The 57,671-nt window shown below is 39.0% G+C and carries 48 protein-coding genes (1 of these 48 running past the window's edge); 32 read left to right on the top strand and 16 right to left on the bottom strand.

Annotation, left to right across the window (positions count from 1 at the left end; genetic code table 11):
- Positions 1-118: 118 nt before the first annotated feature.
- On the bottom strand, positions 119-1,372 hold the full coding sequence (locus tag ACW6QP_RS05450) for an Nramp family divalent metal transporter (RefSeq protein ID WP_457909842.1): 1,254 nt from the start codon (positions 1,370-1,372) through the stop codon (positions 119-121).
- Between the two features lie 78 nt (positions 1,373-1,450).
- Positions 1,451-2,092 carry an alpha/beta hydrolase gene (locus tag ACW6QP_RS05455; protein ID WP_457909843.1) on the bottom strand — a complete coding sequence of 214 codons (642 nt, stop codon included), beginning with the start codon at positions 2,090-2,092 and terminating at the stop codon, positions 1,451-1,453.
- Positions 2,093-2,140: 48 nt separating this feature from the next.
- Between ACW6QP_RS05455 and ACW6QP_RS05460 the strand changes: the two genes are divergently transcribed.
- The 5 genes from ACW6QP_RS05460 (at position 2,141) to ACW6QP_RS05480 (ending at position 6,919) form a co-directional block, all read left to right on the top strand.
- Complete coding sequence (locus ACW6QP_RS05460) at positions 2,141-2,560, top strand: PaaI family thioesterase (RefSeq protein ID WP_457909844.1); 420 nt, start codon at positions 2,141-2,143, stop codon at positions 2,558-2,560.
- Positions 2,561-2,562: 2 nt separating this feature from the next.
- Positions 2,563-3,714 carry a chorismate-binding protein gene (locus tag ACW6QP_RS05465; protein ID WP_457909845.1) on the top strand — a complete coding sequence of 384 codons (1,152 nt, stop codon included), beginning with the start codon at positions 2,563-2,565 and terminating at the stop codon, positions 3,712-3,714.
- Between the two features lie 109 nt (positions 3,715-3,823).
- Positions 3,824-5,557 (top strand): 2-succinyl-5-enolpyruvyl-6-hydroxy-3-cyclohexene-1-carboxylic-acid synthase, encoded by a 1,734-nt coding sequence (gene menD, locus ACW6QP_RS05470; protein ID WP_457909846.1) that lies wholly within the window; start codon positions 3,824-3,826, stop codon positions 5,555-5,557.
- A gap of 69 nt (positions 5,558-5,626) precedes the next feature.
- Positions 5,627-5,971, top strand: coding sequence for a DUF2853 family protein (locus ACW6QP_RS05475; protein ID WP_457909847.1), 345 nt, complete (start codon positions 5,627-5,629; stop codon positions 5,969-5,971).
- A 105-nt stretch (positions 5,972-6,076) separates the two neighbouring features.
- Positions 6,077-6,919 carry a CvfB family protein gene (locus ACW6QP_RS05480; protein ID WP_457909848.1) on the top strand — a complete coding sequence of 281 codons (843 nt, stop codon included), beginning with the start codon at positions 6,077-6,079 and terminating at the stop codon, positions 6,917-6,919.
- Here the strand turns inward: ACW6QP_RS05480 and ACW6QP_RS05485 are convergent.
- Entirely contained in the window at positions 6,916-7,401 is a 486-nt protein-coding gene (locus tag ACW6QP_RS05485; RefSeq protein WP_457909849.1) for a hypothetical protein, read from the bottom strand. The two genes, ACW6QP_RS05480 and ACW6QP_RS05485, sit on opposite strands and share 4 nt — an antisense overlap.
- A gap of 88 nt (positions 7,402-7,489) precedes the next feature.
- Here ACW6QP_RS05485 and ACW6QP_RS05490 point away from each other — a divergent pair, with 88 nt between their 5' ends.
- Positions 7,490-8,329 carry a 1,4-dihydroxy-2-naphthoyl-CoA synthase gene (locus tag ACW6QP_RS05490; RefSeq protein WP_457909850.1) on the top strand — a complete coding sequence of 280 codons (840 nt, stop codon included), beginning with the start codon at positions 7,490-7,492 and terminating at the stop codon, positions 8,327-8,329.
- Positions 8,330-8,409: 80 nt separating this feature from the next.
- On the opposite strand, the gene ACW6QP_RS05495 is transcribed toward ACW6QP_RS05490, so the two are convergent.
- From ACW6QP_RS05495 to uvrA, 4 genes are all read right to left on the bottom strand, one after another.
- On the bottom strand, positions 8,410-10,812 hold the full coding sequence (locus tag ACW6QP_RS05495; protein WP_457909851.1) for an alpha-ketoacid dehydrogenase subunit alpha/beta: 2,403 nt from the start codon (positions 10,810-10,812) through the stop codon (positions 8,410-8,412).
- A gap of 205 nt (positions 10,813-11,017) precedes the next feature.
- Positions 11,018-13,831: a metalloprotease gene (locus tag ACW6QP_RS05500; protein ID WP_457909852.1), complete on the bottom strand. Its 2,814-nt coding sequence runs from the start codon at positions 13,829-13,831 to the stop codon at positions 11,018-11,020.
- 73 nt (positions 13,832-13,904) lie between these two features.
- A complete protein-coding gene (locus ACW6QP_RS05505) occupies positions 13,905-14,594 on the bottom strand; it encodes an LOG family protein (RefSeq protein WP_457909853.1) in 690 nt (229 codons plus the stop codon).
- Positions 14,595-14,616: 22 nt separating this feature from the next.
- Positions 14,617-17,448: an excinuclease ABC subunit UvrA gene (uvrA, locus tag ACW6QP_RS05510; RefSeq protein ID WP_457909854.1), complete on the bottom strand. Its 2,832-nt coding sequence runs from the start codon at positions 17,446-17,448 to the stop codon at positions 14,617-14,619.
- Between the two features lie 424 nt (positions 17,449-17,872).
- Between uvrA and ACW6QP_RS05515 the strand changes: the two genes are divergently transcribed.
- The 5 genes from ACW6QP_RS05515 (at position 17,873) to ACW6QP_RS05535 (ending at position 25,373) form a co-directional block, all read left to right on the top strand.
- A complete protein-coding gene (locus ACW6QP_RS05515) occupies positions 17,873-18,889 on the top strand; it encodes a response regulator transcription factor (RefSeq protein WP_457909855.1) in 1,017 nt (338 codons plus the stop codon).
- Positions 18,890-19,099: 210 nt separating this feature from the next.
- Positions 19,100-20,761 (top strand): thrombospondin type 3 repeat-containing protein, encoded by a 1,662-nt coding sequence (locus ACW6QP_RS05520; protein WP_457909856.1) that lies wholly within the window; start codon positions 19,100-19,102, stop codon positions 20,759-20,761.
- 160 nt (positions 20,762-20,921) lie between these two features.
- A complete protein-coding gene (locus ACW6QP_RS05525) occupies positions 20,922-22,295 on the top strand; it encodes a hypothetical protein (protein ID WP_457909857.1) in 1,374 nt (457 codons plus the stop codon).
- Between the two features lie 72 nt (positions 22,296-22,367).
- On the top strand, positions 22,368-23,906 hold the full coding sequence (locus ACW6QP_RS05530) for a hypothetical protein (RefSeq protein WP_457909858.1): 1,539 nt from the start codon (positions 22,368-22,370) through the stop codon (positions 23,904-23,906).
- A gap of 441 nt (positions 23,907-24,347) precedes the next feature.
- Positions 24,348-25,373 carry a M12 family metallopeptidase gene (locus ACW6QP_RS05535; RefSeq protein WP_457909859.1) on the top strand — a complete coding sequence of 342 codons (1,026 nt, stop codon included), beginning with the start codon at positions 24,348-24,350 and terminating at the stop codon, positions 25,371-25,373.
- Positions 25,374-25,546: 173 nt separating this feature from the next.
- On the opposite strand, the gene ACW6QP_RS05540 is transcribed toward ACW6QP_RS05535, so the two are convergent.
- Positions 25,547-26,134: an acyl carrier protein phosphodiesterase gene (locus ACW6QP_RS05540; RefSeq protein ID WP_457909860.1), complete on the bottom strand. Its 588-nt coding sequence runs from the start codon at positions 26,132-26,134 to the stop codon at positions 25,547-25,549.
- Positions 26,135-26,278: 144 nt separating this feature from the next.
- Here ACW6QP_RS05540 and glmM point away from each other — a divergent pair, with 144 nt between their 5' ends.
- The gene (gene glmM, locus ACW6QP_RS05545) at positions 26,279-27,664 is read left to right on the top strand and encodes a phosphoglucosamine mutase (RefSeq protein WP_457909861.1); all 1,386 of its coding nucleotides are present in this window, start codon (positions 26,279-26,281) and stop codon (positions 27,662-27,664) included.
- Here glmM and ACW6QP_RS05550 read toward each other — a convergent pair.
- Entirely contained in the window at positions 27,661-28,566 is a 906-nt protein-coding gene (locus ACW6QP_RS05550; protein ID WP_457909862.1) for a lysophospholipid acyltransferase family protein, read from the bottom strand. The genes glmM and ACW6QP_RS05550 overlap by 4 nt on opposite strands.
- 52 nt (positions 28,567-28,618) lie before the next feature.
- On the opposite strand from ACW6QP_RS05550, the gene ACW6QP_RS05555 reads away from it, so the two are divergent.
- Positions 28,619-29,266 carry a rhomboid family intramembrane serine protease gene (locus ACW6QP_RS05555; RefSeq protein WP_457909863.1) on the top strand — a complete coding sequence of 216 codons (648 nt, stop codon included), beginning with the start codon at positions 28,619-28,621 and terminating at the stop codon, positions 29,264-29,266.
- 50 nt (positions 29,267-29,316) lie between these two features.
- Positions 29,317-30,006 carry an SIMPL domain-containing protein gene (locus tag ACW6QP_RS05560; RefSeq protein ID WP_457909864.1) on the top strand — a complete coding sequence of 230 codons (690 nt, stop codon included), beginning with the start codon at positions 29,317-29,319 and terminating at the stop codon, positions 30,004-30,006.
- A gap of 51 nt (positions 30,007-30,057) precedes the next feature.
- On the opposite strand, the gene ACW6QP_RS05565 is transcribed toward ACW6QP_RS05560, so the two are convergent.
- Entirely contained in the window at positions 30,058-31,173 is a 1,116-nt protein-coding gene (locus tag ACW6QP_RS05565; protein WP_457909865.1) for a redoxin domain-containing protein, read from the bottom strand.
- Between the two features lie 135 nt (positions 31,174-31,308).
- Between ACW6QP_RS05565 and ACW6QP_RS05570 the strand changes: the two genes are divergently transcribed.
- Positions 31,309-33,675, top strand: a complete 2,367-nt coding sequence (locus ACW6QP_RS05570; RefSeq protein WP_457909866.1) for a GAF domain-containing protein — start codon at positions 31,309-31,311, stop codon at positions 33,673-33,675.
- Here ACW6QP_RS05570 and ACW6QP_RS05575 read toward each other — a convergent pair.
- The gene (locus tag ACW6QP_RS05575) at positions 33,667-34,851 is read right to left on the bottom strand and encodes a Pycsar system effector family protein (protein WP_457909867.1); all 1,185 of its coding nucleotides are present in this window, start codon (positions 34,849-34,851) and stop codon (positions 33,667-33,669) included. The genes ACW6QP_RS05570 and ACW6QP_RS05575 overlap by 9 nt on opposite strands.
- 50 nt (positions 34,852-34,901) lie before the next feature.
- Here ACW6QP_RS05575 and ACW6QP_RS05580 point away from each other — a divergent pair, with 50 nt between their 5' ends.
- The gene (locus ACW6QP_RS05580) at positions 34,902-38,621 is read left to right on the top strand and encodes a metallophosphoesterase (RefSeq protein ID WP_457909868.1); all 3,720 of its coding nucleotides are present in this window, start codon (positions 34,902-34,904) and stop codon (positions 38,619-38,621) included.
- Between the two features lie 685 nt (positions 38,622-39,306).
- Here the strand turns inward: ACW6QP_RS05580 and ACW6QP_RS05585 are convergent.
- The 5 genes from ACW6QP_RS05585 to ACW6QP_RS05605 all read right to left on the bottom strand — a co-directional run bounded on the left by ACW6QP_RS05585 (position 39,307) and on the right by ACW6QP_RS05605 (position 41,850).
- On the bottom strand, positions 39,307-40,206 hold the full coding sequence (locus ACW6QP_RS05585) for a mechanosensitive ion channel family protein (RefSeq protein ID WP_457909869.1): 900 nt from the start codon (positions 40,204-40,206) through the stop codon (positions 39,307-39,309).
- A 7-nt stretch (positions 40,207-40,213) separates the two neighbouring features.
- Positions 40,214-40,720: a Dps family protein gene (locus ACW6QP_RS05590; protein ID WP_457909870.1), complete on the bottom strand. Its 507-nt coding sequence runs from the start codon at positions 40,718-40,720 to the stop codon at positions 40,214-40,216.
- 95 nt (positions 40,721-40,815) lie between these two features.
- Positions 40,816-41,139, bottom strand: a complete 324-nt coding sequence (locus tag ACW6QP_RS05595) for a phosphoribosylpyrophosphate synthetase (protein WP_457909871.1) — start codon at positions 41,137-41,139, stop codon at positions 40,816-40,818.
- Positions 41,140-41,251: 112 nt separating this feature from the next.
- On the bottom strand, positions 41,252-41,389 hold the full coding sequence (locus tag ACW6QP_RS05600) for a hypothetical protein (RefSeq protein ID WP_457909872.1): 138 nt from the start codon (positions 41,387-41,389) through the stop codon (positions 41,252-41,254).
- Positions 41,386-41,850, bottom strand: coding sequence for a thiol-disulfide oxidoreductase DCC family protein (locus ACW6QP_RS05605; RefSeq protein WP_457909873.1), 465 nt, complete (start codon positions 41,848-41,850; stop codon positions 41,386-41,388). The genes ACW6QP_RS05600 and ACW6QP_RS05605 overlap by 4 nt, the downstream gene beginning before the upstream one ends.
- Positions 41,851-41,999: 149 nt before the next feature.
- Here ACW6QP_RS05605 and ACW6QP_RS05610 point away from each other — a divergent pair, with 149 nt between their 5' ends.
- The 16 genes from ACW6QP_RS05610 to ACW6QP_RS05685 form a co-directional block, all read left to right on the top strand.
- Positions 42,000-43,019 (top strand): LacI family DNA-binding transcriptional regulator, encoded by a 1,020-nt coding sequence (locus ACW6QP_RS05610; protein ID WP_457909874.1) that lies wholly within the window; start codon positions 42,000-42,002, stop codon positions 43,017-43,019.
- A gap of 684 nt (positions 43,020-43,703) precedes the next feature.
- Positions 43,704-44,702: an SDR family oxidoreductase gene (locus tag ACW6QP_RS05615; RefSeq protein WP_457909875.1), complete on the top strand. Its 999-nt coding sequence runs from the start codon at positions 43,704-43,706 to the stop codon at positions 44,700-44,702.
- Between the two features lie 93 nt (positions 44,703-44,795).
- On the top strand, positions 44,796-45,170 hold the full coding sequence (locus tag ACW6QP_RS05620) for a four helix bundle protein (protein ID WP_457909876.1): 375 nt from the start codon (positions 44,796-44,798) through the stop codon (positions 45,168-45,170).
- 9 nt (positions 45,171-45,179) lie between these two features.
- Entirely contained in the window at positions 45,180-46,511 is a 1,332-nt protein-coding gene (locus tag ACW6QP_RS05625) for a nucleotide sugar dehydrogenase (RefSeq protein WP_457909877.1), read from the top strand.
- A gap of 217 nt (positions 46,512-46,728) precedes the next feature.
- A complete protein-coding gene (locus ACW6QP_RS05630) occupies positions 46,729-47,097 on the top strand; it encodes a four helix bundle protein (RefSeq protein WP_457909878.1) in 369 nt (122 codons plus the stop codon).
- A gap of 101 nt (positions 47,098-47,198) precedes the next feature.
- Positions 47,199-48,593: a UDP-glucose 6-dehydrogenase gene (locus ACW6QP_RS05635; protein WP_457909879.1), complete on the top strand. Its 1,395-nt coding sequence runs from the start codon at positions 47,199-47,201 to the stop codon at positions 48,591-48,593.
- Between the two features lie 9 nt (positions 48,594-48,602).
- On the top strand, positions 48,603-49,649 hold the full coding sequence (gene rfbB / locus ACW6QP_RS05640; RefSeq protein ID WP_457909880.1) for a dTDP-glucose 4,6-dehydratase: 1,047 nt from the start codon (positions 48,603-48,605) through the stop codon (positions 49,647-49,649).
- Between the two features lie 40 nt (positions 49,650-49,689).
- Positions 49,690-50,556 (top strand): glucose-1-phosphate thymidylyltransferase RfbA, encoded by an 867-nt coding sequence (gene rfbA / locus ACW6QP_RS05645; RefSeq protein ID WP_457909881.1) that lies wholly within the window; start codon positions 49,690-49,692, stop codon positions 50,554-50,556.
- Positions 50,557-51,996: a lipopolysaccharide biosynthesis protein gene (locus ACW6QP_RS05650; RefSeq protein ID WP_457909882.1), complete on the top strand. Its 1,440-nt coding sequence runs from the start codon at positions 50,557-50,559 to the stop codon at positions 51,994-51,996.
- The gene (locus ACW6QP_RS05655) at positions 51,993-53,060 is read left to right on the top strand and encodes a DegT/DnrJ/EryC1/StrS family aminotransferase (protein WP_457909883.1); all 1,068 of its coding nucleotides are present in this window, start codon (positions 51,993-51,995) and stop codon (positions 53,058-53,060) included. Before ACW6QP_RS05650 ends, ACW6QP_RS05655 begins: the two co-directional genes overlap by 4 nt.
- Positions 53,061-53,062: 2 nt before the next feature.
- On the top strand, positions 53,063-53,710 hold the full coding sequence (locus ACW6QP_RS05660; RefSeq protein WP_457909884.1) for an acetyltransferase: 648 nt from the start codon (positions 53,063-53,065) through the stop codon (positions 53,708-53,710).
- A 1-nt stretch (position 53,711) separates the two neighbouring features.
- Positions 53,712-54,635, top strand: coding sequence for a glycosyltransferase family 2 protein (locus ACW6QP_RS05665; RefSeq protein ID WP_457909885.1), 924 nt, complete (start codon positions 53,712-53,714; stop codon positions 54,633-54,635).
- A gap of 353 nt (positions 54,636-54,988) precedes the next feature.
- On the top strand, positions 54,989-55,459 hold the full coding sequence (locus tag ACW6QP_RS05670; RefSeq protein ID WP_457909886.1) for a GNAT family N-acetyltransferase: 471 nt from the start codon (positions 54,989-54,991) through the stop codon (positions 55,457-55,459).
- A 40-nt stretch (positions 55,460-55,499) separates the two neighbouring features.
- A complete protein-coding gene (locus ACW6QP_RS05675) occupies positions 55,500-56,513 on the top strand; it encodes an ATP-grasp domain-containing protein (RefSeq protein WP_457909887.1) in 1,014 nt (337 codons plus the stop codon).
- Positions 56,510-57,430, top strand: a complete 921-nt coding sequence (locus ACW6QP_RS05680; RefSeq protein ID WP_457909888.1) for a glycosyltransferase family 2 protein — start codon at positions 56,510-56,512, stop codon at positions 57,428-57,430. Before ACW6QP_RS05675 ends, ACW6QP_RS05680 begins: the two co-directional genes overlap by 4 nt.
- A gap of 5 nt (positions 57,431-57,435) precedes the next feature.
- Positions 57,436-57,671, top strand: the 5' portion of a protein-coding gene (locus ACW6QP_RS05685; RefSeq protein WP_457909889.1) for a glycosyltransferase. 970 nt of this gene lie beyond the right edge of the window; 236 of the gene's 1,206 nt are visible here — the first part of the coding sequence; it begins with the start codon at positions 57,436-57,438; its stop codon lies off the right edge, out of view.

Below are 57,671 nucleotides of genomic sequence, written 5' to 3' on the forward strand. Positions count from 1 at the left end.
CAATAACATTGTAAAACTGCCTAAAGCACGAATAAAAAAAGACCGTCTAAAAATAGCTTTTAAGACGGCCTCTTTTTTTAGTTTAAATATTCCCATTTCGAGGGCCAGGGGGCTGGGTCTAAATGAAAAAATTATAATACAAATACCCCAAATTAAACAGCACTAAAAACCAAAAACACACCAGACTGAAGATTCGGTAATTACTTCCGGGGCGGTGTTTTTTTGGCATTTGATTTCCGATAACCAGTTTATAATTAAACCAGGCGAGAAAAGGTGCCGAGAGAAATGAAAGCCCTGCAGCGAAATCCACTAATAGTGTAAAGGATCCTGAAAGAAAGAACAATATGGAAAGCGAGAAAACCGGGATAAGAAAAACTGCCCAGGTGTAGATCTTCCATTTCTCTGCTCTGGCTTGTGCTGAATTTTTATCGGGATCTTTTAATTCAGAAATCACCCGCGGGAAGGCATCGGTCACGGTGATCACGGTGCTAAGCATTGTGATAAATGCAGCTACCGAGATTAGGGGTTTGCTCCAGCTGCCCAGGCTTTGGCCGTAGAGGTCTACGAGTTGGGAAGAGAACTCCACGGCATTTCCAGAGAAAGAGAGTCCGCTGCCGAACATCACCAAAACCCCCAAAAAGAAAAAAAGTAAACCTATGAAGGCTGCAGAGAGATAACCTATGTTGAAATCGGCAAAAGCTCCTTTTACCGAGGTTTTTTTATTGTTTTGAATGGCTTTTTCACGGGTCCAGATCGAATGCCAAACCGCCGCATCTAGCGGGATGGGCATCCAGCCCATAAATGCGATGATAAAGCCGATGCTGGCGGTGGTCCAAAGGGAGGGGGCCGGGGTTTGAACGGCAGTTTCTAAAGTTCCGGAGCTAAAGGCCATAATAACCGCAAAAAGAGTAGCCAGGGTAAGAAAACTAACTATGATTTTCATACTCTTATCAAGGCCGGGGTATTTTCCGATTAGGAGTAAGGTGATACTGGCTCCCAGAATTACGAGACTCCACACAAAAGGTGACCAGCCAAAATTAAACAGGCGCTCGGCCAGCCCCGCTGAAACGATAGTTACAGCCGCCTGGATAATGAACATACTGCCAATGGTGATAATGATATAGATCCAGTAAGGGAATTTGCCCAGGCGCTTATAGCCGGAAATAAGATGCTGTCCCGTTGCCGCTGCATAACGCGGCCCAAATTCCAGAAAAGGATATTTTGAAACGCAGGCTAAAACAAGAGCCCAAAGCAAAATAAATCCGTAATCGGCGCCGGCGCGGGTGGCCTGCACCAAATGCGAAACCCCAATCGCTGCGCCTGCCAGCAAAAAACCCGGACCTATGTTTTTGAGTAGTTTTTTAAGTTTCAAGAATCGGTTTAATTATTTTCCTGAAGCTAAATTTAAGAGGATTCTTTAAACCTGCAATTTTGATAATTTCCCGGAAGTTTAGTTTTCAGCAATTTCTGAAATAAAATCCTTATTTACTTCGTGCCCTCCCTCAAAAGTTTTGATTTCAAAATTCGACGGAAAAAGTTTGTTGAGGCGTTCTTGTTCCCGGGCTATGTCGGCTTCAGAAAAATATTGATCCCTTGTTCCATAGAGGTAACTAAATTTTGAATTTTTCAGAAAAGAAAAATCTTCAGCCTGCAATTCCACTGGGACTTTCCCTGAATGCATCACTAAATGATCGCAGTTAATTTTTCTACGTGCCACCCAACGTGTCACCACCGATACGCCTTGTGAATAACCGAAAAGAATGAGGCGGTGTGCTTTTTCCAGGTTTTCAGCCTTATAAACAGCATCGAGATAATTCAGTACATTTTCGATCTCATGTTCGGTGCTTTCCCGGGTGAGCCAGGAAGCCCCCACGTGTTTGTATTCGCCATTGAGGTAATATTTGGAAGGCGCCTGCGGGGCGATGATATAGTTCTCTTCCTGATTGAGGTGTGTAAAGTATTTCAGGAAATACCGGCTTAAATAGCCAATCCCGTGGCAAACTACCCAAACATTTTTTGTTTGGGGGGTGAATTTATTCAAGACCTCGTAGGTATTGGTGCTTTGGTAAGAAAGCCTATGTTCGGTGCTCATATTTCCTGCCTGCTTTTGTATTTTTACAAAGAAACCAATCTAATCGAAATGACCCAAGAAGAACTGCTGGAGCTTTCTAAAAAAGTGTGTAAAAACACGCTAATGGAAACCCTGGATATAGAATTTACTGAAGTTGGAGAAGATTATCTCATCGCAAAAATGCCAGTGACCTCAAAAGTGCATCAACCCGATGGCGTACTGCACGGCGGTGCAAGCGTGGCCCTGGCCGAAAGCGTTGGCAGTATGGCCAGCTTTATCTTTCTGAATGTAGAGGAATTTACCGTAAGAGGCATTGAGATCTCGGCTAATCATCTCAAAAGTATTGCTGAAGGAGTTGTTTTTGCCAGGGCCTCATTTATCCATAAGGGCCGCACGACGCAGCTTTGGGAGATTCGCATTACCGATGAAGCTGGAACTTTGATTTCGCTGGTGAAACTCACCACCATTGCGTTACCTAAAAAGAAATAGCTATGAAACCCGAAGAATTTTTCAGCAAGCTTGAAGCTCAGTATCAGAAACATTTGCCCTTTGTGGCCTGGCACGACCCGAATTCGGGTAGGGGGGAGACCAAAGCTTTATTGCAGCAGGATGCTTCAGAAAATATTCTGAGAGATTTTACAGAAAGCGGTTTTGTTTTCTCCCCATTTGATGATAGCTCTTCAAGCTATTTCATTCCGCAGGAAAAAGCCGAATATTTAAGCACTGAATATCTTGGCTTTATCGATGAAGAAAAAGTTTTGGAAAAAGAAAAGCCTTCATTCCCACCTGAACAGTTTGTGCAGCAAACAAGAGCCGAACACGAGTCATTGGTGGAAAAAGCGGTACAGGCCATCAAAAATGGAGAATTTAAAAAGGTAGTGCTATCCAGGCGGGAAGAGGTAGAGACACAGCTGGGTGCCCTGGAAATATTTAGAGATCTTTTGAAGAAATATAAATCGGCTTTTGTGTATCTCTGGTTTCATCCAAAAACCGGACTGTGGATGGGCGCCACGCCAGAAAGTTTGCTTAAAGTTGAACGAAATACATTTAAAACAATGGCCCTTGCAGGTACCCAGAGTTACAAGGGTATCACTGAAGTGAGTTGGGGAGCCAAAGAGGTGGAAGAACAACAAATTGTGACCGATTATATTCTGGAAAATCTCAAAAAGGTGACTTCAGAAAATATTGATACTTCTGAAACCTATACTGCCCGGGCAGGAAGTTTATTACATTTAAGAACCGATATTCAGGGTAAAATTGATCCGAACAATCCCGACCTAAAACAACTTATCACTGCCTTACATCCCACTCCTGCCGTTTGTGGGATGCCCAAAGAGAAAGCCAGGGAATTTATTTTAAAAAATGAAAATTACGACCGGGAGTTTTACACCGGATTTTTGGGAGAGCTCAATTTTAAAAATGAAGTGAAACGGAGTTTAAATCGAAGAAATCAGGAAAATCAGGCCTATGGGAGTATTTCAAAAAGCACGGCTTTGTTCGTGAATTTGCGCTGTATGAAACTGGAGGGCGATGAAGCCGTGATTTTTGTGGGGGGAGGAATCACTTATGATTCTGAGCCCGCTGCCGAATTTGAAGAAACTCAGAATAAAGCCCAAACGATGAAGGCGGTACTCGTAAAATAAATCCTTCTAAAAATCGTAATTTTGGGTAGAAATTAGACCTCACAGGTTTCCAAAACCTGTGAGGTCTGCGATATGACCTGTGAGGTCTAATGTTACCAAAAACAAATTTGTGAAATATTCTAAAATTCCCGTAGCCCGCTCGGTGGTGGCACTTTGCGTGGCAAAAAATATACAAAGAGTGGTGATCTCGCCCGGTTCGAGAAATGCCCCCTTAACCCTGGGTTTTACCCATCATCCCGAAATTACGTCTTACAGTATTGTCGATGAACGTTCGGCGGCCTTTTTTGCGTTGGGAATGGCGCAGCAGCTTCAGCAGCCTGTGGCTCTGGTTTGTAGTTCAGGCTCGGCTTTGCTGAATTATTATCCTGCGATTGCTGAGGCTTTTTACAGCGATATTCCGCTGGTGATCATCTCGGCCGACAGGCCTGTGGAGCGCATCGACATTGGTGACGGGCAAACCATTAGACAGAAAAACGTATTTGAAAATCATATTCTGTATTCGGCTAATTTGTATTCTGAATTGGTGCTGGACAACGAAGCTGAAGATCCCAAACTTCAGCAAAAACAATTTGAGGCGCGTAAACATAACGAACGCGAAATCAACCTGGCGTTAAATAAGGCCATAGAGGAGAAGGGACCGGTGCACATCAATGTGCCTTTCTACGAGCCTTTGTATGATTTGGTAGAAAATATTGAGGTAAACCCTATTCAGATTTTTCCGGAGATAAAGCAGCGTACTTATTCGCCAAAACAACTGGAAACCTATGCTGAAATGTGGAATCGGGCCAGGCGAAAAATGATTATTGTTGGAGTGGCGCAACCTAATGCTGTAGAGCAAAAATTCCTCGACTTTTTGGCAAAAGATCCATCGGTAATAGTTTTTACTGAAACCACCTCCAATTTACACCATCCCGAATTTTTTACCCGAATAGATACTACAATTGGGCCCATTGAAAGAGAAGATGATCCAGAAGCGCACTTTAGAAAGCTTCAGCCGGAAATCCTGCTCACTTTTGGAGGGATGATTATCTCAAAAAAAATCAAGGCTTTTCTTCGAAAATATCAGCCGCAGCAACATTGGCACATCGATGAGAAAAAAGCATACAATACCTTTTTCTGTCTGAATAAACATTTTGAAACTTCGGTAAATTCATTTTTTGAAAATTTTCTTCCGCTTAGCAAAGAGATTGAAAGCGATTACGGAGCTTACTGGAAAAATATCAGGGAAAAGCGACAGGCCCGGCACGAGGAGTATATGAATGAGATCCCGTATTCAGATTTAAAAGCGATGCAGCTCATAGTGCCACAAGTGCCTGAAGATTATATCCTTCAGCTGGGCAATAGTTCGATTATTCGCTATGCGCAGCTTTTTAAATGGAAGGAAAATATCAGGGTTTTTTGCAACCGCGGTACCAGCGGGATAGATGGAAGTTTATCTACGGCCGTAGGTGCAGCCTGCGTGAAGGCCGGGCCTGTGCTAATGATTTCTGGCGACCTAAGTTTTTTCTATGACAGCAACGCGCTTTGGAATAATTATATGCCTTCTAATTTCAGGGTGATCGTGATCAATAATCAGGGGGGTGGGATTTTCAGGATACTTCCCGGGAATAAGAATACCGAAAATTTCGATACTTACTTTGAAACCATACATAACTTAAAAGCAAAGCCCTTGTGTGAGCTATATGGCCTGGATTATCTCACTGCAAAAACTTCAGAAGAAATAAGCCAAAATCTCGAAGAATTTTTTGCTGAATCTGAGAGGCCTAAACTCTTGGAAATTTTTACCCCCAGAAAGGTCAACGATGAGGTCCTGCTCGAATACTTTAATTTTATGAAATCTTAAGATTTGATTTTCGGTTCTTCGGGCATAGTTTGGTAACTTTAAGCATATTAACCAAATAATTTTTAAACTATGGCAACTAAAACCGATGAAAAAGTTGGAAAATACATCCAGGATGTAAAAGACAAAATTGGGGAAGAACCCGATGTAGATTTGCTTAGAAAAGTGACAGAGGCCTGTGGTCCCAGTATCTTTAGAAGTGATGCGGAAACCGTTTCAAGTTCATCAGACTCTGAAATGGAAACCGTTAAAAAGAATTTTCTGGTAAAAAAGCTTGGCCTGAAAGACGATAGCAAACTGGATGAAGGATTAAATGCAGTTATCGAAAAATATGGGAAATCCAATCGCAATAAATATCGTGCAGTAGTATATTATTTACTAACCAAACATTTTAAAAAGGAAAGCGTTTTTAAATAAGAAACGCAATTTTAAAAATCCGCTTTTTGGAAACAGAAAGCGGATTTTTTGTTTTTGAGGGTTTAGCCGTTATATTCACTTATCTTTGCAGTCTAAAAATTTTTTATGCTCGATATTGGCCAGGATCACAAGCTTATCATAGATCGCGAAACCGAACCCGGATTATTTCTTAGAAATGAAGAAGGCGATGAGGTTTTACTTCCTAATAAATATATTCCCGCAACCTGGGAAATAGGAGGTGAGATAGAGGTTTTTGTGTATTTAGATCACGAGGAAAGACCTGTAGCTACCACCCTAAAGCCATTGGTGAAACTGGATGAATTCGCTTTTCTGAAATGTGTAGAAGTAACCGAATTTGGTGCTTTCCTGGATTGGGGTCTGGAAAAACATTTATTTGTGCCGTTTAAAGAGCAGGCCTACCCAATGAAAAAAGGTGGAAGGTATTTGATTTTCTGTTATTTAGATGAAGACACCAACCGACTGGTTGCTTCCAGTAAGGTGCACGCTTTTTTGGATAATTTAGAATTAACCGTCGAGCCATTTGAAGAGGTAGATTTGATCATTAGCAATAAATCTGATTTGGGATATAATGTAATAATCAATCAGTTGCACCTGGGCTTGATTTATCACGATGAGGTATTTCAGAATTTGAATGTGGGAGACGAAATGCGCGGCTGGATTAAGAAAACCCGACCCGATGGAAAGATCGACGTGAGCCTGCAGCGCCCGGGCTATCGCAGTATAGAACCCAATGCCCAGCGTATTCTTGATGAATTAGAGCGAAATAACGGGTTTATTAGCGTAAATGATAAATCTTCACCTACAGAGGTTCAGCGTATTTTGGAGATGAGTAAGAAAAGCTTTAAAAAAGCGGCCGGAAATCTTTACAAAAATCGGCAAATAGATATCAGGGAAGATGGCATCTATTTGAAAAAGCCGAAAGCCTAATAAAATCTTCGATAAGGAGAATGATAATAATAAGCATGGGGATTCATCATTCTACGGGTAGTATGATACATCATATTTTCTCTGAACCGCTGGTTTTGATAATATGGGTTAGATTCGTAGGCTTCGTTTCTCACCCCGCTTTGATTGTCGCGTAAACCGGCTGAAAAACTAAATTTACCCGATTTCAGATCTTTTTTGGCTATGGGGTGGCCCAGGTCTACTGTTCTCTTCCTGTATGAATTATCGCGCTCAATAAGGGCAACCATATCGATCCCGTGGTTCAATTCGCTTTCTACATTTAAAAAAGCACCGCTTCTAATATGAAAATTTGATTTTTCCAGACCAAAGTCGAAGGGCAAAAGCTGAGGTTTGATTTCATTTCGGGAAATGCTGAAATCTTCGGCATTCCAGTAATCAAATTCCTGAGCCTGCAGTGGCATTACAAATATAAAAGCTGAAAAAAATAAAAATCGAAATTTCATTAAATCAAATTTGTAAGGAAGAATCAAAAATAATGCAAAAATTACCCTGAGCCTTAAAAAATCTTATTTTAGCTCTAAAATAAGAATTATGAGTAAAATCGAGTGGAAAATCGCTAAAGAATACGAAGATATCACTTATAAAAAAGCTAATGGTGTAGCCAGAATTGCTTTTAACCGGCCTGAAGTTCGCAATGCTTTTAGACCAAAAACTACCAGTGAATTGCTGGATGCCTTTCACGATGCCCAGGAAGATACCAGTATCGGCTGCGTGTTGCTGTCGGGGGAAGGACCATCGCCAAAGGATGGTGGCTGGGCCTTTTGCAGCGGCGGCGATCAAAAAGCCCGGGGGCACCAGGGTTATGTGGGGGAAGACGGTTATCACCGCCTAAATATCCTGGAAGTTCAGCGGCTTATAAGATTTATGCCCAAAGCTGTTATTTGTGTGGTTCCCGGTTGGGCCGTAGGAGGGGGGCATAGCCTGCACGTGGTTTGCGACCTAACGCTTGCCAGTAAAGAACACGCCGTCTTCAAACAAACCGATGCCGATGTTACCAGTTTTGATGCGGGCTATGGTTCGGCTTACTTAGCGAAAATGGTGGGACAGAAGAAGGCGCGTGAGATCTTTTTCCTTGGAAGAAATTACTCTGCCCAGGAGGCTTATGAAATGGGGATGGTTAATGCGGTAATTCCGCACGAAGAATTAGAAGATACCGCTTATGAATGGGCTCAGGAGATTATGGCCAAATCACCCACCTCTATTAAAATGCTGAAGTTCGCGATGAACCTCACCGATGATGGGATGGTAGGCCAGCAGGTGTTTGCAGGGGAAGTAACCCGACTTGCTTATATGACCGATGAAGCCAAAGAAGGGAGAGATGCCTTTCTTGAAAAAAGGAAACCTAATTTTGATAAAAAATGGATTCCGTAGAGAGGGTCTTTATATTTTAAAATTAAAAAGCCGCAAATCTTTCGAATTGCGGCTTTTTCCTTTAACTAACTAAATTATTCTTATCTCAATTTGGGAAATTTTGAAGGCATAGCTTCGTGCATAATCCCATACACTTTTTCATAAATATCTTCGGCTGAAGGTTTGGAGAAATAATCACCATCGGTACCATAGGCAGGGCGATGCTCTTTGGCAGTAAGCGTTTCAGGCTTACTATCCAGGAATTTCCAGCCATCCTGTTCGTTTAGAACCTTGTCCAGAATATATGAGGAGGCTCCACCTGGTACATCTTCATCTATAATTAGCAGTCGATTGGTTTTCTCTAAACTTTTTACAATATCGTGATCCAGGTCGAAGGGTAACAAAGACTGAACATCGATAATTTCAGCATTTATACCAACTTCTTCAAGCTCCCGGGCGGTTTGTTCTACTATTCTTAAAGTAGAGCCATAAGAAACCAGGCTGATATCAGTACCTTCTTTTACAGTTTCTACTTTTCCGATAGGAGTAGTGAATTCACCTAAGTTTTCGGGTAATTTCTCCTTTAATCGGTATCCATTAAGACATTCTACCACCAGGGCCGGAGTGTCTTGTTGTAACAACGTATTGTAGAATCCGGCGGCTTTGGTCATATTTCGGGGAACTAAAACATACATTCCGCGTACTAAATTTAAAATTCCGCCCATTTGAGAGCCGCTATGCCAGATTCCCTCCAGGCGATGCCCGCGTGTTCTAATAATTAGCGGAGCTTTTTGCTTTCCCTTGGTACGATATAGTAAAGTGGCAAGATCATCACTCATTCCCTGCAGGGCATACATTACATAATCCAGATATTGAATTTCAGCAATTGGCCTAAGCCCACGCATTGCCATTCCAATACCCTGTCCAAGAATGGTAGCTTCGCGGATACCAACATCGGCTACGCGTAATTTTCCATATTTTTTCTGAAGACCTTCCAGCCCCTGGTTAACATCTCCTATCTCCCCGGCATCCTCACCGAAAATTAAAGTTTCAGGACGAGTAGCAAAGATTTTATCAAAATTATCCCGTAGAACCACCCGGGCGTCTACTTCTTTAGAATCTTCAGCATAAACCGGGTTTATTTCCTCAACTTCTAAACCTGTATCACTATAGAGAAAACTACTGTAATCGTGAGTAGTTTGCTCCAGGACTTCATCCATCCAGAATATAAGCTGCTGCTTTTTTTCTGAATTTTCATTTACCAAAAACCGCAAACTCTTTCTGGCAGCTGCTACTACATCTCTTTTTAGCGGTTCTTTAATGGCTTTTAATTCCTTAACCAGCCCGGCTAATTGAGTTTTATTCTCACTGCTTTTAGCGATTTCAGCCAGCTGAAGCAATAATTCTTTTTGGCGTTCTTTTATAGGAGCCTGATAATTCTCCCAGGCCGCTCTTTTACCTTCACGAACCTGTTTTTTAATTTCTTTTTCGATTGCGTCGAGATCATCGGCTGTACTAAAGTCGTTTTCGAGAATCCATTCTCTGAACTTAACATTACAGTCGTGTTCCCGCTCCCAGGAAAGCCTGTCTTCGTTTTTATAACGCTCGTGAGATCCTGAAGTGGAGTGACCCTGGGGTTGAGTGAGTTCGGTTACGTGTATGAGCACCGGGCAATGTTCATTTCTGGCAATTTCTGAAGCTTTTTCATAAGCTTCTACCAGGGCAACATAATCCCAGCCTTTTACCACGATTATTTCGAAGCCTTTATTTTCTTCATCCCTCTGAAAACCTTTTAGAATTTCAGAAATATTCTCTTTGGTGGTTTGATGCCTGGCGTGAACTGAAATTCCATATTCATCATCCCATACGCTCATAACCATTGGAACCTGCAATACCCCGGCGGCATTGATAGTTTCCCAAAAATGACCTTCACTTGTACTGGCATTCCCTATGGTTCCCCAGGCAATTTCATTGCCTTCATGCGTAAAATTAGGGGCATCTATTCCCTCTACATTTCTGTAAATTTTTGAAGCCTGAGCCAGCCCCAGTAATCTGGGCATTTGTCCTGCAGTTGGGGAAATATCGGCGCTGGAATTTTTTTGTTCCATCAGGTTTTTCCAGCTTCCGTCTTCGTTTAGACTATGCGTGGTAAAGTGACCGCCCATTTGGCGACCGCCACTCATAGGTTCATTTTCAAGGTTAGCATCGGCATATAATCCGGCAAAAAACTGCCTGATGTTAAGTTGGTCAATCGCCATCATAAAGGTTTGATCGCGATAGTATCCCGAGCGAAAATCTCCGTTTTTAAAAACCTTGGCCATAGCCAATTGAGGTAGTTCCTTTCCATCTCCAAAAATTCCGAATTTCGCTTTTCCGGTAAGAACTTCGCGTCTTCCCAGAAGGCTACATTCACGGCTGGTAACGGCGATCTTATAATCTTCGAGTACCTGTGCCTTAAAATCTTCAAATGAAATTGAATCTTTAGTTTGAGTTTCGCTTTGCATGAACCTGGTTTTGTATTGCAACAAATGTAACGAAAACAAAAATTATATACAATTCATTAATTTCTGCAATTTTTAGTAAATATTTATTTTAATCTCTAAAAAATAAGATTAATAAAATTTAACTCCTTTTAAGATTGTTTTAATTGTGGAATAAATAATTACGCAAGAGCTTTTGTGATAATGCTCCAATATAGAAGGAAAATTCTTAGTACCACCTGCGGGTAAAGAGACGTATTAAGGTATTTACATCTAAAGACACGATAAACCTGATTTTTTGATCATAATCGGGTTGCGCTATTTCCCAACCCAGGTTGGAATATACCGGAAAGAAAATTTCAAAATAATCATCTACCAAACTTAGCCGAATCCCCGAATCATACATAAAAGCCGCGTTCTCGTGTTTATTTTTTACAAGCCCCACATCTCCGTAAACAAAAATCCATTTCCAGAGATTGGTACTTCCGTTCAGGGTGGTAATCCATTGGTTTGCAAATTCAGGTTGAAGCTGAGATTTAAAACCACCTTCAGCTACGATAATTTGCTGGCTAAAAAGACCGCTGCCCTGGCTTCTTCCGTAGTAATTATAGTCGAAAAGATAATCGGTAGGGCGATCCAGGGCGAAACTAAAATAATTATTGTCGGTCACATCGCTATATAGAAAGGTACCCGTGAAAAACCTTAGGTTGATTTGCCGGTTGTTTCTGAATAACTTCCGGTATTCGAGGCTGGCCGAAATTTTACTGAATTTATCGGCTAGCTGAAAATCGAAAGTAGCCGCATAGAAATCTACCAAATGCGGGTTGCTGTAACGATAATTAATATTAAAGACGTTGTAATTGGGTTGTTCCAGGGGAGCTTCAGGCAGTTCATCCCGGCGCACATTTACATTTCGAATCATTAATTGCTGGCGCTCGTTATTTCTCAAATAATTTCTTCGGAAGGAAAAAGCGAGGAAGGGAGTGTATTTTTCGTAAAACAGGTTGTATCCATAAGAAAATCTGGTGCCGCTAATTCCGTATCGAATGGCGTGTAGTTCCTTATCCCGAAACTGATGCGTATTCACCAAAGAAGCTGAACCTACGATGGTTTCAGAATTAAAGCCATATTTGGGTGCGATCTTAAAATCGAAGGTTTTATTAAGTATGGTTTTATTATAAAGTTTGGGCCCAATTGAAATCCCGTCGTAGAGGTTATAGTCAAATTCAGGCATAAAGAAAAGCTGGGTATAGCGGGGATCTTCCACATCCTGAAGCAACCTGAATTGCAGGGGTTTGTTAAATAGCTTTGTAACCCGGCGATAATTGTCTCTTTGGTTAAATTCGGGAATAGTAGCCTCATAATTAAGGGCTAGTCTATCTATACTATCCCGGGCAATTTTGACGGTTTTTTTATCTCTCACCCCGGTTACCCAGGTTTTAGAGACGATCTCGCCATCTTTTAAACCGTAAAGCGAGATGGGAAAATTGTTTTTTCGTTTGTTCTTAATTTCTACGACGAGTGAATCTTTTTGCTTCTGAAGCCCGGAAATTCTGAAATCGATCTTTTTATTGGTTTGCAGATAATCCCCGAAAAACCAGGAAATATCCTTGGAAGAATTTTTCAGCAAAATTCTTTGGAAATCTTCACTGGAGGCGGGCTTTAAAAGATAATCCTGATAAAATTCCCTAATCGAAGCCTGAATTTCACCGTTGCCTAAAAAATCTTCCAAATAGCGCATTCCCACACCGGCTTTGTAGGCATTGGCTATATTTACATTAAACTTTACCAGGGAATCCTGTGCCATAGTTAATGGTTGATCAAGATTCAACCTGGCCATATTCATATATAAAAACTGATACTGATCGTTAAATTCCAGGTCGGCAGCGTGAAACCATCTAATCCCGATAATATGGCTAAGATTTCCTAAAAGACGCATATTAGGATAGTAAGTATCTACATAATCCATCATAACCGAAACTAAAATAGCGTCGTGTACCCACTGTTCGTAACGCGGATTTATTAGGATAGTATTTTTCAAGTAGTGGTTGGTGATGGTTTTTAACATCTTTATATCGTACTGAAAACCATCTGGAAAAGGCCTGATAAAACCGGGTAATTGATTTAAGCCATATACAGGGTTGCTGAGATAATCTTCCTGGGTGATGAGCATTAAATCGTGAGGATATTCTCCCATTCGCGAATTTAAATACTCAAAAATTCTATCGGTGATAAGGCGCTTTACCGGTGGTGCCAGCCCGTCATCTTCCACATTAGTAATCAATTCGGGTTTTCCTGAAGTAACCGATTCAAATTGCACCGATTTAGTGAGATATAGTTTGGTTTCAACCTGGCTTTTACCCGAAAATTTTAAGTTTTTTCTTCCGTTGTTATTCGTGCTTTCTACCAAATTCATCGAACTGAAGGGGTAGTATCCAGAAGGAACCTCAAGATCAACTTCAACATCGAAAGGCGCCGAGAAACGATTGTCGAGATTACGATGACTGTATAGTTGCCAGCCGTTTTCATCATCAAAAACCGCAGGGGTTAGAAACCAGTATCTTATTTTATAAGTCCCGTCACCATTCACACCAAAACGGGTGAATTTATCGCTTGGAATCTTTACAATATAATTTAGGTGAATAGTAGTTTTTTCGCCGGGAAGCAGACTTTCAGGAAGCCGGATACGAACAATGTCGGGGGCGGTGAAAGGTCTTTCCCAAAAGAGAGAATCTTTGTCGTTGGAGGTGATAGATTCGATATAGGTTTCCCCGCGCTCATCTTCTTTAGCGAAATGGAAACGTCTTGCAAATTCTTCGGCAAAACGCCGGGCCAGGGGAGTGGTTTTACTGCTAAACGCATTGGCCCAGTCGTTTAAATATATTTCATTTAAAGCAGTGTTACCGGTATTTTCATAGGTAATGCTGTGTTCAATAATAAATTTGCGTTCGGTCTCAGCTAAACTGGCATTTACCTGCATAGAGGTTTGACCCAATATGCCGGGAGAGACCAGTAGTAATAATAAAAGGAGGATATATTTCAAAAGAAATCCCGGGATTAAGCAAAGTTAGAACGGCGTTAAATATACTGAAACTTAGTTATGAACAAACACTGCTTTAGAAATTAGGGCTAAGATTATATTCGTCGTAGAATTTATTAAGAATATCAATTACTTCATCCTCGTGATCTACTATTTGAACCAGGTCCATATCGGGTGCACTAATATTCTGAAAACTGTCTAACAGGGTAGCTTTAATCCAGTCTACCAGCCCACTCCAGTAATCACTGCCAACCAGGATTATGGGGAATTTATCTATTTTTTTGGTCTGAATGAGCGTAATAGCTTCAAAGAGCTCATCTAAAGTTCCAAAACCGCCCGGCATCACCACAAAGCCCTGAGAGTATTTAACGAACATTACCTTGCGAACAAAGAAATAGTCGAAGTCGAGACTTTTATCGTTATCTATGTAAGGGTTGTCATGTTGTTCGAAGGGAAGATCTATGTTTAATCCTACCGAGGTGCCCCCGCCAAGGTGAGCTCCTTTATTACCGGCTTCCATAATACCCGGGCCACCACCGGTAATTACTCCGTAACCATTTTCAACAATTTTTTTGGAAATTTTCTCGGCAAGCTTATAATATTTGTGGTCTGGTTTTGTTCTGGCTGAACCGAATATAGAAACACAGGGCCCAATTTGGCTTAGTTTTTCATACCCGTTAACGAATTCACCCATTATTTTAAAGATCGCCCAGGAATCGTTGGTTTTAATTTCATTCCAGGCTTTATTCTTCTGATTTGTTCTCATTTTAATTTTGTAATTCTATTTATTATTGTAATTCTTTTTTCAGGAATTTGGAGGTATAGCCTTTTCCTTTTTTTACTATTTCTTCGGGGGTGCCTTTGGCGATCACTTTGCCGCCGCCTTTACCGCCTTCAGGACCAATATCTATGACATAGTCGGCCATTTTTACTACATCCAGGTTGTGTTCAATGATCAAAACCGAATTACCTTTATTGGTAAGTCGATTAAGAACCTCCATTAGCACTCTTATATCTTCGAAATGTAAACCGGTGGTAGGCTCGTCTAAGATATAAAAAGTATTCCCGGTATCGCGTTTGGATAGCTCGGTGGCCAGTTTTATTCGTTGAGCTTCCCCACCCGAAAGTGTAGTGCTTTGCTGGCCCAGGCTAATATAGCCCAACCCAACATCCTGTATGGTTTTTAATTTTCTATAAATTTTGGGAATATGTTCAAAGAATGGTGTGGCCTCATTTATTGTCATTTCCAAAACATCGGCAATAGATTTTCCTTTATACCTAATCTCAAGGGTTTCCCGGTTAAAGCGTTTGCCCTGGCAGGTTTCGCATTCCACGTAAACGTCGGGTAAAAAATTCATCTCAATTACCCTTAAGCCACCACCTTTACAGGTTTCGCAGCGACCTCCTTTAACATTGAAACTGAAACGCCCCGGTTTGTATCCTCTAATTAAGGCTTCAGGAGTTTTTGCAAAAAGGTTTCGAATTTCAGAAAAAACTCCGGTATAGGTTGCCGGGTTAGACCTGGGAGTTCGGCCAATGGGAGACTGATTAATATCGATCACCTTGTCAAGATTGTCCAGACCTTTTATACTTTTATAAGGAAGGGGCTGTTTTACCCCGTTAAAATAATACGCATTAAGGATCGGATATAAAGTTTCATTGATTAAGGTAGATTTTCCGCTCCCAGAAACTCCTGTAACGGCAATCATTTGTCCTAATGGAATTTTTATAGAAACGTTTTGAAGATTATTTCCGCTGGCGCCTTTCAACTCTAAAAATTTCCCATTTCCCTTGCGGCGTTTTCCGGGAATTTCAATGGCTTTTCTCCCGCTTAGGTAAGCTGCTGTAGTGGTTTCGTGTTTTAATATTTCTGAAGGAGTTCCCTGGCTTATAATTTCACCCCCATGTCGTCCGGCTTTTGGACCTATATCTATAACATGATCGGCACGCTCGATCATATCCTTATCGTGTTCTACCACGATTACTGAATTTCCAAGGTCCCGAAGCGAGATAAGCGAATTTATAAGCTTTTCATTATCTCGTTGGTGAAGGCCTATGCTGGGCTCGTCGAGTATGTATAGAACCCCTACCAACTGTGAACCAATTTGGGTGGCCAATCTAATGCGCTGCGCTTCCCCGCCTGAAAGTGATTTTGAACCGCGATTAAGCGAAAGATAGGTTAGCCCCACATCCATCAAAAACCCAATACGGCTTCTAATTTCTTTAATTACTTCAGCAGCGATTTGATTTTGTTTTTTAGTGAGTCGGGATTCCAGACCCTCGAACCAGGCAGAAAGATCACTGATATCCATTTGAGAAAGTTCAGCAATATTTTTCCCGTCGATCTTAAAATAAAGCGATTCTTTTACAAGGCGACTGCCGTGGCATTCCGGGCACTCTACCTTATCCATATATTCCTTGGCCCAGCGTTTTAAAGAGGTTGACTCATTATTATTAAAAGTATTTTCTATAAAAGTCGCAACCCCTTCAAAATCGATTTTAAAATCGCGGGTAATACCCAGCGTTTTCGATTGTTTTGAGAACTTTTCCTTTCCGCCGAACAAAATTAGATTTAAGGCTTCTTCAGGGATTTTACTAATAGGATCTGTAAGTTTAAAATCGTAACGTTCTCCTATGAGTTCCAATTGTGAGAAAACCCAGTTTTTCTTCTGCGGTCCGTGCGGGGCGAGAGCTCCGTTTTTAATGCTTTTTGAAGTATCGGGAATTACCTTATCTACATTTACTTTGTGCAGGCTGCCAATCCCGTTACAAACGTGGCAGGCACCTTTTGGGGAATTGAAAGAAAAAGTATTCGGTTCCGGATTAGGGTATGATATCCCGGAAGTAGGGCACATAAGAGTACGACTAAAATACCGTATTTCACCGGTTTCCTGCTCCATAATCATAAGCACATCATTGCCGTGATACATAGCAGTTTTAATGCTCTCATTTAGCCTGGATTGGGCCTCTGTTTTATCGTCTATTTTTAAGCGGTCTATGACAATTTCAATATCGTGAGTCACATAACGGTCGAGTTTCATACCTTTCACCAGGTCCCGAATTTCGCCGTCGGTGCGCACCTTTACAAAACCCTGTTTGGCGATTTGTTCAAATAGTTCGCGGTAATGACCTTTTCGGGATCTTACCACGGGAGCTAAAACGTTTACTTTTTTTCCATTAAAGTTCTCCAGAATAAGCTCTTTGATTTGCTCATCGGTATAACTCACCATTTTTTCCCCGGTTTTGTAGCTGTAAGCATCGCCGGCCCTGGCAAAAAGCAGGCGAAGGAAATCATAAATTTCGGTAATGGTACCAACCGTACTGCGGGGGTTTTTGGAAGTGGTTTTTTGTTCAATGGCGATAACTGGAGAGAGGCCTTCAATTTTATCTACATCGGGGCGTTCCAGTCCGCCTAAAAACTGGCGGGCATAGGCAGAGAAAGTTTCGATATAGCGCCTTTGACCTTCAGCATAAATAGTATCGAAAGCCAGAGAAGATTTCCCCGAACCAGAAAGACCGGTCAAGACAACCAGTTTCTCACGAGGAATACTAACATCAATATTTTTTAAATTGTGTACCCGAGCCCCGAGTACCTCGATATTATCTTCAGTTTTAGCCATATTTTTCTTCAAGAGGGCAAATTTACTTAATGTACAGCTAACTAAAAAGGAAGAGCAGATGCCGGGTTGTTAATTTCAAATTAAAGTTATGAGTTGGAGGTTTTTGTCGGGATGATAGAAAATTAAACGAATTAATAAAATTTGTTAAGTATTCTAAAATTCCTACAAATTATGGTTTTAAGCTGTTAAAAAATGGAGATAAACCCCCATAAAATATAAGGATTGTAGGGATAATATTACTGAAAAATATTTGCTTAATCTACTGATTTTCACCTATATTTGAGATATAAACTTTCCCCAAATTTTCGCTTACTCCCCCCGACAATTGTTCCGGTCCCCACCCGGAAATAGATTATTTGCCCCAGCAAAGATGTGCAGCTAATTTATTAACCAGTTTGCTTTGGCAAACACAATATTTTGTGGAATGATTTCGGAAAAAAAACAATTGTTGTTAATCACCGCGAAGCCGGGATTAACCAAATGCCTGAAAGACGGTTTAAGTATGCACTTTGAAGTGCACAGCGCGGGCTCTATGCATACAGGATATACGATGGCTCTTAATTTACTGCCCGATATTATTCTGGTAGATTATGGTTCATTTAGGGGTACCCGTAGTTTTAAGAATCTCTCCAATTTTAAATCGACCCATTTCCTAAGCCGGGCCTGGCTTCTTATGTATGCTGAAGCCGATTTGAAGTATGAGGTTCAAAGCCGCTTTAGGAGTATAGTAGATGAATTTCTATATTCTCCAACGCCCGAAGCTTTATGCGGAAAAGTAATAAAAATGGTCTTCGCCAATAATTCACTCTCTAATTTTTGGAAAGACAGTTTTATGGGACTCTTTAATTTAATGGCAAAACCGGTATTGCTGCTTGAGAATGAAAACATAGTAGCGATGAACGATTCCTTTAAACAAAGTTTTAAGATCAATACCTGCGAAGGACTTAAACTAACCGATTTTGTGAATGTCGACAATAAAGCAAAGGTTAAGGCAAGCCTGCGCAATTTTGCTCGGGGAAAGCATATTAAGGCCACAACCAGGACTGCATTGCTTTTAAAGAATAATAAGATGCGAAATGCCAGGATCAACTTTTCAAAGCTTAATAAAAACCACGGCAATCACTTTATTATGATTATCGATTTTACCGGAGAGGAGATGATAGTGAATCCCAAATTAGGAACAGATTCCCAGATTTTAAATGGCTGTTTCAAAGAAAACGGGAAAGTTGCCGATTTCAGTTTTACCAAGAGAGAGAAAGAGATTATTCAATTGCTTATAAAAGGATATAAGACCAAAGAAATTAGCGATACGCTATATATTTCACCAAAGACAATCGAGAAACATAGATCTAATATTATTAAGAGAACAAATTCAGATACTATCCTGGAAAGTATCATTTACGCTATTAATCATAAGCTTATCGATTACCAGCAGGTTTAAGAATATCAACTTTTAAGGGATTTCCCCTATTCCCTTCGCTACTTCATTGTAGTACTTTAGTGTCCAGATAAGTTTGTCACCCCACTTCGCTGCTTATCTGTGAACTTTCCCCATTATGTTTTGATTTTTTGTGCAAGGATATTTTATGCTTCGAAAGGAGAGCAGATATTTTTTATTAACCATTCTAATTATTCATTTAAAAATTTAATTATGAAAAACTTCAAGTACTATTTTGCCGGGCTCGCAATCGTTGCGATGCTGTTCACTTCCTGTAGCAAGGAAGAGGATTCCCTAATTAATGACCCCTCGGAAAAAGCAACACTGAGTTTCGGGGCGGTACTAAATGATCTTTTAGCCAACAGATCCCAGGCTAAACAAGCTTTGGGAGACATTCCTGAGTGTTCAGATGCAGCTCCCTCTTATGTGGAGGTGGTATTAAGTGGAACCGCTAATGTGGGAAGTATGGCCACACCGCTGGTAGTAGATGTGAATCCAAACCCATACGATTATGATGGCGATGGAGTAGCAGAATATTTCACTGAAGAGTCTATGGATTTAGAGCTGGTACCCGGCCCTTATTCTTTAGACTTTTTCGCTGTATATGACGCTGATGACAACCTTATTTGGCTTGCGCCATATGATGGAGGTACCTTATCCAATTTTGTAGATGATGCGCTACCTATTGAGTTCAATCTAGGTGCAGGCACTAAAAAATATGTAGATGTTGAGGTACTTTGTTTCGATGATCGCATTGTAAATGAATATGGCTACTTATTCTTTGATATTATAGGAAAAGAAGCCTATGAGTTCTGTGTTTTCATTAACTACTGTACCGATAATGGAAGACACTATCCCGCTTACTATTCATTTGATGTTTACTTAGGAACTGATGACAGCGGACAATTACTTCATTCAGACCTTAGACCAACTGCCAGTACAGAGGGCGAAGACCCATCTGTAGCGCCTTTATGTTTTGCGCTTCCAAACCCATCTACAGTGGCCGATGATGAGCCATATATTTTCTGGAGAGCTACACTTCTTGATTGGGAAGGAGTTTATGGAGAAGTTGGAGATTACGTACTGGAAGGTACTTTGAGCCGAAATGATATAATGGCCAATTTCGATGGAGATTCTAATGTAGACTATACCCACTTAAGATTTAACTGTGGTGACACACCACCTCCTGCCGACGATGACGACGACGACGGTATTCCAAATGACGATGATAACTGTCCAAACGTACCAAACCCAGGGCAGGAAAATTCCGATGGAGATAGCCATGGAGATGCCTGTGATAACTGTCCATTTGTAGATAATGAAGATCAGGCTGATACCGATGGGGATGGCGTAGGAGATGCCTGTGATGTTTGTCCTGGAGAAGATGATACTATAGATGAGAATGAAAATGGTATTCCAGACTGTCTTGAGGATGGTGGTGGAGAAGACCCGGTTGCAGATCTTGACGATTGTGAAACTGCCTATATGGTAGGAAATATTACGCTTCAGGAACTTGGTGTTGGAAACAACTGGGGCTGGGCTCATTATTTCGATGATGAGGATGGAGACTACCAGTTTAACATTTATGCCGGAGCCGGCCAAAACAACCTGGAGAAGGGAACTTTGGTAGGCGTAGTTAATATTTCTGTATCAGGAACTTTAGTAGATGTAGAAATTGACCTATTTGGCGGAGTGGATGCTGAGGAAGCTCACCTATATTTCAGTGATAATACACCTCTCAACACCAATGCGCCTGGCCAGTTCGGTAATAATATTCCTGGATTTGATGATACCTTCAATTGGGATACTACCTATTCAGGAGATGGAAACTTCTGGATTGCCATTCACTTAGGAGTTTGTCCAGAGGAAGACTAAATCCTTTTAAAATTTTAAAATTAATGAATTAATGAGGTTAATACCCGGACCATTTTTGTGGTCCGGGTTAACATAAGTCGCCTTAAATCCTACGACTAACCTTCAGTGCATTGAAAATTATAACCATTCTAAATATTTATTAACCTAAAACTATTTAATCATGAAAAACTTTAAATTTTACTCTTTGAGTATTGCAATTATTGCGATGCTTTTTACTTCCTGTAGCAAGGAAGACTCTCTCATCGATGATGTAGGTGGTGAAAAAGCCACTTTATCTTTGGGAGCTGTTTTAAACGACCTGGTGACCAACCGGGCTCAATTGAAACAGGCTATAGCCGATATTCCAGAATGTAGCGATGCGGCCCCGGCTTATGTAGAGGTAGTACTTACCGGAGCCCAAAATGTTGGTACTAATGAAGACCCTGTAGTTGTACAGGTACATCCCAGCCCGATTCAGGAAGATGGCCAGGATGTATGGTTTACTCAGGAATCTGCCGATCTTGAATTAACTCCCGGAAGTTACCAATTACAACATTTTGCAGTGTTTAGTGGTGGTGACGACCTTATTTGGTTGGCTCCCAAGGCCGGAAGCGATATGGCTCATTTCGTAGACAATCCGCTTCCTATAGACATTAATCTGGGTGCAGGAGTTAAGAAATATGTAGATGTTGAGGTGCTTTGTTTCGATGATCGCGATGTTAATCTATACGGATATTTATTCTTCGATATCATTGGAGTAAAGGCTATAGAATTCTGCATCTTCGGAAACTACTGTCCACCAAGTGGCAGACACTATCCTGCTGAGTTTAGTGTAGATGTGTGGGTATGGAATGATGGCCAACGAGGAGACCAGCTCTATGATGGAGTTACCAATACAGTAGAATTAAATGATGATGGAGATTACGCCGGGTCTGTTGCTTGTTTCCAATTGCCAGATAGAAGTGGATTAGATGAATATTACTTTGAAATTACCTTATTGGATTCTGATGCTTATGGCGATGTACAAAACCGGATTATAAGAAGAGGGGTAATTACAGACGATGTGGTGAGAAGCTTCTTTGGAGAAGGAAAAACTTTAGACTATTACCACTTTAGAGAAGGTTGTGGTGAAGATGGACCTCCAATTTTTGAAGATCCAGATGATGAGGCTACGCATTACAAAGCCTGTCTATATCCAACCGATGATTCATATGCCACCGGATTTGCATTTCTACGTTTAATGGGCAATACGCTGGATGTGACAGTTATGGCAACAAATTTAGAAGCCAATAAATCCCATATGCAGCATATTCATCAAAATGCAGAATGTGATGATGCAGGTGGAATTCTCTGGCCTTTAGATGATGGCGACGGTACCTATCCTGTAGCCAATGCAATGGGACAGGTAATCTATACACAATCCTTTGATGTCACCGGGGAAACTTTGAATCTCGATGATAGAACAATCAATTTACATGGTAAAACCATTGGCGGCTCATATAATGCCGGTTATGTGGTAAGCTGTGGTGCTATTGATGAAATAGTGCTGGATTGATAAAATAAAAAGGCGGGGGTCAAATGATCTCCGCCTTATATAATTCAATTAACCATTCAAAATAAATTTTTTATGAAAAGTATTAAAAGATTACTGGGAATAATAGCAGTGTTTTCGCTGGTTTTTACCTCCTGTAGTAAAGAAGAAGCCGGGTTAATGCCCGATGATGAGAAAGCTACTCTAAGCTTTAGTACTGTTTTAAACGATTTGGTAACTAATCGCCAGGCTCTAAAACAGCAAATGAGTGAAATACCTGAGTGTACCGATGACGCTCCGGCTTATGTGCATGTGGCGCTAACAGGACCTAACGGAAATGTGGGCACTATGATGGAACCCATTCAAATTGATGTAAATCCAACACCTTTCGATGAAGATGGGGATGGTACCGCAGAATATTTTACCGAAGAATCAGCCGAAATGGAGTTGGAACCCGGCGTTTATACTCTAAATTATTTCGCTGTATTTAATGAAGGTGGCGACTTGATTTGGCTTGCACCGCACGATGGTGGTACTCTTTCTAATTTTGTGGATAATCCGTTGCCATTTGAATTCAACCTGGGAGCAGGAGTTAAAAAGTATGTAGATGTAGAGGTGTTATGTTTTGATGATAGAATTGTAAACCTTTATGGATACCTGTTCTTCGATATTATTGGTAGAGAGGCATACACCTTCTGTGTATTCGCAAACTACTGTGATGAGAACGGAAGACACTACCCTGCATATTACTCTTTTGAAGTGTACCTGGGAACCGATGACTCTGGTGAGTTGTTATATTCAGATCTTTATCCTGTACCTAATACCGACGGGGAAGATCCATCTGTAGCACCACTGTGTTTCGCTCTACCTAATCCAACAAGTCTTGGCGGAGATGTACCTTATATCTATTGGAGAGCAACTCTTGAAGATTGGGAAGGAGTTTACGGCGAAGCTGGCGATCATGTATTGGAAGGTACCCTTACCCGAAATATTATTATGTCGCTATTAAATGATGATGGAGAAACTGTTGAGTATGCGCACCTAAGATTTAACTGCGGCCAGGATAATGGGGGCGGTAACGGTAATGGAGACTGCGATTTAACCGATCCAGATGCCGATTGCGATGACGATGGAGTTTTAAATGGCGTTGATCAATGTCCCGAGACTCCCGGGGCAGTAGAATGGGATGGTTGTCCCGACTCTGATGGTGATGGCGTTCACGATGGTATCGATGAATGTCCAGGAACTGCACCAGGCACTGAGGTAGATGAAGTAGGTTGTCCTGTTAATGGTGGAGGAACCGATCCTGAACCATGTCTAGCTGAGGCGCCTTCTGGATGTTCCACTACTTCAACTTCCAATTTCGTAGTGGATTCGACCACCTTCTTGCCCGTGCAGGAAAGTTGGGGAGATATCTCTGTGACCTTTGAAGAAGGAGGGGTTAGAATCGGAGTTACACCCGTGGTACCCTATGAAATAACCCATATAGAAGCTAGAATTAATGATGAAATAGCTTGTGTAACTACAGAAGAGCCAGGAGAAGGAGGAACTGTTTTGATACCTGGAATAAGTGAGAGCGACCTTAATTTCACAGTAGAGGTTAGAGCCAATATATGTGAGGTATCAGGAGATTAAGTATGACATGCCCAGTTGAATTAATTAACCGGGGGGTGACTAATTAACTGGGATTTATTCTCACCTAAGGGTGATGAATAAGAGGCTGTCCGAATCTTTTCGGACAGCCTTATTTTTTGTTAAAATTCACATAAGTCTTTGTTAATTAAAATTAAAATACAAAGTTAGTCTATGTAGATAATCGAAGTTATGTGTCTTTTATCGACATAAAGTTTATTTAATTAGTTGAAATACAACGGTCTATTTTAAATCAGTAATGCCGAAAATTAACTTTCATTTTTGAAATAATTTTAAAGTACTGGATAGTCTAAATGAATTTGTAGGAAACTGATTGTTAAATATTTGGATTGAGTTTTTAACTTTTTTTTGGAATAAACTTTGTAAAAACCTGAACCGTAAAATTGAATGTATAATTAATTAAATAGTCATTAAATCCTACTTATGAGAAAAAGCAGATTAATGTTACTACCGGTCCTGGTAGTTATGGCCTGTAGTAAAGACGACGTCACGGAAACCGAGGTGACAGAAAATCAATTAATTCCTGGAGAAACTGTAGAACAGGAGATTGAATTAGCATATCCCGATAAACAGGGACCGGTAACAGAAGTTTATTATGCAGGCCATAAGATGCCTGTAGAAGAGCATAATGGAGATTATGTGTATCAGGGCGATATTCTTATCCCGGCCGATATGACCAGTAAACAGCCCCAAAAGTTGGTATTGGAAGTGGGAGAGGAGCCCCAGGATAAAAGTACTGCACGAACCTCTGGGCATTGGCCAGATAATACAGTTTATTATGCTATAGATAGCAATTTACCTTCACAGAACAGGGTTACCGACGCCATTAAGCATTGGGAATCTAAAACTTCTTTGAAATTTGTCAAAAGAACAAATCAATCAAATTATGTGTACTTCACACCCGGCTCAGGTTGTTCCTCTTATGTGGGAATGATAGGGGGTAGACAAAATATTACACTTGCCAGTGGTTGTAGTACCGGAAATACTATCCACGAAATAGGTCACGCTATTGGGTTGTGGCATGAGCAGAGTAGAGTGGATAGAAACAATTATATCACCATACATTACGGTAACATAAGATCGGGAACCGAGCATAATTTTCATACCTATGAGCAAAGTGGCTTTGATGGAGATGAATTTACCAGCAGTTTGGATTATGGTTCTATTATGATGTATGGTCCTTATTCTTTTTCCAGTAATGGTAAACCCACCATTACTAAAACAAATGGTGACACATATTCAGTGCAAAGAACCAGTTTATCATCTGGTGATGTTCAGGGTGTAAATGCCATTTATAGCAGTGGAGGAACTGAGCCTACCTATATTAATGGAGAATACTACACTATTAGTGGATTAACGGTCCTCAGAGCGAATAATCTCTGGTATTACTGGACAAAATATGGCTGGAAAAGAGTTCATTTAGAGAACGGTAGATGGTATTGGTCTTAATCTGACCACATTAAAAACCCGGCAATTCGCCGGGTTTTTTATGCTTAAATTTAAAACTGTGGAAATCCGCACCACAGTTTTTTGAGGTTTATATCCCCAGTTTTTTAATTTTTCTTTAATACTCTTTAAGATAGAGTAAAGAAATAACAGGCAGTTTGCCCGAAATTTTTACATTATTTTACATCTTGGATCATTTTCTGTGAGAAAGCAATTACATCAGGTATAAAAGACTCAAATTCAAGGCGATATGCTTTGTAATTATTATTCAAATCTTCTACGGCCTTTTGCATATTAGAATTGTAAGTAGTGCGCCTATCCATTTGTGACAATATTCTTTTTAAACCATTTACGTCAGAATAACTTACAAGCCAGTTGTGTTTCACCATATATGGAAAAAATCCCTGTACCTCTCCGGGTAGAATCTCGAAATTTTCTGAAATCAAGCTGTAAAAATTAGCGCTGTAATCTTCTAAACTCATTTGGCTGTAATCTTCCCAGTTCGTCGCCAAAAAGTGGTCATAAAACATATCTACAATTACGCGGCTATAATGCCTGTGCTTAGGGAATAACCTGCTTACACTTTTTTTAAACTGAATATGGGAATCGGTGAAACTATCTATCCTTCTGTGGAGTAAAATTCCTTGCTGTATTTCGATTGGATAAAGCTGGTAATCATTTCCCTTTACAAAATCGGCAATGAAATTACCAATGATTAGGTTAGGGTCTTCTCCTGAAAGATAAATATGGGCCAGATAGTTCATGCTACTAATTTACGCTTATTGAAGTTTAGCCTGTTTATCTTTTGTTAAGTTTTGCAGTATTGCAGAAGCTAATTTTATATTTGTTAAAAATTTTGGTTTTTGCTGATTATAACCCTTAGCAGAAGCCTTCCAAATAAAAATCAAATGAGCTTAATAAAATCAATTTCAGGGATTCGCGGAACCATTGGCGGAAACCCGGGAGATAATCTTACACCGCTAGATGTGGTGAAATTTTCGGCCGCCTATGGCAGCTGGCTAAAAAAATATAGCAATAAGGAAGATCTAAAAGTGGTTGTGGGTAGGGATGCCCGTATTTCAGGGAAAATGGTCCAGGAACTTAGTATGAATACTCTTACTGCTCTGGGGATCGATGTTGTAGATATAGGCCTCTCAACTACTCCTACTGTAGAAATTGCAGTGCCTATAGAAAAGGCCGATGGAGGAATCATTTTTACCGCCAGTCATAACCCAAAACAGTGGAATGCTTTAAAATTACTAAATGAAAAAGGGGAGTTTCTGGATGCCGAACAGGGAAAACTCATTCTGGAATTAGCTGAAGCAGAAAATTTTAATTTTTCAGAAGTAGATCAGTTAGGGGAAATTACACTTATCGACGACTATATAGATAGACATATTGATGAAGTTTTGAAACTCACACTGGTTAAGCCTGAAAAAATCAAAGCTGCAAATTTTAAAGTGGTGGTCGATGCCGTGAATTCTACCGGTGGGATTGCTCTCCCGGCCTTACTTAAAAAACTTGGAGTTGAGGTAGTAGAATTATATTGTGACCCCAATGGGCATTTTCCGCATAATCCTGAACCCTTAAAAGAACATCTTACCGATATTTCAAACCTGGTGGTTAAAGAAAAAGCCGACCTGGGTCTGGTTGTCGATCCAGATGTAGACAGGCTGGCTATTATCGATGAAAATGGAGAAATGTTTGGGGAAGAATATACCCTGGTAGCCTGCGCCGATTATGTTTTGGGGAAAACTCCTGGAAACACGGTAAGCAATCTATCATCTTCCCGGGCACTTAGAGATGTGACCGAAAAACATTCAGGAAAATATCAGGCAAGTGCCGTGGGAGAGGTGAATGTGGTGGAATTGATGAAATCTACCAAAGCCGTTATAGGTGGTGAAGGTAATGGCGGGATTATTTACCCCGAATCTCACTACGGAAGGGATAGCCTGGTAGGTGTTGGTCTTTTCTTATCTCACCTGGCAGAGAAAAAGGTGAAGGTTTCAGATTTAAAAAAGGAGTATCCCGCCTATTTTATGAGCAAAAATAAAATCGAATTAACCCCCGATTTAGATGTAGATGGAGTTTTAAAGGCAGTAGAAGAGAAGTACTCAAATGAAGATTTAACCACCATCGATGGAGTTAAAATCGATTTTGAAAACAATTGGGTGCATTTGCGAAAATCTAATACCGAACCTATTATTCGCATTTATACCGAAGCAAAATCTCAACAGGAAGCCGATGAGCTTGCTCAAAAAATGATTAAAGAAATCGAGAATATTGTAGCTTAATCTATAATTACCGAATCTTTAGAAATTTCACGATTCATATGCTTCCAACGCTTGTGAGTCCAGAGGTAAAGTTCAGGTTTTTCCCGAATTTGCTTTTCGAGTAAGTCTATAAATTTTCGGGTAATATAAAACGACTCCTCTTGTTGTGGAGCTTCAGAAATTGGAATTAAAGAGGCCTTATAATGGCCTCTTTTTATTTTATCTACCTTGAGATACACCACCGCAATATCGTGTTCTCTGGCAAGTAATTCAGAACCCATAAATACAGGAACCCTAATCCCCATAAATTTAGCCCAGTGGGCTCTTGTAAAGCGTTTTGGAGATTGATCTGAAATCATCGCATAAGCCGAAAGCTGATCTTTTTCTTCATTTTTGGCGATGAATTTTCGCGCCATTGAGGTGGGGATTAAAACTCCATCATAACGACCTCTAATCTCCCTTGCCATTTTATCAAAATGCGGATTTTTAATCTTTTTATAAACGCCGTAAGCCTGATGCTCCACCCCCTGAAGTTGCAGGGCGTTCATCCATTCATAACTCGCATAATGCCCGCACATAATGATGAGGTTTTTATTGAGATTTTTAAGTCTTTGATATTCTTCTGGATTTTCAAGCTGAAAGCGTTTGACCATTTCTTCTTCAGATATACTTATGCTTTTTATCATTTCCAGAAACATATCGCACATATGCCTATAAAACTTCTTCCTGATCTTTTTTAATTCTGAAGTTGATTTCTCAGGAAAAGCCAGTTTTAAATTGTCTACAACTACTTTTTTGCGGTAACCAGTGATATAATACACCAAGAAATAGACTGCATCAGATAAGCGGTAAAAAAAGGGAAAAGGTAATTTGGAAATAGCCCAAAGTATAGGGTAGATAAGCCGGAAAACTAAAGCCTGCATAAAAAAACTTTCAGCAAATATATGGTATATTTGGCATTAAACTTAAGCATCTATGGGAGATTTGAACCTTACGACCCTTATCATAATCATCATTAATGTGGTGGTTTCTATGAAGGGTTTTAATGACTATTCATTTTTTGAAAAATATAAATTCAATATTGGCGATATAAGGGCAGGGGCCAAATATCAAATTTTCACCTCGGGCTTTTTGCATGTAGATACCACACATCTTTTTGTAAACATGCTTACACTTTATTTCTTTGCCAATGTAGTTTTATATGATTTAGGCTCTACAGGATTTATTATAGTTTACCTTGCCAGTTTGATTTTGGGGAATTTGCTTTCCTACTTTTTCCATAAAAATGATTATAACTATAGCGCAGTGGGTGCAAGTGGTGCGGTTATGGGGGTTCTTTATTCAGCTATATTATTGCGACCCGATATGATGCTGGGCCTGTTTTTTATCATTCCCATTCCCGCTTATGTCTTTGGAATTGGTTACCTGCTATACACCATTTACGGGATGAAAAACAAGGTTGGTAATATTGGTCACGATGCCCATTTTGGCGGTGCAATTGGAGGTTATTTTTTAACGCTAATTCTGGCTCCCTGGGTTTTCACCCAACATCTGTTAATGACCATTTTACTGGCTATTCCTATTGTTTTGTTATTTATTCTACAAAAAACCGGGAAAATCTAATTTTGGTACCTTAATTGTTTTGCACCTAAAAATCTAAAACCAGTTGTAATATGAAAAAGTTATTCTTTATAGCTCTTTTGAGCTTATCTTTTGGTCTTCAGGCGCAACAAGATGCCGCACAAAGTGGAATTCACGTTGAAGGTGAAGGCGTTGTAAAAGTAGTTCCCGATGAGGTCGAAATAAGTTCGCGGGTGGAACACGAAGGGAATAGCGCGGCAGAGGTGCAGCGCAAAACCGATGCGGTAATCGATCAAATTATAAAATACCTGAAATCCCAGGGAATCTCAGAAAAAAATATTCGTACCGATTATGTGAATTTGAATAAACGCTATAATTACAACGAAAAGACTTATTCTTATGTAGCTGCTCAAAGTCTTTCGATTAGGCTTGAGGATATCTCTAAGTATGAGGAAATTATAGAAGGCTTGCTTCAAAATGGTTTAAACGGAATTAATGGTGTTCAATTCAAATCTTCAGAATTAAAAAAATACCAGGCACAGGCTCGTGAAAAGGCAGTTCTTGATGCAAAGCAAAAAGCCCAAGAACTGGCTGCTCCATTAAATCTAAAGCTCGGAAATGCTTATTATATCAATGAAAATTCCGGGAATTCTTACCAACCGGTTTATCGAATGGCCGAATTAAAAATGAGCGATGCCAGCGAATCAAGCGAAAGTTTGGCACCGGGAGAAATGGAAGTTAGCGTAAAAGTGCAGGTGGTTTTTCAGTTATATTTCCAATAAAACCTAAAAAAGCGGCCAGGGCCGCTTTTTTAATTTTAGATAAGTTGCCAATTAATCCAACATCTCTGCGATTTTGTTTTCAAGGGCTTTACCTCGAAGATTTTTAGCCACGATGACTCCCTCTTCATCTAAGATAAATGCTGCGGGAATTGCCCTAATTCCGTAAAGTTGGGCAACAGGATCCTGCCAGAATTGTAGATGTGAAACCTGGTACCAGGGAAGTCCGTCATCTTCTATAGCCTTTAACCAGCGATCTCTTTGATTAGGACGGTCTAAGGACACCCCAATAATATTAAGGCCTTTTTCGTGATATTTATTATATATTTTTACCAGATTGGGATTTTCAACCCTACAGGGTTTACACCAGGCAGCCCAAAAATCAATCAGGGTTACTTTACCCATTGCATCTTTCAGGGATAGTTGCTCCCCATCGGGGGTTGGAGCGGTAAATTCGGGCGCTTTGCTACCAATATCAACTGCACTTGATTTCTCTAAATTTTGATTCAGGCTTTGCGCCATTGGGGTTTGTTTCACTTCCTCGCTTAGATTTTCGAATCTAGGTTTTAATTCTGAAGCCGGAGTTTTCATTTGAAGAAGATCGGTAAGTATCATAACCGATACAAAAGATTCAGGATGCTCATCAAGCAACTTTATTTTATAATTTTTGTCGCTTTCCATCAGGCTTTGCTGAAAGTTCTGAAATTTTTGGATCGCCCCGGTATCGCGATTTTGAAGCGCTGCCTGTACTTCCTGGCGGCCTTCCATCATTTTTCGGTTTACTTCCTGAAGGTGGGTTAAATATTGAGCTAATACTTTATTTTCTTTCCCGCCAATTACTTCTGAAGCGCGAAGGCTATCTTTATAAATTCTAAAGTTTATTTTATCGTTTTCTGCGATATAAATAACGTTGCCGGGTACCCCATCGATTTCCAGAAAACTTAAACCGGGCCCTTTTCGGTCCTCCAGATCGAGTTCAAATTTTTCGTTTGCAATAGAGGTAGAATCTTTTCTAACCGGGCTGGAGGCCGGATTTTCCATTTCCATCACATAAATTTTGGTCCCATCTTCAACCCCCTTTGCTTCCCCGGTGATATAATATCCTTTTTCGTCGTTGTCGCAGGCAAGAAGACTTACCGTCACAGCTAAAACACTTAATATTTTACGCATATATTCTATAATTTTCAACAAAAATAAGGAACCCAAAAGTTTTGCAGCCTACAGGGCTTTAAAAATATGTTAATTCAAATTCCCTTATCTTCAGCAATAACTCAAACTCGTATTTTTATCTTATATTAATCTTCTATGAGTAAAAGAGATCAGGATCTTCCCTTTAAAATCAAAATTAGTTTCCATAAAGTAATCGAGCAGTATGAGGCCCAGCTCGAAAAGGAGTCAAGTGAAATTGGGAAAAAATCTATCAAAAGCATTTTGGATTATATCTCAGATTTTCCAAAGTTGGTAGAAGGAATCAATGATTTAAAAGAACTTCAGCAGTACAGAGAGCCTATTAAGGTTTTGCTGGACGACCTATTTCCTTATGTATTAAGCTCTAATGAAATAAAAGCTGCAGGAGTTCCTTTTAGAGATTTCCTTTTTAACCGTTCTGTTAAGCTGAAAAAAATTATGCAGGCAGCCGGGGATGATTTTCAGCTCCAAATGCGCAATATAGATGATAAGATGAATTATATACATTCCTGTATATACATTCTCAATAAATACTATGACTTTGGGATTGATTTCTCCCGCCCACTGTATTATGATATCCCAGATGAAAGTGGTATAACCCGGCATTATCGAATCGCAATAAACAACGATTTTATAGAGATAGCACCCGGGAAGAACGCGAAAAAGATCACTCAAAAAGATGTGGATAAATTAATCCAGAACGTAGAGGATCTGGAACTCTGGAAAGAAATGTTTCCGCCGGGTAGCTGGGAATTTAAAGGTTTTATTATCCTTAACCTTACCGATGTTACCGTAGATGAGGCTATTTCTAACCTTAAAACCACACTGCTTTTCGAGCAATCTTCAGAAAAGGATGAATTGCTGAAATTGCAGGAGATTTTCAGGTCTATCTATAAAATACCCGATTTACGTGTAGGTTTTACGGTTTATAATGCGCAGGATGGCAATTTTGAACGAATGGAAACCAAAGATGCTCACAGCTTTATTTTGAATAAGGAAGTGGTAAGTGAATGCAATGAAGGAATTTGTAAAGAAGGTTTCAAAAAGTTATTCGAGGAGCGTACTTTTTACAGTATTGCCAATCTGGAATCTTATGCCTCGAAAAAGAAAAATAATTTACTTTCTCAGCGTCTCAAAGAAAACGGAATAAAAAGCTGCATCCTGGCGCCGGTGATAAAGAACAATAAATTTCTGGGCGTTTTAGAATTGGTTTCAGAAAGAAAAAACGAGCTCAATAGTATAAATGCCATAAAACTTGACGAAATACTACCTTATATAGCTACCGCGGTTGAAAGAAACCGTACTGAGTTTGAAAACAGAGTTAAGGCAGTAATTCAAAGTGAATGCACCTCGATTCACCCAAGCGTATTATGGATTTTTGAAAAAGAAGCCAAAAGGTTTATCAGAGACCTGGAGGAAGATGGCCTGGCGAGTTTTAAGGATATCGTATTTAAAAATATATATCCTTTGTATGGGCAAATAGATATTGTGGCTTCTTCAGATGCCCGCAATGAGGCTATTCAAAGAGATTTGATGCATCAGTTAAAACTTATAGAAAAGATAATCGATAAAGCTTATGCTTTAGAAGAATTACCTATCTATGAGCAGGTGAAATTCCGCATAAAAGATTTCAGAAAAGAGCTGAAGGAAAGCCTGAATGCTTCCAGCGAGCAAAAGGTGTTTAATATGCTTCAAAAAGAGGTTAACCCCATTATGTCTCATCTTCGAAAACAGTCTAAAGAGCTTAAAGTTTTGGTAGATGAATATGAACAGGAGCTTAACCCCGAAACCGGCCTGGTTTATAATCACCGAAAAGATTACGACATTACGGTGCAACAGGTTAACCGCACAATGTCACGGTATATCGACCGGCAGCAGGTAAAGGCGCAGGAGATCTATCCGCATTATTTCGAGCGTTATAAGACCGATGGGGTAGACCACAATATTTACATTGGTGCTGAGATGGCCAAAGACAAGCCATTTAACAAGGTTTATTTATATAACCTTCGTTTATGGCAATTAAGCACAATGTGCGAAATGGAGAACCGGTTTTACCAGCTCCAGGAGAATACGCCTATAAAGTTAGAGGCGGCATCGCTAATTTTGGTTTATAATACAACTTTATCTATTCGGTATAGAATGGATGAAAAGAAGTTTGATGTAGATGGCACTTATAATGCCCGCTATGAAATCATCAAAAAACGCCTCGACAAAGCTCACGTAAAAGGAACTGAAGAACGCATAACCCAGAAAGGGAAAATTTCGATAATCTATTCCCAAAAAAGCGATGAACGCGAGTATTTAAGGTATGTCAAATACCTCCAGGCTAAAAAATACCTTGGCAAGAAGGTAGAACTTCTGGAATTAGAAGATGTTCAGGGGGTAGTGGGACTAAAAGCCATTCGGGTGAATATACTTTACAGCGCCCAGAATGATAATGAACATAACTTTACCTACGAAGAATTGATGGAGGAACTACAGTAGGTAGAACGCCACCACGAAAGCAATTACTGAACAAATAATCCCTATCATAAAAACAGTATAGGTTAGTCTTAACAACATATACTTTTTATGGAGCACTTTGCCCAGCAAATGCAGGTCCAGCATAAGTGATTCGTAAACATAGTCTTTATCCTGCATTATTTCTTTCATTCCCCATTTAAATTGATCGAAGGGCATTTTGTGAATATTTCCAAAAAACAGAAGGTTCACTTCTCTGTTCTTTACCTGTTCTTTTGTAAATTCTCCTGAAGTAACCTGGGGTCGGGTAGAAAGTATGGAGAGAATTATTGACGCTACGCTAAATAAGATTAGGATAAGGGTTGGAATAAGCAGGTGCTTGTTGCTGGCTGCATCGAGTTTGGGGATCATGTTGGCCAGGGCCAGCGAAATAATAATCGCATTTACCGATAACAGGATGTTAGCCTTTGTATCGGCAATATCACTAAGTTTTATATGGTTCCTAAGAGTAACTCTAAAAAGGGTTTGTAAGCTACGCTCAGGACTTTCATTTTTGTATTTCGCCTTCATTCGCGCTTTAGCCTCTTCTTTCTGAAGCTTCTTCTCCTGCTTGTTTTTACTCTCGATAAGTGCCAGCAGATTTTCATCCTTTTTTGGCTGCCATTCCTTTAGAGCATATTCAGTATGAAATTTATGCTGTTCGGTAAGCATTCTTATATTTTCATCGATCCATTCGGTAGGAGAATAGTTGCCAATATTGTGAAGCTGAAGTTCCTGGCGTAGAAGTTCACTGGTTTCTTCAAAATAATCCTTTCCAAAGTGAGAGGCGTCGGCATCTTTGATGATTTTCTCTTCAAAGCTTTCGGGTTCATAGCTAAAGCGTGTTGCTAATATATATTGGCTTACTTTTTCAATAAGTTCAGGAGCCGCATTTTGCTCTTTAAGAAAGCCTTTTGCGATCTCTACACTTTGATTTTCATGGCCCTTATAAGTTCTGGTATAACCCGTGTCATGAAGCCACGCGGCCAGCAATAACGCCTCTTCCTCTTTAACATGAATTTCAGAATTATCAATTAATTCTTTAGTACTTTTAACCACACGCTGCGTATGCGTATAGTTATGATATATATAAGTATTTGGTAATTCTTCCTTAAATAAATTCAGCACAAAATCGTCGGCTTTCTCTATGAGTTGGTTCATGTACTATTGTGTTTAGATGAGCCAAATTACAAAAAAGATCAAACTCATATATGAAAAAAATTAATATCCTTTTAATCCTGATTTCTCTGGGAATTTATTCATCCTGTGTTACTGTAAAACCTAAAATTCATAAAGACGAGCCTACCGAAAATTTTGGCTATCCGCAGGATAAAAAGGTAGAAAAATCATTTTACCTGGTGGGGGACGGGGGATATTCTCCAACCGGAGGTACTTCTGAAGGTTTGATCGCTTTTAAAAATTTTATAGATTCAGTTGAAGTTGAAGGAAATTACACCATTTTTCTTGGGGATAATATCTATCCTGTAGGAATGCCGCCTGAAGACAGCCCCCGCCGTGAATTTGCCGAATATCGTCTCGATGCTCAAATCGATGCCTTAGAAGATTACCAGGGAAATGTGGTGGTTATTCCCGGAAATCACGATTGGTATGATGAAGGTATAGCCGGTTTGGAGCGGCAAAGAGATTACACTCTGGAAAAAGTCCCTGAAAATCTTATCTGGTCACCCGACACCGGCTGCGGACTTGATATCATAGAAATCACCGATGATATTCAGCTAATCGTTATCGACTCCCAGTGGTATCTTGAAAACTGGGATAGACACCCCACCATTAACCGGGACTGCGAGCTTATAAAATCGCGGGAAGCAATGCTGCTGGAAGTAGAAACCGAATTAAAGAAAAGTCAAAACAAAACTGTGATTATAGCTTTGCATCATCCAATTCTTTCCAACGGGATTCACGGAGGCCAATATAATTTTAACAGGCATATTTACCCTACTCAAAAAAAGATTCCAATTCCGCTTTTAGGATCTTTGGCTATGCTAATTCGTACTACCGGCGGGGTTTCTATTCAGGATCTTCAGAATGAACGATACCAATCGCTGGCTCGTAGGCTTGAAACTATTGCCCACCGAAGGGAACGGGTGATTTTCGTAGCAGGGCACGAACATTCATTACAATATATCGATAACGAAAATGTGAAGCAGATCATTTCCGGCTCAGCTTCAAAAGGTACCTTTTCAACTTTGAGCAACGATGGTCGTTTCGCTTATTCAGGTCAGGGTTTTGCAGTATATGACGTTTTTGAAGATGGTTCTTCCTGGGTGAGTTTCTACGGAAACAGGGATAACAAAGCAAAAGTTTTATTCCAGAAAGAAGTTTATCCCGCCAAAGAAGAATATAATTTAGAGCAGTACGCTTCAGAATTTCCCGAAACTATCAAGGCATCGGTATATTCAGACGAGGAAACCGATATTAGTGGCCTGCACCGCACCGTTTGGGGTGAGCGCTACCGCGAACTATATGGCAGGGAAATCGAATTAAAGGTTGCCGATCTCGATACCTTATACGGAGGTTTGGAACCTTTGATCAAATCGGGTGGGCATCAAACGGTTTCAGTACGAATGAAAGATAGCCTTAACCGTGAATATAATATGCGCCGAATTCGAAAGGAGTCGGTGCAATATCTTCAAAAAGTGGCTTTTAAGGATACCCCGATTCAGGATGATATGGAGAATACAGTGGCCGAACGCCTTATGACCGATTTCTATACCGCTGCACATCCCTATGCATTTTTAGCAGTTCCCGGTTTGGCTTCTGCGGCGAATGTGCATCATACCAATCCGGAGCTTTTTTATATGCCCAAACAGCCAATCCTGGGAAGGTATAATGAAGAACACGGCGACGATATTTATATGATCGTTGAACGTCCTGAAGAAAATTGGCTGGGTGCCGAAAGCTTCGGAAGACCAAATCACGACATTGTAAGTACTACAGATATGTTTGATCGCCTAAGAAGAGATGAAAAATATAGTCTTGATGAAGCGCGATATATCCGTTCCCGAATTTTCGATATGTTAATTGGAGACTGGGACCGGCACCAGGACCAGTGGCGCTGGGCTGAAATTGAGGACCAGGAAGGGAACAGGGTTTTTGAAGCCATTCCACGAGACCGGGACCAGGTTTTTTCAAATTTTGATGGAGCTTTCTTCGGAACCCTACGTGCTTTGGCCGGGTTCGCCAATCAATTCGCTGTCTATGATGAGGATATAAAAGATATTGAATGGTTTAATATTGCCGCCGTAGGCCTCGACAGGTCATTGCTTCAGAATACCGGAAGAGAAACCTGGCTGGAAGAAGCTAAATTCATCCAGGAGAATATGACCGATGAAGCCATAGAAAAGGCCTTTGAAAAACTTCCGAAAGAAACCAGTGGGGAAGTTTTGGATGATTTGGTAAATAAACTAAAGGGCCGGCGGGATAATATCGTCGATATAGCCACCAGGTACTACGAACATATGGCTAAACTCGCCATAGTAACCGGTACCGATAAAGATGATTTTATCGATATCACCCGAATGAAAGACGGGAAAACCAGGGTTAAGATTACCAGGAATAAGGGGGGAGAACGAGCTGAAACTTTAAGCGATAAAATCTATTCCCGTGAAGTAACCAAAGATATCTGGGTATATGCATTAGACGATGACGATGAAATTTTGGTTGAAGGAGAAGGCGATAACGAAATATTTATTCGTGTTATCGGCGGATTGGGCAATGATATTTACACCATTAAAAACGGGAAAAAACTTAAAATCTATGACCACAAATCTCTTCCCAATACAGTAGTAGAGGAGGGTGGAGCCCGCTTTAGGTTTAGAGATCATTACGATATAAACACCTATGATAAGGACAAAAAGAACTTTAGAGGCGGGGCTTTTCTTCCGGGCATTGGTTTTAACCCAGATGATGGTTTTAAGATTGCGCTGGAAAACGTGCTGACTATTAATGATTTTAAGAGAAATCCTTTTACTTCCCAGCATAGGTTTGGGGGTGGATACTATTTCGCTACAAACGGATTCGATCTTTATTACGAAGGCCAGTTCGCAAATATTATTGGACGGTATAATTTGTTGGTGGGGGCTTCGTATCAAAGTCCGAATTTTGCCAGTAACTTCTTTGGCTTTGGAAATGAAACCGAAAATTTCGAGGATGAGTTGGGAATGGATTACAACCGCGTAAAAATAAGCCGATATAAGGCCAAAGCCGGGTTTGTGAATAAAACTCCCTTCGGAAGTTATTTTAGATACATGGCGAATTATGAAATTAATAAGGTTGAAAATACCGAGGGTAGGTTTATCAACGAGGAGTTTACACCGGAAGATCCTAACTTTTTCGACCGAAAATACTTTGCAGGTCTTGACGCCCTGTATCGTTATGAAAGCTATGATAATTCACTAAATCCTACCCGGGGAATGAGGTTTGAGCTTAACCTTGGTGGACAAATGAATACTGCAGATACCGAGCAACACTACGGTTATTTTAAACACCACTGGAGTTTTTATAATTCATTGGTAAGAAGCCGGAAACTGGTTCTAAAATCTCAGGTTAATGCTCATTTAAACATGGGAACGGGATATGAATTTTACCAGGCTGCGAGGCTAGGGGCCGATACCGGACTTCGCGGATATAGAATCCACAGATTTATAGGCAAGAGCGCCTTCGCGGCCGGGGGAGATCTTCGCTATAGTTTCGATGAATTCAAAACCGGATTTTTGCCGTTGCAAATGGGAGTTTTTGGAGGATATGATATAGGTAGAGTTTGGAACGATTTCGAAGAAAGCAATAAATGGCATGATAGCTTTGGGGGTGGAATTTGGATTACCAGTGCCCGGGCTGTAAATGGAACTTTAAGTCTTTTCAAAGGCTCGGAAAGCTGGCGCTTCGCCTTTGGCTTCGGATTGAAGTTTTAGAGATTATTTTACAATACTTGATATCGAATTGGGAGGCTGCATAGCCTCCCTTTTTTTATTGGCTTTTTAGAGGATTAGTATTTTTAGAAAGGGCGTTTCTTTGCCTGTGGCTTTCTTTGCCTGGGGCGTTGCCCTTCCTGGGGCTTTCTTTTCCTGGGGCCTTGCCCCAAGGTTTGATATGTCAGGCCTTCAGCCTGTTACTGGGTCGTTGCCTCAGGGTTTGGTATCTCAGGCCTTCAGCCTGGCATTGGAGTGTTGCTCTGCCTGGGGCTTTCTCTTCCTGGGGCGTTGCCCCTGGTTTTGATATTTCAGGCCTTCAGCCTGTTACTGGGGCGTTGCCTCAGGGTTTGATATGTCAGGCATTCAGCCTGGCATTGGAGTGTTGCTCTGCCTGGGGCTTTTTTTTCTTGGGGCGTTGCCCTTTCCTGGGGCGTTGCCCCTGGTTATGATATTTCAGGCCTTCAGCCTGTTACTGGGGTGTTGCCCCTGGTTATGATATTTCAGGCCTTCAGCCTGTTACTGGGGCGTTGCCCCTGGTTATGATATTTCAGGCCTTCAGCCTGTTACTGGGGCGTTGCCCCTGGTTATGATTTCAGGCCTTCAGCCTGTTACTGGGGTGTTGTCCGTGGTTTTGATATTATCAGGCTTTCAGTCTGATTACTTTTTTAGGCTGCTGTGAAATTTGTTATGATTCTTCTGAATTTTGGGGGTTTTGTTTTACCTGAAGAGAATTGGTGAAATCTATAGTGCGAATTGGGAAAGGAATATTGATGTCGTTTTGGTCGAATGCTTTTTTTACCGCGATAATAGCTTTGCTTTTTGCAATTAAAACGTCACGGTTGCTGTTCACATCGGTCCAGAATCGAACTACAAAATTGATCGAGCTGTCGGCAAATTCGGTATACATAAACTCAACTTCCTCGTTTGAATTTGGCGGGAAAAGTTCTTTAATAGTTTCCAGAGTAAGATTTTTTACAAATTCCAGGTTAGAACTGTAATGTACTCCGCAATTCAACATCACCCTACTGCGCAAGGTTGAGGAGAAATTTTTAAAGGGACTTTCTACAATTTTGGAGTTAGGAATAACCACATAATTATTGTCTGCTCCCTTAATTACGATATTGCGTAGGTTGATTTCAGTAACTCTTCCTGCATATTCGTTGGTTTCTACCCAATCTCCAATCTGAATTTCTGGTAAGAAGCTGAGTATAACCCCAGAAAAAGTGTTGTTTAGAGTGCCCTGTAAGGCCAGACCAATGGCCAGACCAACTACACCGGCACCTGCCAGTACAGAAGTAAGAAGTTTATCCAGATTAAGTAGTCCCAGGGCAATAAAAAATCCTGCAAGGATGATAACAACCTTGAGGATTTTTATAATAATTTCCTTTATAGAAGCCTGTTTAACCCGTCTTAATAATGTTTTGTTTAATATTCTTCCGGCAAATTTGGCCAGGAATAAGAACAATACAAATACGAGAATTGCCAAAAGGAAGTTTGGCAGGTTTAGGATGAGAGAATCCAGCCAGCCGGCAAGTTTGTCGTAAATTCCGCTCACCGATTCTTTAAGACTGAATTCTTCTTCCATCTAAATTTTATTTCTTTGACTTTTTAACCGGTTTCAATCCTTCATTGGTTTTCATTTTCCAGGCATCGAGCATCCAGCTCGTTTTTTCCAGCTCGCGAATATAAGCACCAATAAGATCTATAGTACCTTCATCTTTAGCCTCATCGGCAACTTCTACCACTTTGCGCATTTGGCTGAGTAATTTGCCATGATCCTCCAATAAAGTTTTTATCATTGCCGAGTCGCTTAAATCTGATTTAGACTCTTCAACATTCGAGGCTTTGAGATAATCACTCAGATTGCTGGTGGGTTGATAGCGTAATGTTAATACCCGCTCGGCGATTTCATCGATTTTTACTTTGGCGTCGTCATAGAGTTCTTCAAACTTTTCATGAAGATCGAAGAAATTCTTTCCGAAGATATTCCAGTGAAAATTGCGGAGTTTTTGATAATATAAATGATAATCGGCCAGCAATATGTTTAATTGCTGAACGGTTTTTTCTGTTTTAGCTTTATCAAGACCTAAATAATCCATAGTTTTTATTTATTGATATTTTAAATTCAATACAAAATTATAATAGTAGAATCCTAAAACCAAAGTTCAGAGGGGTTTTAGTAGAAGTTTAACTCCTATTCGCTAATTGGGCGATTATCCTTTAGATCCAGTTTATCTATCATAGCTTTAGAAACCTGCCCGCTCGAAACACCATAGCCATCAACTAAAACGCCTTTTCGGCCCGAGGTGGTGGTGATGGCATACAGAATAGCGTTATCATCGGGGTTGCTCATACCCTCAAATCTTAAAACCTTGTCCACATCAAATTCTTCTACCCCAAAGGTTTCCTGTTTGGATTTTAATTCAATTTTTTCGTCAAGCAGGTTGAAGTCATGTTCATAGCCCTCTTCGAGTTTTAATTTATTAATAGCCTGGGATAAAGTTCCGTAGTCTTTCATCGTTTTTATTTTGATTATTTGAAAGACTTAAATTACGGTGATACCGGGGTTTTTGCAAATGGGGGCGGTGGTTTAGGATAAGTTTAACGGGGCTTCAGGAGTTCTCCGAAGCTTATTCGTTGCGGTTATTTCTTCCGAAGAATCCTAACGGAAAAATGAGAAAGATAAATAAATACCACCCGGTTAAAATTCCTACAAGGGTTATTAGTGCAGCAAGAATTAAATACCAGTATTTTTTTAAAAATTTCATAGCAACAGAATGATCAACAACAGGCTTAGCAGGTATAATAACCAATAGGATTTTAGCTGATGTGGGTTATTTCCAAAGAGTATTTGGGTGAGTTTAAAGTAAAAGCCTCGGTTTTTCGCAATATGATTATAGAAATGATCGCTAAATTTTCTGAATATAGAACTTTTATGATACCATTTATGCCAGGCCTCGTTCCCTGCGTGATACAAAGCGCGATAAGCTGAATCTGGTCCTGAATAAACTTTGCCATCGGGTTCGATAAGCCTGCTCGCTTTTTTAAACTCTTTTAAAGGAATATCGGGAAATTTTCCGGACAGTTTTTGATAGGTTTCGTAGTGTAAGCGGTTGGGAGTTTTGATTTCCCAGGTGGTTTTCCAGAATTTACAAAATCCGCAGTCTCCATCCCAAACCAGGGTTGGCATCTCGGGCGGGTATTTGGTACATAATATTTTTGCAAACATAATTAGGTTGGTAAGCTATACGAAAATACAGTAAATTAGGAGCGAATGGCAAACCAGAAATTCATAAAAACCTATTAAAACTGGGCTTAGTTAAATTTTTAATTAAATAATTTCTACTTTTATAAAATATTTTATCAATACTGTAACTTATGAAAGGCAAAATCACCCTAAAAGAGCTGGCAAAATTATTAAATGTTTCAGTTTCAACGGTTTCAAAGGCATTGCACGACAGTCCGGAGATTAGCCCTAAAACAGTAGAGCGGGTAAAAGAGTTGGCGAAGTTGCATAATTACCGGCCCAATCCCGTGGCGGTTAATTTAAAGAGCAGCAAAAGCGGAACCATTGGGGTAATTATTCCGAATATTTCAAACAGTTTTTTTGCTAATGTGTTGTCGGGAATCGAGGAGAGAGCGCAGCAGGCCGGGCTTCAGGTGATTACATATATCTCTAACGAGAGTTTAGATCGTGAGAAGCAAATTGTAGAAATGCTTACCTCTGGTTTTGTAGATGGGGTTTTGGTGGCTATTTCAGAAGAAACTCAGCGTAAAAAAGAATATGAACATCTTAATACCTTAATAGATTATAATATTCCTGTCATCCTGTATGACCGAACTCACGCCGATCTTGAGGTAGATAAAATTGGGATTGATGACGAACAGACTTTTGCCGAGCTAACAAAAATGTTTCTTCAGAAAGGTTTAAAAAAGATAGGTATTGCTACTTCTATTCATCATCTAGGAGTTGGAAAGTTGCGAATTACAGGTTATAAAGAAGCTCTTCCCGATAAGGAAAAGGACTTTTATATCGCCAATTCTTCCAGGCCCGAGGTGTTGAGGGAAAAAATAGAACGTATGCTGGTTGAAGATAGAATCGAGGCGGTATTGTGTTCAGATTTTGAAAGTACTATGCAGGTTTATCGAACGGCTTATGAGAAAAATATTCGCATTCCGCAGGATTTGAAGGTAATAGGCTTTATTTCAAAAGATATTGCAACCTACCTGGCTCCAAGTATAAGCTATATAGATCAGTTTCCTGAAAAAATAGGAAGGGGTGCTATGGATATGTTGATTGAGCGATTGGAAAACCGTGTTCCCAAAGGAAATGCGGTACGTGAAAAGACTATTAGTACCCGGTTGGAACAGTTGGAGAGTACGGAATTCGGGAATTGATATTATTGGAGTAGGATTAAGTTTGTTGCCTGTTGCCCGATCCCGGTTATTTAGTCTTTAGGCGGTAGTCTCTGGACTTATTTTAGCTTTTGCCAAGAATTCATTTGGACTTTTTTCATGTTTCCCTGTATCGGGGTAATTGACAGAGCCCTACAGCATGCGGATGACGCAGATGATTTAGATTTTTTGAAATGTTTTGAGGGATTAGAATATTTGTAACCAGGTATGAAACCGTGGTCTGGATTTAGTTTTTAAATTAACCCCTTAGAATCTTGGCCACCTCACCTTAAACTTTACGAAACGTTTTTCAAGTCTGTTAATTAGTAATTGTCTTTAATTTAAATACCTGTATCGGTCAAAGTTTTCCGCTATCATCACTGCGCAATACCATCTTCCCTTGAGAAGAGCTTTTCTACATTAATTTTTAAAGAGAACTTGATATTTAGCCTGAAGGCCTAGAGGATGTAGCTAATACCAAAGCTGTTGGCCAGCTGACACGATATGTTTACCAGCCTGCAGGGTAGCAAAAGAACTGTAATAAGATTACTTTATTACTATAAGAAGAGAAATTTCAAAATAAAAATGAAGTTTGCCGGATATACATCTTTAAGCTTTCTTTAGCACTTGACTAAAGAAGAAAGTTTACCTTTGCCGCTGTTAAAATGTTAAAATTCCCATTTCTACATGATTGATTTTCCGAAGGAAAAAATTGCCGGTAAAACTATTCTAGTCACAGGGGGTGCGGGATTCATCGGATCCAATTTATGTGAAACCTTGCTTTCATTGGATGCTAACGTGATTTGTCTTGATAATTTCGCTACCGGTCATCGCCATAATCTTAATGCATTTAAGGATAATTCAGAATTCACATTAATTGAAGGAGATATCCGCGACCTGGAAACCTGTAAGGAAGCCTGTGAAGGAGTGGATTATGTACTGCACCAGGCAGCTCTTGGATCTGTGCCCAGGTCTATTAATGATCCAATCACCAGTAATGAAGTGAATATTTCGGGTTTTCTGAATATGCTGGTTGCGGCTAGAGATGCAGGAGTGAAACGAATGGTATATGCCGCGAGTTCCTCCACTTATGGCGATTCAGAAAAATTGCCTAAAATTGAAGATGAGATTGGGAAGCCGCTTTCTCCATATGCGATCACTAAGTATGTAAACGAATTATATGCAGATATCTTCCAGAAAGCTTATAGTTTTGACACTATAGGCTTAAGATATTTCAATGTTTTTGGTAGAAAACAGGATCCCAATGGTGCGTATGCAGCTGTAATCCCGAAATTCGTGATGCAATTTATGAAGCATGAGAGCCCGGTGATAAACGGAGATGGGACTTATTCCAGGGATTTTACATACATAGATAATGTGCTTCAAATGAACTTGCTGGCGATGACCTCAGATAACCCTGAAGCAGTTAATGAAGTTTATAATACAGCAGTAGGAGACAGAACCAATCTCGTTGAGTTGACCCAACTTCTAAAAAAACACCTTTCAGATTTCGATTCCAAAATTTTTGAAGTAGAGGTAAAGCACGGGCCAAACCGTCCCGGGGATATCCCACACTCTTTAGCTTCCGTTGAAAAAGCTGAAAAACTTTTAGGTTATAAACCATCACATAAAATTGAAGAGGGAATAAAAGAAGCGGTAGATTGGTATTGGGAGAATTTAAGATAAACTTGGAGACTTGGGGATTTGGAGTTGAGAAGACTGGGAGAAAAGGTGACGGGGAGATTTTTTTTATATTGATTGATTTGAAAATTATAAATCATGGCTAAAATAGAAACTCATAAGGATTTAAGGGTTTATCAACTGTCATTTGAGGCAGGGATGGATGTTTTTGGCCTTTCAAAAGTATTTCCTACGGAAGAAAAATTCTCTTTAACGGATCAAATTCGTAGATCTTCAAGGTCTGTTTCCGGAAATTTAGCTGAAGCCTGGAGAAAACGAAAGTATCCAAAATCGTTCGTGTCTAAATTAGTTGATTGTGAAGGTGAAGCCGCCGAAACCCAGGTGTGGCTGGATTATGCTCTTGCATGCGAATATATTAATGATGAAAAACATAAACCAATTTTCGAAAAATATAATGCCATTTTAGGGATGTTAGTTAATATGAGAATTAACCCATCGAAATGGACACTTTAATTGATACAAATGAATAAAAATATTAAAAACTCCCCTGATCACCCAATCACCTCTTCCCCCTCGAAGAGAATCGCCGTAATAGGTTTGGGCTATGTTGGTTTACCACTAGCTAGATTATTCGCCACAAAATACCCGGTAGTGGGTTTCGATATTAATAATGCTCGAGTTCAGGAGCTTAGAGAAGGTCACGATTCCACCCTGGAAGTGGAGGATGATATTCTTCAATCAACCTTAGTCCAAAAGGATGAATTGAACAATGGTAACGGACTTTTCTGTTCTGCAGATCTTGAAGATATCAAAGATTGTAATTATTACATTATCACTGTACCCACCCCGGTAGACAAAAATAACCGTCCTGACCTTACTCCGCTTTACAAATCGAGCGAGACTGTTGGAAAGGTTCTAAAGAAGGGAGATATAGTAATCTATGAATCAACCGTATATCCCGGGGTGACTGAAGATGAATGTGTGCCGGTTTTGGAGAAAACCAGTGGGATGAGGTTTAATGAAGATTTTTTTGTAGGCTATTCTCCGGAAAGAATTAATCCGGGCGATAAGGAGCATACCGTGGAAAAAATTCTAAAAGTAACTGCCGGTTCTACTCCTGAAGTGGGGAAAAAGGTAGATGAGCTTTATGCTGAAGTAATTACTGCCGGAACTCATTTAGCGCCAACTATCAAAGTGGCTGAAGCTGCAAAGGTTATCGAGAACTCACAGCGCGATATCAATATCGCCTTTGTGAATGAGCTGGCTAAGATCTTTAATATGATGGATATCGATACCCAGGATGTCCTGGAAGCTGCGGGAACGAAATGGAATTTCCTTCCGTTTAAACCGGGACTTGTTGGCGGTCATTGCATTGGGGTAGATCCATATTATCTCGCACAAAAAGCCCAGGAGATCGGATATCATCCCGAGATAATTTTGGCCGGAAGAAGAATGAACGACTCTATGGGGCAATATGTGGCTTCAGAAGTAGTTAAACTCATGCTGCAAAATGATCAAAAGGTTAAGGGAGCAAACATTTTGGTTTTGGGAATTACTTTTAAGGAAAACTGTCCTGATGTAAGAAACACAAAAGTGGTAGATGTGATTAAAAACCTTAAAGAATACGGAACAAATGTTACCATCTATGATCCGCTTGCAAACCCGGAAGAGGTAAAGCATGAATACGGTCTTAAGACCACCCGTGAACTTCCGAAAGAAAATTTTGACGCGGTTGTTTTAGCAGTTGCTCATAAAGAGTTTTTGGAACTAGATCTGGACCAATTGAAGAATGGGAGCACTGTGGTTTATGATGTGAAGGGAGTGCTTGGAGATAGGTGTGATAAAAAGCTTTAGTTCGAGAGCCGTTAATTAGTGAGTCGGGATTCGAGGCGCGTTTATTTGTGAGCCGAGAGTCGTTAATGCGGGAGGCGTGGTTGGTGAGTTCGGGATTCGTTAATTCGAGAGACGTGAAGTCGTGATTCGTTAATCTGAGAATTGGGAAGATTATTTGGATTTAATTTACTTAAAAAAACTATTTGAAAATATTTTCGAACTAACGAAATAACGAAACATGGCCGATAGTTTTGAAAGCCTGGAATGTTGGCAGAGATGTAATGAGTTGAAAATGTTTTTGAAAGAGAATGTTCTTCAAAAATTACCATCATCAGAGCGATATGAATTATATAGTCAGATATTAAGAGCTTCCCGATCTGCTACAGCTAATATAGCTGAGGGGTGGGGAAGGTATCATTTTAAGGATAATATCAAATTTTTGGTAAATGCACGTGGTTCGGTAGCAGAAATATTAGACCATGCTCTTGAAGCGAGATCCTGGGATTATATTTCTGATGAAACTTTAAAAGAAACCCGAAGTCAAACTACCCGATGTATGCAGGTAATTAATGGCTACATAAGATATTTAAGAAAATCAAACGAGTAAATTTGCAAAAAAAATAATATAGTTAACGAAGACGTAGTCACGAAAAAGGTACTAACATGTTGCCGAACTAACGAATTCACGAATTAACGAACTAACGAATAATGAAAATAAAAAACATATGTTGCATCGGTGCCGGTTATGTTGGAGGGCCAACAATGGCAGTGATTGCGCAAAAGTGTCCGGAGATAAGCGTAACGGTTGTTGATATTAACGAAGCCAGGATTAATGCCTGGAATGATGAGGACGTGGAAAATATTCCGATCTATGAGCCCGGGCTTTCAAAGGTTGTGGCTGAAGCGCGAGGTAGAAACCTGTTTTTTTCTACCGATGTGGACGCTGCGATAGATAAGGCTGATATGATCTTTATTTCGGTAAATACACCTACGAAAACCTACGGAATAGGAAAGGGAATGGCTGCCGATCTAAAGTTTATTGAGCTTTGTGCTCGCCAAATTGCCAGGGTATCGAAAACCGATAAGATCGTAGTTGAGAAATCTACTTTACCCGTGCGTACTGCTGAAGCTTTGAAGAATATACTTGACAATACAGGGAATGGAGTAAATTATCAAATTTTATCGAACCCTGAATTTTTAGCTGAAGGCACCGCCGTAGACGATTTGATGAATCCCGATAGGGTTTTAATTGGTGGTGATATAGATACCCCTGAAGGAAAAGAAGCAGTTGAAGCCTTGGTAGACGTATACGCGCATTGGGTGCCCAGGGAGAGATTGCTTACTACCAATGTATGGTCTTCTGAATTATCAAAATTAACTGCCAACGCATTTTTAGCACAGCGGGTTTCCAGCATCAATGCGATGAGCGAATTATGCGAGAAAACTGGAGCAGATGTGAATGAAGTTGCCAAAGCAGTGGGAATGGACTCCAGAATTGGGTCTAAATTCCTCAAATCTTCAGTTGGATTTGGAGGTTCCTGTTTTCAGAAAGATATTTTAAACCTGGTCTATATTTCAAAATCCTTCGGATTAAACGAGGTAGCCGATTATTGGGAGCAGGTAATTTTGATGAACGATCATCAAAAAAGAAGATTTGCAGCTAAAATAGTGCAGACCCTTTTTAATACTGTTTCCGGAAAGAAAATAGCATTACTCGGCTGGGCATTTAAGAAAGATACCAACGACACCCGGGAATCGGCTGCTATTTATGTAGGAGACTATTTATTGAACGAACAGGCCGAGATCGTGGTATATGATCCAAAAGTAAAACCAGAGCAAATCTATGCTGATCTGGATTATTTAAACACTCGTTCTTCGGAGGAAAACCGGGCCAGAGTACAAGTGGTCACTACCCCGTATGAAGCAGCAATAGAGGCTCATGCCGTTGCTGTATTAACGGAATGGGATGAATTCAAAGAACTGGATTGGAAAAAAATATATAATGAAATGCTAAAACCGGCTTTCCTTTTTGATGGAAGAAGAATATTGAAAAGGAAATCAAAAGAAGGAATAGGATTCGAATTTTATGCAATAGGAAGTTAAAATTTAATTATGAAAGTACTAATTACAGGAGGTGCAGGGTTTATCGGTTCTCACGTGGTGAGATTATTTGTCAATAAATACCCGAGTTATCAAATTTATAATTTGGATAAATTGACTTACGCCGGTAATCTTGAGAATTTGAGGGATGTAGAGAATTCTGAAAATTATTCTTTCTTAAAAGCAGATATTAATGACGCAGATAAGATGGATAGTCTTTTTAAGAAATATAAATTTGATGGAGTTATTCATCTTGCTGCAGAATCACATGTAGACCGCTCTATTACTGATCCACTTGCTTTTGTAAGAACAAATGTTATTGGCACCCTAAACTTATTAAACGCTGCCCAGAAGACCTGGAAGCACAAGTTTGAGAATAAACTTTTCTATCATGTAAGTACAGATGAAGTATATGGGAGCTTGGGGCCAGAAGGTTTATTTACTGAAAATACTTCCTATGATCCTAATTCACCTTATTCGGCTTCTAAAGCAAGTTCAGATCATTTCGTTAGAGCTTACGGGGAAACCTACGGGCTTCCCTACATAATTTCTAATTGTTCAAATAATTATGGTCCCAATCAATTTCCGGAAAAGCTAATTCCTCTATTTATTCATAATATTATTCATAATAAAAACCTGCCTGTTTATGGGGATGGAAAGTATACCAGGGACTGGTTGTTTGTTAAAGATCATGCGACGGCGATAGATCTTGCTTTTCATACGGGTAAAATAAAGGAGACATACAATATTGGAGGATTTAATGAATGGCAAAATATTGATTTAATCCATCTGCTTTGCGAAATTATGGATAGGAAATTAGACCGAAAAGAAGGGGAGTCAGCTAAACTTATCGCCTATGTGAAAGATAGGCCTGGGCACGATAAGCGTTACGCTATAGACGCCGCCAAAATCAGCAAAGAGCTTAGGTGGAAGCCATCAGTAACATTTGAACAGGGTTTGGAAAAAACAATCGACTGGTATCTTAAAAATGAAGATTGGCTCCAAAATGTCACTAGTGGAGCATATCAGGATTATTATATGAGCCAATATTCAAAATAAAATAATTTGCGGTATTCGCATTAAATGACGAAATCTGAATATGAAAGGAATAATATTAGCAGGGGGAAGTGGAACAAGATTATATCCTATAACAATTGCAGTAAGCAAACAATTACTACCGGTATATGATAAACCTATGATTTATTATCCCCTTTCTGTATTAATGCTGGCCGGAATTAAGGATATATTGTTTATAACTACCCCACATGACCAGCAGGTGTTCAAAAAATTGTTAGGAGACGGCTCTCATTTAGGTTGCAGTTTTGAATATGAAGTGCAGGAAGAGCCTAATGGATTGGCCGAGGCCTTTATCATTGGTGAAAAATTTATTGGAAATGAAAAAGTGGCTTTGGTTCTGGGAGATAATATTTTCTATGGCAATGGTTTTGGGAGTTTAGTAAGAAGTAAAATAGATTTGGATGGTGCCGCAATTTTTGCTTATCCAGTCAAAGATCCGGAACGTTATGGAGTTGTGGAATTTGATGGAAATAATAAAGCTATAAGTATTCAGGAAAAGCCTAAAGAGCCAAAATCCAAGTATGCAGTGCCTGGTTTATATTTTTACGATAATAAAGTTGTTGAATATGCCAAAATTGTAAAGCCATCAACTAGAGGTGAAAAAGAAATTTCAACAATTAACCAAATGTATCTGGATGCCGGTAAATTAGAGGTCGGGGTGATGACCCGTGGAATGAGTTGGTTTGATACCGGCACGGTTGAGTCCTTAGATGATGCCACAGAGTTTATTAGGGTAATTCAAAACAGGCAGAGCGCAATGATTGGTTGTATTGAAGAAGTGGCATATCAAAGAAGCTTTATTGATAAATCAACACTTAAAAAGTTATCTAAGAGATACGGCAAATCAAAGTACGGGGAATATCTTATAGATTTGTCAAAAACATTATAAATGCCATTAAAACAACAGGCACTTTCGGGAGTATTTTGGACTTTTTCACAACAATTTGGAGTGCAGGGAATATCTTTTCTGGTATCCATTATTCTGGCTAGACTACTTTTGCCAGCAGAGTTTGGCTTAATTGCCATGATTGGAATTTTTATGGGGGTTGGTGGGATATTAATGGAGGGCGGTCTTGGGCAATCCTTAATAAGAGCAAAAGAGCCTGACCAGGAAGATTACTCAACAGTATTTTTTTTCAACTTGGCAGGGAGCATAATAGTTTATGGAATAGTGTATTTTGCAGCTCCGCTTATTGCAGCTTTCTTTGAAAGGGAAATTCTCATTGAGATCACCCGGCTTTATTGTTTAATCTTTATATTAAATGCATTTTCCGCCATTCAGTTAACTAGGCTAACCAAGAAAATGGATTTTAAAACACAATTGTTTATTAAAATTCCATCTTTAATAATAAGTAGTGCGGTGGGTATTTATATGGCATATACGGGTTTCGGTGTATGGAGTCTGGTTTGGATGGGATTGATACAATCTTTTACTCAGTCTGTTCAATTATGGTTCTGGTCAAAATGGCAACCATCCTGGGTTTTTAATATGGAAAAATTCAGGTTTCATTTTAATTTTGGGATAAAACTTACAATGTCTGGACTTCTGGATGTCATTTTTGTAAACGCTTATCCAATTATGATCGGAAAATTTTTCACCCCGGCCCAGTTAGGGTATTATTCTCGGGCAGATTCACTAAAGCAATTTCCGGTCAATAATATTGGAGCCGTATTGGGGAAGGTAACTTACCCTTTATTCGCGTCCATTCAGGAAGATACTGCAAGGCTGAAAAGAGTCTATTCCAAAATAATGAAAATGGTGATTTACCTGGTAGCTCCTACCTTAATTATAATGGCGGTACTGGCAGAACCTCTATTTCGTTTTTTATTGACTGAAAAATGGTTGCCCGCTGTTCCTTATTTCCAAATTTTGTGTGCCAATGGAATACTTTATCCTATACATTCTTACAATCTCAATATTTTAAATGTAATGGGGCGTAGTGATCTTTTTCTTAAACTGGAGATCTTTAAGAAAGCTTTAATTGTAATTGTAATAGGGGTGTCTGTAAATTTTGGTATTTTCGCCCTGTTGTATGGTAGTGTATTAACTTCATTTATGGCCTTTTTTATCAATACACATTATTCAGGAAAATTCCTTAAATATTCCGCATGGGAGCAGACTAAAGATTTAACACCCTACATAGGTTTGGCTTTTATTTGTGGATTTATTGTTTTTATTCTTGATTCTTCCTTCCCAACCTCTACAAATTATGATCTCCTAAGGTTGGTTACCGGCACTATTATTGGCTGCGCCATCTACTTTTTAAGCTCTTATTTTTTAAAAATGAGCGCAATGTCTGAACTATTACTTATAATAAAACGAAAATGATCCCCGTAACCAAAACATTTTTTCCGCCAATTGAAGAATATCATCATCAGGTTCAACGTATATGGGATAACCAGTGGCTTACTAATCGAGGTGAACTGGTAAAAGAATTGGAAACTAATTTAAAAATCGAATTAGGAGTTCCAAATATTACCTTAACCACCAATGGGACACTTCCAATTCAAATTGCATTGAAAGTTCTTGCAAAAGGCGGGGAAGTGATCACCACCCCTTTTAGTTATGTGGCGACATCGGCTGCTATAGTTTGGGAAAACTGTACCCCAGTTTTTGTAGATATTCACCCGGAGTATTTGACAATCGATGATACTAAGATTGAAACTGCCATTACTCCAAAAACTACCGCAATACTTGCTACCCATGTATTTGGAAATCCTTGTAATGTAGAAGAAATAGAGAGGGTAGCCCAGAAGCATAATTTAAAGGTAATTTATGATGCTGCTCATTGTTTTGGCGTAAGGTACAAAGGGCAAAGCATCTTTAATTATGGAGATATAAGTACCTGTAGCTTCCACGCCACCAAGTTGTTTCACACGGGGGAAGGCGGGGCAATGTTTTGTAAAAATAGCGAATTAAACCATCTATTGTTTTACAGCCATAATTTTGGACATAATGGCCCGGAAGATTTCCATGGGGTTGGGATCAATGCCAAAATGAGTGAATTACAGGCTGCGATGGGGTTGGGTGTTTTGCCGCATATGGATAAAATAACTCTTAACAGAAAACGGATAGTAGATTTTTATAATGAAAATTTAGATTTCTCCAAACTCGGTAAATTAAAAATCAGGGATGATACACAATGGAATTTTAGTTATTATCCCGTAATCTTTAATAGTGAAACAGCACTTTTAAATATTCAGAATAAATTAAATGAAAAAGGGGTATATCCTAGGAGGTATTTTTATCCTTCCCTTAACACTGTGCAATATATTAAGGGTGAAGAAATGCCGACTTCAGAAAGTGTAGCGTCAAGAATTCTCTGCCTGCCTTTATATTTTGAATTAGAGGAAGAAAAATTGAAGTTTATTGTAAAAATTATTAATAGTTAATTATGCTAATAATAGGAGCCGGAGGGTTTGCAATAGAGGTTTTGGATATTTTACATCAAATTAATCAAATTAATAATTTAGTCTTTTATGATGATATAAATGATGCTATCTATGAAAAATTATACAATCATTTTCTAATCTTAAAAAATTTAGATCAAGCTGAAAATTATTTTGAAACTATAGACAAGCATTTTACTATCGGTATTGGTAATCCAGTATTAAGAAAGAAAATGTATGATAAATTTAGTAAAATTGGTGGTATTCTTAAGTCTACAATTAGCCCTGAAGCAAGCATTGGTGCTTATAATGTAATAATGGGGGAAGGAAATAATATTTTATCCGGATCCAGAATTTCAAATAGTACACGAATTGGCAATGGATGTATTATTTATTATAATTCCGTTATAACACATAATTGTTTGATAGGTGATTTTATTGAAATATCTCCAAATGTTAATTTATTAGGTGGATGTGAGATTGATGATTATTCACGTATAGGTGCGAATGCCACAATTCTTCCAAATGTTAAAATTGGTAAAAACGTAATAGTTGGAGCTGGTTCTGTTGTCACCAAAGATGTAGCAGATAATAGTTTAGTAATAGGAATTCCTGGTAAAATAGGAAGGAAATTAGAACCTCTGAATTTTTAGAATGAGACAAGCTTCGAAAGTTAGTGTTTGTATGATTGCTTATAATCACGAGAAATTTATAGAAGAGGCAATTTATGGGGTACTGATGCAAAAACATGATTTTGAAGTAGAAGTGGTTATTGTTAACGATTGCTCATCTGATCGTACAAATGAGGTTATACAAAATATAATAAATACAGATCCACGAGCATCAATAATCAACTATATTAATCACGATAGAAATATTGGTATAATTCCTAATTTTAATTTTGCTCTAAAACAATGTAAAGGTGAATATATTGCAATATGTGAGGGAGATGATTATTGGACAGATCCATATAAACTGCAAAAACAGGTAGATTTTTTGGAAACTCATCCAAGCTATTTCATACATAGCGGTAAAGCACAGGTTTTAAATGGCAATATTTTAGTAGAAGAGGCATCAAATCGTGCTTTAGAGCCGAAAACTTATGATATAAAAGATTTTTACACTGTTAATAGAGTGTATACCTGTACTGTAATGTTTCGTAACACGTCCAGATTCACTTTTGATTTTGAAAATAAATTATTTGGAGATTGGATATTATACATATCACTTTTATCTAGTAATCCGGGAAATTTAGCCTATGTTTCTAATGAAATATATGCTGTATACAGAATTCATAGCGGCGGCGCGATGCAGACAGTGTCGCAATTCTATAAAAATGCGGAGGCACAACTAACTCACATATTCGCTATTAATAAATTTATTAAGTGTGAATATTCTGAAAAGGACATTTACAGGATAAACGACTATTGTTTAGTGATTTTTTCACATTACTTAAAATTCTCGCAATATAAAAAATGTATAAACATAATTTATAAGAACATAAAATTAGTGAAATATCACATTTCAGTAAAGGGTTATTCGTCATTATTGTTTAGAAAAATAATACCTAAAGATTAATGTTATACAAATATCCAGAAAAATTATTATTGCTCATGGTTATTTTCAAGGCAGGGTGTTGATAAGGTTTTATTAGCTTTTCTAGACGCCCTAGGGTTTACTGACTTCAGTGTAAAACTTTTATTGTTACGTCTAGGTGCCAAAATGTTTAATGATATCCCCCTAAAACTGGGTTTGAGTTGAAAGAATTCAAAATAATTCAGAATGGTTTTTTACTGTTGAACCTCGTTCTATTAAACCTCCGGTTTTCAATATTCTGCTTCCGGAATTTTGTTCTTACCATTATATTTGGATTTAAAAGGTTGACAAATCAATTTAAATGTGATTTTATTTAATTATAAGTAAACCTAAGAATGACAGTAATAAAAAATTTTAGAGAAACCTCTTTTAAGATTAATGATTTAGCATTAGTTCTTAAAAAAGTAAATAAATCTTTTCAACCTTCACTTTTGGAAAGGTTGACTAAAAGGTCTACAGTTAATAATTTCTCAGAATATATTAGAAAATTATTGAGTTTTGGAAATATTATTATTGCGTGTGACTCACAAAATATTAAAGGACTTATTATGTTCTATAATAATGATTCCAAAAACCAGGAAGCCTACATATCTGTAATCGCTGTTACTCCGGAATTCCAAGGGCAGGGTATTTCAAGTGAACTTATTCGGTTTTCAATTAGAGAAAGTAAGAATAACAAAATGAAATCTTTATATGTGAAAACTTGGCCGGAGAATAAAGCTGCAATAAAATTATATGAGAAAAATGGATTTATGATATTGAGAGTTGATAAAGAAAATATACTCCTTTCATTAGATTTGACTTAAGAAATAGAATATGAATGTATTAGCAAGAAGTAACTGATAAATGAATATTTTATTAACTTCAGCAGGAAGAAGATCTTACCTGGTAGAATATTTTAAAGAAGCACTGGCAGGGAGAGGAAAAGTACACGTTGCTAATTCTCAATTTTCACCCGCCTTAATTGAAGCAGATGAATGGGTGGTGACTCCACTAATTTATGAAGAAGGTTTTATTGAATTTCTCTTAGATTATGTCGAAAAGCATAATATAAATATACTTATTTCATTGTTTGATATAGACCTACCTGTTTTAGCCAAATCTAAAGCGCTTTTTCAAGAGTTGGGGGTAGAAGTGGTGATATCTTCTCCAAGTGTTGTAGCCAAATGTAATGACAAATGGTTAACTTCTCAATTTTTAATAACTCACGGCTTTAATACACCAAAAACATATATTAATTTAAAGTCTAGTAAAGAAGCCATAAAATCAGGTGAAATTAATTACCCCCTTATTGTTAAACCAAGATGGGGGATGGGCTCTATCTGCCTTTACAAAGCAGAGAATGAGTTAGAACTTGAAGTTTTTTTCGCCAAAGTAAAAAGAGAAATTTATAATTCTTATTTAAAATATGAATCTAAAGAAAGTTCTGAAAATGCAGTGCTGATCCAACAATGCATTAATGGACAGGAATATGGTTTGGACGTTTTTAACGATTTGGAAGGTAATTATATCAAAACCTTTGTAAAGAAAAAAATGGCAATGCGATCAGGGGAGACTGATGGTGCTCGGACAGAAGAAAATATTCCTCTTATGCAATTGGGAGAAAGACTTGCCCTCTCTCTGCGACATATAGGTGTTTTAGATATGGACTGTTTTATAAGTAATGGAAAACTTTATGTTTTAGAAATGAACTGCCGCTTTGGTGGAGGTTATCCTTTTACTCACCTCGCCGGAGTTAATTTACCTAAGGTATTACTTGATTTAAGTGAAAAGAAAAAAATTAAAAAAAGTTTATTACAAATGCAATATAATATAGAAATGGTTAAAGACATAAACATAATTAAAATGTCTGAAGATTGAAACCGCTAGTAAGTATAAGTTGTATTACCTATAATCATAAAAATTACATAGAGGAATGTTTGAATGGGTTTTTAATGCAGCAGACAAATTTTTCTTTTGAAATTCTTATTTATGATGATGCATCTACAGATGGCACAACTGAAATTATTAAAGAATACGAAATAAAATATCCAGATTTAATTAGGCCTATTTACCAGTTAGAAAATCAATATTCTAAAGGGCAAAGAGGAATTAATGTAAAATACAATTTTTCAAGAGCAAAAGGAAAATATATAGCCTTGTGTGAAGGCGATGATTATTGGACAGATCCTTATAAGTTGCAAAAGCAGGTAGATTTTTTGGAATCCCATCCAGCCTATATTATACATAGCGGTAAAGCACAAGTATTAAAGAATCATAATTTAATAAAAAAAACCTACAATACTTTAGAGCCAAAAACTTATGATATTAAAGGATTTTATACTTTAAATAGAATATATACCTGTACTGTTATGTTCCGTAAAATATCAAGAGCTAAATTTGAATTTGAAAATAAGTTGTTTGGAGATTGGATATATTATATATCACTTTTATCTACTAAACCGGGAAATTTAGCGTATGTTTCGAAAGAAGTATATGCTGTTTATAGAGTTCATAACGGTGGCGCCATGCAGACAGTGTCGCAATTATATAAAAATGCTGAGGCACAAATAACTCACATATATGCTATAAATAATTTTATTAAGTGTGAATATTCTGAAAAAGATATTCAACGGATAAACGACTATTGCTTAGTGATTTTTTCACATTACCTGAACATATCGGAATACAAAAAATGCATAAACATACTTTATAAGAACCTGGGATTAGTGAAACATCACATTTCCGTAAAAGGTTATTTGTCATTATTATATAGAAAAATATTACCTAAAACTTAAGAGTTATGCGAAAATCCAGGAAAATAATTATTGTTCATGGATATATGGATATGGGGGGTGTTGAAAAAGCTTTATTAGCTCTATTAGAGGCCTTAGAGTTTACTGAATTCAGTGTGAAGCTTTTATTGTTACGTCCAGGCGGCAAACTGTTTAATGATATCCCAAATTGGGTAGAGGTTGAAATAATTAAGGAATTTTCAGAATGGGGTTATTTAGTATCTGAACCTCCATTATCTACATC

This window comes from Salegentibacter haimaensis (genome assembly GCF_054121495.1).

Excerpts from the sequence above, each read along its gene's own strand:
- ACW6QP_RS05455 (WP_457909843.1), bottom strand. The coding sequence starts at position 2,092 with ATGAGCACCGAACATAGGCTTTCTTACCAAAGCACCAATACCTACGAG.
- ACW6QP_RS05460 (WP_457909844.1), top strand. The coding sequence starts at position 2,141 with ATGACCCAAGAAGAACTGCTGGAGCTTTCTAAAAAAGTGTGTAAAAAC.
- ACW6QP_RS05465 (WP_457909845.1), top strand. The coding sequence starts at position 2,563 with ATGAAACCCGAAGAATTTTTCAGCAAGCTTGAAGCTCAGTATCAGAAA.
- ACW6QP_RS05475 (WP_457909847.1), top strand. The coding sequence starts at position 5,627 with ATGGCAACTAAAACCGATGAAAAAGTTGGAAAATACATCCAGGATGTA.
- ACW6QP_RS05480 (WP_457909848.1), top strand. The coding sequence starts at position 6,077 with ATGCTCGATATTGGCCAGGATCACAAGCTTATCATAGATCGCGAAACC.
- ACW6QP_RS05485 (WP_457909849.1), bottom strand. The coding sequence starts at position 7,401 with ATGAAATTTCGATTTTTATTTTTTTCAGCTTTTATATTTGTAATGCCA.
- ACW6QP_RS05490 (WP_457909850.1), top strand. The coding sequence starts at position 7,490 with ATGAGTAAAATCGAGTGGAAAATCGCTAAAGAATACGAAGATATCACT.
- ACW6QP_RS05495 (WP_457909851.1), bottom strand. The coding sequence starts at position 10,812 with ATGCAAAGCGAAACTCAAACTAAAGATTCAATTTCATTTGAAGATTTT.
- ACW6QP_RS05505 (WP_457909853.1), bottom strand. The coding sequence starts at position 14,594 with ATGAGAACAAATCAGAAGAATAAAGCCTGGAATGAAATTAAAACCAAC.
- uvrA (WP_457909854.1), bottom strand. The coding sequence starts at position 17,448 with ATGGCTAAAACTGAAGATAATATCGAGGTACTCGGGGCTCGGGTACAC.
- ACW6QP_RS05515 (WP_457909855.1), top strand. The coding sequence starts at position 17,873 with ATGATTTCGGAAAAAAAACAATTGTTGTTAATCACCGCGAAGCCGGGA.
- ACW6QP_RS05520 (WP_457909856.1), top strand. The coding sequence starts at position 19,100 with ATGAAAAACTTCAAGTACTATTTTGCCGGGCTCGCAATCGTTGCGATG.
- ACW6QP_RS05525 (WP_457909857.1), top strand. The coding sequence starts at position 20,922 with ATGAAAAACTTTAAATTTTACTCTTTGAGTATTGCAATTATTGCGATG.
- ACW6QP_RS05530 (WP_457909858.1), top strand. The coding sequence starts at position 22,368 with ATGAAAAGTATTAAAAGATTACTGGGAATAATAGCAGTGTTTTCGCTG.
- ACW6QP_RS05535 (WP_457909859.1), top strand. The coding sequence starts at position 24,348 with ATGAGAAAAAGCAGATTAATGTTACTACCGGTCCTGGTAGTTATGGCC.
- ACW6QP_RS05540 (WP_457909860.1), bottom strand. The coding sequence starts at position 26,134 with ATGAACTATCTGGCCCATATTTATCTTTCAGGAGAAGACCCTAACCTA.
- glmM (WP_457909861.1), top strand. The coding sequence starts at position 26,279 with ATGAGCTTAATAAAATCAATTTCAGGGATTCGCGGAACCATTGGCGGA.
- ACW6QP_RS05550 (WP_457909862.1), bottom strand. The coding sequence starts at position 28,566 with ATGCAGGCTTTAGTTTTCCGGCTTATCTACCCTATACTTTGGGCTATT.
- ACW6QP_RS05555 (WP_457909863.1), top strand. The coding sequence starts at position 28,619 with ATGGGAGATTTGAACCTTACGACCCTTATCATAATCATCATTAATGTG.
- ACW6QP_RS05560 (WP_457909864.1), top strand. The coding sequence starts at position 29,317 with ATGAAAAAGTTATTCTTTATAGCTCTTTTGAGCTTATCTTTTGGTCTT.
- ACW6QP_RS05565 (WP_457909865.1), bottom strand. The coding sequence starts at position 31,173 with ATGCGTAAAATATTAAGTGTTTTAGCTGTGACGGTAAGTCTTCTTGCC.
- ACW6QP_RS05570 (WP_457909866.1), top strand. The coding sequence starts at position 31,309 with ATGAGTAAAAGAGATCAGGATCTTCCCTTTAAAATCAAAATTAGTTTC.
- ACW6QP_RS05575 (WP_457909867.1), bottom strand. The coding sequence starts at position 34,851 with ATGAACCAACTCATAGAGAAAGCCGACGATTTTGTGCTGAATTTATTT.
- ACW6QP_RS05580 (WP_457909868.1), top strand. The coding sequence starts at position 34,902 with ATGAAAAAAATTAATATCCTTTTAATCCTGATTTCTCTGGGAATTTAT.
- ACW6QP_RS05585 (WP_457909869.1), bottom strand. The coding sequence starts at position 40,206 with ATGGAAGAAGAATTCAGTCTTAAAGAATCGGTGAGCGGAATTTACGAC.
- ACW6QP_RS05590 (WP_457909870.1), bottom strand. The coding sequence starts at position 40,720 with ATGGATTATTTAGGTCTTGATAAAGCTAAAACAGAAAAAACCGTTCAG.
- ACW6QP_RS05595 (WP_457909871.1), bottom strand. The coding sequence starts at position 41,139 with ATGAAAGACTACGGAACTTTATCCCAGGCTATTAATAAATTAAAACTC.
- ACW6QP_RS05600 (WP_457909872.1), bottom strand. The coding sequence starts at position 41,389 with ATGAAATTTTTAAAAAAATACTGGTATTTAATTCTTGCTGCACTAATA.
- ACW6QP_RS05605 (WP_457909873.1), bottom strand. The coding sequence starts at position 41,850 with ATGTTTGCAAAAATATTATGTACCAAATACCCGCCCGAGATGCCAACC.
- ACW6QP_RS05610 (WP_457909874.1), top strand. The coding sequence starts at position 42,000 with ATGAAAGGCAAAATCACCCTAAAAGAGCTGGCAAAATTATTAAATGTT.
- ACW6QP_RS05615 (WP_457909875.1), top strand. The coding sequence starts at position 43,704 with ATGATTGATTTTCCGAAGGAAAAAATTGCCGGTAAAACTATTCTAGTC.
- ACW6QP_RS05620 (WP_457909876.1), top strand. The coding sequence starts at position 44,796 with ATGGCTAAAATAGAAACTCATAAGGATTTAAGGGTTTATCAACTGTCA.
- ACW6QP_RS05625 (WP_457909877.1), top strand. The coding sequence starts at position 45,180 with ATGAATAAAAATATTAAAAACTCCCCTGATCACCCAATCACCTCTTCC.
- ACW6QP_RS05630 (WP_457909878.1), top strand. The coding sequence starts at position 46,729 with ATGGCCGATAGTTTTGAAAGCCTGGAATGTTGGCAGAGATGTAATGAG.
- ACW6QP_RS05635 (WP_457909879.1), top strand. The coding sequence starts at position 47,199 with ATGAAAATAAAAAACATATGTTGCATCGGTGCCGGTTATGTTGGAGGG.
- rfbB (WP_457909880.1), top strand. The coding sequence starts at position 48,603 with ATGAAAGTACTAATTACAGGAGGTGCAGGGTTTATCGGTTCTCACGTG.
- rfbA (WP_457909881.1), top strand. The coding sequence starts at position 49,690 with ATGAAAGGAATAATATTAGCAGGGGGAAGTGGAACAAGATTATATCCT.
- ACW6QP_RS05650 (WP_457909882.1), top strand. The coding sequence starts at position 50,557 with ATGCCATTAAAACAACAGGCACTTTCGGGAGTATTTTGGACTTTTTCA.
- ACW6QP_RS05655 (WP_457909883.1), top strand. The coding sequence starts at position 51,993 with ATGATCCCCGTAACCAAAACATTTTTTCCGCCAATTGAAGAATATCAT.
- ACW6QP_RS05660 (WP_457909884.1), top strand. The coding sequence starts at position 53,063 with ATGCTAATAATAGGAGCCGGAGGGTTTGCAATAGAGGTTTTGGATATT.
- ACW6QP_RS05665 (WP_457909885.1), top strand. The coding sequence starts at position 53,712 with ATGAGACAAGCTTCGAAAGTTAGTGTTTGTATGATTGCTTATAATCAC.
- ACW6QP_RS05670 (WP_457909886.1), top strand. The coding sequence starts at position 54,989 with ATGACAGTAATAAAAAATTTTAGAGAAACCTCTTTTAAGATTAATGAT.
- ACW6QP_RS05675 (WP_457909887.1), top strand. The coding sequence starts at position 55,500 with ATGAATATTTTATTAACTTCAGCAGGAAGAAGATCTTACCTGGTAGAA.